Source organism: Lysobacter sp. Soil_C_59 (assembly GCF_057656415.1).
In genome coordinates this window covers 110730-168116 of the sequence record NZ_JBDGKK010000007.1, presented here as the reverse complement: position 1 = coordinate 168116, position 57387 = coordinate 110730, and the positions used below count along the sequence as shown (strand labels likewise).

Sequence of the window (57387 nt, the reverse complement as noted above, 5' to 3'; positions counted from 1 at the left end):
CGCGTGTTCAACATCCTGCACGGCAACAAGGGCGGCGGCGAAGACGGCGTCCTGCAAGGCCTGTGCGAAGCGCTCGGCGTGCCGTACACCGGCTCCAACGTGCTTGGCTCGGCGTTGACCATGGACAAGATCCGCACCAAGCAGGTGTGGATGAGCGAAGGCCTGCCGACGCCGCGCTACGTGCGCCTGTCGCCGGGTGCCGACGTGCATGCCGCCGCGCGCGAACTCGGCCTGCCGGTGTTCATCAAGCCGTCGAGCGAAGGCTCCAGCGTCGGCGTGTCGCGCGTGCTCGCCGACTCCGACCTCGATGCCGCCGTCGTACATGCCGCCCATTACCCGGGCGAGCTGCTGATGGAACAGTTGATCGACGGCGAGGAACTGACCGTGCCGATGCTGCTCATCGGCGGCAAGCATGTGCCGCTGCCGTCGATCCGCATCGTCCCCAAGGGCGAGTGGTACGACTACCACGCCAAGTACATCGCCGACGACACGCAGTACCTGTGCCCGGGCCTGGAAGGCGCCGAGGAAGACACCATCCGCCGCCTGGCGCAGGAAGCGTTCGTCTCTGCCGGTTGCCACGGCTGGGGTCGCGTCGACTTCATGCGCGACCGCAACACCGGCGCTCTCTACCTGCTCGAAGTGAACACCGCGCCCGGCATGACCAGTCACTCGCTGGTGCCCAAGGCCGCGCGCCAGGTCGGCATCGAGTTCGATGAACTGTGCTGGCGCGTGCTCGAGTCGAGCCTCGCCCAGGCCGCCCAGACCACTGGAGGTGCGCCGGCGTGAACGCCATGCTTCGCATCGTCGGCTGGATCCTCGCGCTGGCGCTGGTGGCGCTGCCGATCGTGGCCGTGCTCAACGGCTGGATCGGCGCGAGCCAGTGGCCGCTGCAGAAGCTGCGCGCGACCGGTCAGTTCGAGCGCGTCGACGAGGCGTTGCTGCGTCGCACGGTCATGCCGTATGCGCAGCGCGGATTCTTTGCCGTCGACCTTGCCGCGGCGCAGGCCGCGGTGTCGAAGCTGCCGTGGGTCGAGCATGCGCAGGTGCGCAAGCGTTGGCCGGACGTGCTGGAAGTGATCGTGGTCGAACACCGTCCGTTCGCGCGCTGGGACAAGGACCTGCTGCTGTCGCAGCAGGGCAAGCTGTTCCCGGCCAAGGGCGTGGAAGTTCCGCCGGGGCTGCCGCAGCTGGGCGGCCCGCCCGCACGCGTGGCCGACGTGGTGACGCTCTACAACGAATCGCGCGCGCAGTTCGCGCCGATCGGCCTGGACGTCAAGGAAGTCTCGCTCGATCCGCGTGGCAGCTGGACGCTCGGGCTCGACAACGGTGCACAGATCGTGGTCGGCCGCAGCGAAGCGCGCGCGCGCATCGGCCGCTTCGTGCGCCTGATGCCGCAGCTGCTGGCGCAGCAGGCGCAGGTGCTCAAGCGCGCCGACCTTCGCTACACCAATGGTTTTGCACTGACGTGGGCGCCGGTCCCGGCGCCGGCGGCCGTGCCGCAACAACCGCAAGGACAATCATGAGCGTGCTGGTATGAATCGCAAGGGCGACAAGTCGCTGATCGTTGGTCTCGACATCGGCACGTCGAAAGTGGTCGCGCTGGTCGGCGAGTATTCGCCGGGCAACCCGATCGAGGTGATCGGTATCGGCTCGCACGAATCGCGCGGCCTCAAGCGCGGCGTCGTCGTCGACATCGAGTCGACGGTGCAGTCGATCCAGCGCGCGATCGAGGAAGCCGAGCTGATGGCCGGCTGCGAGATCCGCTCGGTCTACGCCTCGATCTCCGGCAACCACGTGCAGTGCCGCAACTCGCAGGGCATCGCCCCGATCCGCGACGGCGAGGTCACCTACGGCGATCTCGACCGCGTGCTCGAAGCCGCCAAGGCCGTGGCCATCCCCGCCGACCAGAAGATCCTGCACGCGATCCCGCGCGACTACGTGCTCGACGATTCGCAGGACGGTATCCGCAACCCGGTCGGCATGACCGGTGTGCGCCTGGAGGTGCATGCGCACCTGGTGGTGTGCGCGCAGTCGGCCGCGGCCAACATCAGCAAGTGCGTGCAGCGTTGCGGCCTGCAGATCGACGACCTGGTCCTGAGCGTGCTGGCCTCGAGCCAGGCCGTGCTGACCTCCGACGAGCGCGAACTCGGTGTGATCCTGGTCGACATCGGCGCCGGCACCACCGACATCGCCGTGTTCGTCGGCGGCGCGATCGCGCACAGCGCGAGCCTGCCGATCGCCGGCGACAAGGTCACCGAGGACATCGCCCACATGCTGCGCACGCCGACGCCGGAGGCCGAGCAGATCAAGGTCCGCTACGCCTGCGCGCTGGCGCAGATGGCGACCGCCGAGGAATCGATCCAGGTGCCCAGCGTCGGCGACCGCCCGCCGCGGCGCATGCCGCGCGCTTCGCTGGCGCAGGCGGTGCAGGCGCGCTACGAGGAAATCTTCGAAATGATCCAGGCCGAACTGCGTCGCAGCGGCTTCGAGCATCACGTCCGCGCCGGCATGGTCCTGACCGGCGGCGCGGCAAAGATGGAAGGCGTGGTCGAGCTGGCCGAGGAAATGCTGCAGATGCCGGTGCGCGTGGGCATTCCCCAGCACGTCACCGGTCTTGGCGAAGTGGTCGGCAACCCGGTGCATGCCACCGGCGTGGGTCTTCTGTTGATGGGCAGCCAGATCGAGCACCCGCGTCGCCCGGTGATCTCCACCGGTCGCGCCGGCAGCTTCTTCAGCAAGCTCAAGAACTGGTATCGCGGCGAGTTCTGACGATGGTCAGGACTACCGCACTTACGGAATCGACGCGGCGGATGCCGTCGCCGGTTCCCGGTCCGGGCAGGGAGCCCGGGCCAAGAGGGCAGGCGAGGCGACGGCGAAGAGCGGCAGGCAGCACCAGTACTTCGAAAGCAACACGACACATAACTAGCAACACATAACGAGGACGACGACATGGCACATTTCGAACTGGTTGAAAAAATGGCCCCGAACGCGGTGATCAAGGTTGTTGGCGTGGGCGGTGGCGGCGGCAACGCTGTTGCGCACATGGTCAGCGGCAATGTCGATGGCGTGGAGTTCATCACCGCCAACACCGACGCGCAGGCGATCAAGAACTGTGGCGCCAAGCTGCAGCTGCAGCTCGGCAGCAACGTGACCAAGGGTCTCGGTGCTGGCGCCAATCCCGAAGTCGGCCGCCAGGCCGCGCTGGAAGACCGCGAGCGCATCATGGATGCACTGACCGGTGCCGACATGGTGTTCATCACCGCCGGCATGGGCGGTGGCACCGGTACCGGCGCTGCGCCGGTGGTGGCACAGCTGGCCAAGGAGATGGGCATCCTGACCGTCGCCGTGGTCACCAAGCCGTTCCCGTTCGAAGGTCGCCGCCGCATGCAGGTTGCGCTCAAGGGCATCGAGGAACTGAGCCACCACTGCGACTCGCTGATCACCATCCCCAACGAGAAGCTGATCACCGTCCTCGGCCGCAACGCCACGATGATCCAGGCCTTCCGCGCCGCCAATGACGTGCTGCTCGGCGCCGTGCAGGGCATCGCCGACCTGATCGTCCGCCCGGGCCTGATCAACGTCGACTTCGCCGACGTGCGCACCGTGATGAGCGAGATGGGCCTGGCGATGATGGGCACCGGCTCGGCACGCGGCGACGACCGCGCCCAAGCTGCCGCCGAGTCGGCGATCCAGAACCCGCTGCTCGACGACGTCAACCTGTCCGGCGCCAACGGCATCCTGGTCAACATCACCGCCGGTCCGGACTTCACGATGGCCGAGTTCGACGAAGTCGGTCGCACCATCGAGAACTTCGCTTCCGAAGACGCCACCGTCGTCATCGGCACCGTGCTCGACCCGGACATGCAGGACGAGGTCAAGGTCACCGTGGTCGCCACCGGCCTCAACCGTGCCGTCTCCCGCCAGTCCGTTCGCGGCAGCGAGAAGGAAGCACTGCGCGCCCCGATCACCCTGGTGCGCAATGCCACCACCGGCCAGCCGGAATTCGGCGCGATGGAAGACATGGCCGCCCCGGTGCGTCCGAGCTTCGGCAACAGCCTGCGCGGCAACACCAGCGGCCGCTCGGTTGAACCGTCGTCGTCGCCGGCCGTGGCCGACTTCGGCAGTGACAGCAGCTACCTGGACATCCCGGCGTTCCTGCGCCGCCAGGCAGACTGATGGAGTAGCTCCCTCCCTTTCGCCCGGCGAAGGGGGAGGGAAAGGCAAGGCCTCTCCCTGGCGACAGGGAGGGGGCAAAACCGTCGTCGTCTCCTGTAGTCCCCAGGCCTCCTGGCGGGGCTTTAGGCCGGTCGGCTCGCACCAGCGGGCCGACCGGCCATCTTGCCCGGCCCATAAGGCCGGACAGTGACGAATTTCCGTTAAGGTTCAGGCTGCCCGGTGGTATTCTTTCGCGCCGTTCAGGCGAGAACGATTTGCATCTGCCTGCTCGCGGCCCTACATATCCCGGACGCGTATGGATGCGCTCCAGTCCACGTAACAGGTCCGCCCCCGACAGGTTTGCCCAGATGCTGCGCCAGCGCACCCTCAAGAACGTGATCCGCGCCACCGGCGTGGGCCTGCACAGCGGTGAGAAGGTCTTCCTTACCCTGCGTCCGGCTCCGGTCGATACCGGCATCGTGTTCCGCCGCGTCGATCTCGACCCGGTGGTGGAAGTGCCTGCCAGCGCGGAGCTGGTCACCGAGACCACGCTGTGCACGGGCCTGAGCTGCGGACCGGCCAAGATCCAGACCGTCGAGCACCTGCTGTCGGCCCTGGCCGGGCTGGGCATCGACAATATCTATGTGGAGCTGTCCGCGGCCGAAGTGCCGATCATGGACGGATCCTCGGGCCCGTTCGTGTTCCTGCTGCAGTCGGCCGGCATCGCCGAGCAGGAAGCGCCCAAGCGTTTCATCCGCATCAAGCGCGCGGTGGAAGTGCGCGACGGTGACAAGGTCGCGCGATTCGAGCCCTACGACGGCTTCCGCCTGGACTTCACCGTGCAGTTCGACCACCCGGCCATCCCGGCCTCGCAGTCGCGCGCGGTGGTGGAGTTCTCCACTGCCAACTACATCCAGGAAGTCAGCCGCGCCCGCACCTTCGGCTTCATGCGCGACCTGGAATACATGCGCGAGCGCAACCTCGGCCTGGGCGGCTCGATGGACAACGCGATCGTCCTCGACGAATTCCGCGTCCTCAACGACGACGGCCTGCGCTACGCCGACGAGTTCGTCCGCCACAAGATCCTCGACGCGGTGGGCGACCTCTACCTGGCCGGTCACCCGGTCATCGGCACCTATGTCGGCTTCAAGTCGGGCCACGCGCTCAACAACAAGCTGGTCCGTGCGCTGCTCGCCGAGCGTTCAGCCTGGGACGAGGTTACGTTCAGTGAAACCGATGCCACGCCGGCACCGGTCGCCTACGGCGTGCCCGCCACCGCCTGAGGCATGGTCTGCCGCCTGATGCGGCAAACGGTTACCTGAATTGGAAGGGCGTCACAGACGTGAACATCACGTGACGCTTTAACAATTCTTTAACGGAAACCTATCAAATTGTTTCTAACCCTTTAACAAATTCAAAGGGTTGGGCCTTTAGCATGCCCCGACCGCAGCCAATCGGTGGATCCCGGCAACAAGTTTGCCAAGGGTCGACCAGGTTCGGCGGCCCCCCTACGAACCGGCAGAGTCCGGATCTTTCAGGGAGGCCAGAGCGGCCTGCAGTGCTAGCAGTGCAGTCGCTGAGATGGGTTTGGCTTTCCGATCCGATTGTGGGGAGGCAGTCGTCGGAGTTGTCGTTTTGACGATCAGTTCAGCCGCATCCAGCCCGACGGAACGGGCCGCGTCGAGCAGTTCCGGGGCAGCGAGCCGCAACTTGGCACGCCATACCGGGGCATCGACGACAAACACGAGCCTGCCTCGTTCGTAATTGGCCAGCCGCGCGTGCGCGGCCAGAGACGGGGGCAGGTGTGGGCGTAACCGTAGGTCCAGTTGTTCGAGCCACAAGGCACGACGAATTGGGCCACCAGCGGGCTCGGCCAGCAGCGCATCAAGCGCGGCTTGCGGAGTCGATGGACCTCTCTTGGGGTTCCTGGGCTTGGAATCAGACATAAGACATGACCTATCCATCCATCGTAAACAAAACCCGCGCCCAGCTGTCGCATTGGTTGCAGCAGGCCGGTTACTGGGGAGCGCAGCGTCCCGCCCTGGCCATCGCCCTTCTGCTCGGCGGCGGCGCGGCGATCGGTGCAGGCGCCGGCATTGCCGACAACGCCCTGCTGCGAAGCAAGGCCGAGAACCAGGAAGCGCTGATCGCGGCCACCCGCCGTGACGCCCAGCGCGAGATCAATGCCCTGGCCGCCCGCATGGGCGAGCTGCAGGCCGAGGCCAACCGCCTCAACGCCCTCGGTGAGCGCCTGACCCGTATCGGCCAGCTCCAGGACGGCGAGTTCGATTTCGACAAGCCGGTCGGCATCGGTGGTGTCGGTCCGGTCCGCGACATGACCAAGTCCGAGCTCGACGAAGGCATGGCCACCCTGGGCCAGCAGTTCAAGGCCTCGGGCGAGCAGCTCTCGGTGCTCGAGTCGCTGCTGTTCAACCGCCAGCTCGACATGAACGCGGTCCCGGGCCGCGAGCCGATCGCCGGCAGCTACATAACCTCCGGCTTCGGCGGTCGCGCCGATCCGTTCAACGGCGGTCACGCCAACCACAAGGGCCTGGACTTCAAGGCCAACGTCGGTGACCCGGTCCTGGCCGTGGCCGATGGCGTGGTCAGCTACTCGGGCGTGCGCTCAGGCTATGGCAACGTGATCGAGGTCGACCATGGCAATGGCTACGTCACCCGTTACGCCCACAACTCGCGCCTGACCCACAAGGTCGGTGAGCTGGTGCGTGCCGGCCAGGAAATCGCCAAGGCCGGTTCGACGGGCCGCTCCACCGGTGCCCACGTGCACTTCGAGGTGTGGGAGAACGGCCGCGTGGTCAATCCGCGCAACTTCCTCAGCCAGCAGTCGCCGCTGAAGGTCCAGATCAAGGGTTGATCCCTTCCGCGCCCTTTCCCGCAAGCGGGGGAGGGCTGGGGTGAGGCCGGCAGGCGCCTTGCAAGCACCGACCCTCGCCCCCACGGTACAATCGGACTGGCCACAGTTCAGGCTCGATGCGATCGGGGCGCAAGGCGCCCCGATTCCATTTCAAGCCGACCTCCTTCCGGGGAACTTGCTGGCGGACGCGCACTCTGAGTGCGTCCTGCCTGCTGGTTCCCCTGTTCCGCTTTCCGGACCCGTACATGCTCAACAGCCTGCTTACCCGCGTTTTCGGTAGTCGCAACGATCGCCTGCTGCGTCAACTGCAACGCTCCGTCCTCAAGATCAATGCCCTCGAGCCGCAGATGGAGAAGCTCAGCGACGCTGAGCTGCAGGCCAAGACTGCCGAATTCCAGAAGCGCATCGCCGACGGCGAGTCGCTCGACAAGTTGCTGCCGGAGGCGTTCGCCGTCTGCCGCGAGGCCTCGCGCCGCGTCCTGGGCATGCGCCATTACGACGTCCAGCTGATCGGCGGCATGGTCCTGCACCTGGGCAAGATCGCCGAGATGCGCACCGGTGAAGGCAAGACCCTGGTGGCAACGCTGCCTGTCTACCTCAACGCCCTGGAAGGCAAGGGCGTCCACGTCGTCACCGTCAACGACTACCTGGCCCGCCGCGACTCGGCGTGGATGGGGCGCGTGTACAACTGGCTGGGCCTGTCGGTCGGCGTGGTCTACCCGGGCATGCCGCACGGCGACAAGCACGCGGCCTATGGCTGCGACATCACCTACGGCACCAACAACGAGTTCGGCTTCGACTACCTGCGCGACAACATGGCGCTGTCGAAGGAAGACCGTTTCCAGCGCGGCCTCAATTACGCGATCGTCGACGAGGTCGACTCGATCCTGATCGACGAGGCGCGCACGCCGCTGATCATCTCCGGCCCGGCCGACGAATCGCCGGAGCTGTACATCAAGGTCAACCGCCTCGTCCCGAACCTGATCCGCCAGACCACCGAAGAAGGCGAGGGCGACTACTGGGTCGACGAGAAGAGCAAGCAGGTGCACCTGTCGGAATCCGGCCAGGAACACGCCGAGGCGCTGCTGCGCCAGGCCGGCATCCTGCAGGGCGAAGACGATTCGCTGTACGGCGCGCAGAACCTGGGCGTGGTCCACCACCTCAACGCCGCCATGCGCGCGCACGCCATCTACCAGCGCGACGTCGATTACATCGTTCGCGACGGTGAAGTGGTGATCGTCGACGAATTCACCGGCCGCACCCTGGCCGGCCGTCGCTGGTCCGACGGCCTGCACCAGGCGGTCGAGGCGAAGGAAGGCGTGCCGGTCCAGCGCGAGAACCAGACGCTGGCGAGCATCACCTTCCAGAACCTGTTCCGCATGTACAACAAGCTGTCGGGCATGACCGGTACGGCCGACACCGAGGCGTACGAGTTCCAGAGCATCTACGGCCTGGAAGTGATCGTGATCCCGACCCACAAGCCGGTGCAGCGCAAGGACCACGCCGACGCGGTGTTCCTCAACCGCGCCGGCAAGTACCGCGCGGTGCTGGCCGAGATCAAGGACGCCAACGCGCGCAAGCAGCCGGTGCTGGTCGGCACCACCTCGATCGAAGTGTCGGAGATGCTCAGCCAGCAGCTGCGCGACGCCGGCATCCACCACGAGGTGCTCAATGCCAAGCAGCACGAGCGCGAAGCGCAGATCGTGGCGCAGGCCGGTCGCCCGGGTGCGATCACCATCGCCACCAACATGGCCGGCCGCGGTACCGACATCGTGCTCGGCGGTTCGCTCGAGAACGAAGTGGCCCTGCTCGAAGCCAGCAACGGCGGCGAGCTGGACGAAGTCACCAAGGCACGCCTGAAGTCGGAATGGCAGGCACGCCACGAGGCCGTCAAGGCCGCCGGTGGCCTGCACATCGTCGGCACCGAGCGTCACGAGAGCCGCCGCATCGACAACCAGCTGCGCGGTCGCGCCGGTCGCCAGGGCGACCCGGGTTCGAGCCGCTTCTACCTGTCGCTCGAAGACAACCTGATGCGCATCTTCGCGGCCGACTGGGTGCAGCGCGTGATGGCGCGCATGGGCCTGAAGGAAGACGACATCATCGAAAGCCCGCTGGTGTCCAAGCAGATCGCCAACGCGCAGCGCAAGGTCGAGGCCCACAACTTCGACATCCGCAAGAACCTGCTCGACTTCGACGACGTCAACAACGACCAGCGCAAGGTGATCTACGCCCAGCGCGACGAACTGCTCGAAGCCGAGAACGTCGAAGAGAACATCGAAGGCCTGCGCAGCGACGTCGTCGCCGACACCGTCGCGCGCTACGTCCCGCTCAACTCGATCGACGAGCAGTGGGACCTGCCGGGCCTGGAAGCGACGCTGGAGCAGGACTTCGGCGTGGCCGTGCCGCTGGTGGCGATGGCGAAGGAGAGCGACGAGCTCGACGCCGAGACCATCGAGGAGCGCGTGCAGCAGGCCGTGCTGGGTCACTTCAGCGAGCGCGAAACCCAGCTTGGCGCCGAGACCATGCGCATGCTGGAAAAGCACATCATGCTCAACGTGCTCGACCAGAACTGGAAGGAGCACCTTGCGCGCATGGATTACCTGCGCCAGGGCATCCACCTGCGTGGTTACGCGCAGAAGCAGCCCAAGCAGGAGTACAAGAAGGAAGCGTTCGAGCTGTTCAGCGAGATGCTGGAGAAGGTCAAACGCGAAGTGGTGACCCTGCTGGCGCGCGTGCGCATCCGCAGCGAGGACGAAGTGGCCGCGCTGGAAGCGCAGGAACGCGCCGCCGCCGAGGCCCAGGCCCGGCAGATGCAGTTCCAGCACGCCGATGTCGGCGGCTACGGCGCCGACGAGGAAGCCGCGCAGGCGCGCGCGCTGACCGGTGGCAACGATGCCTTCGCCAGTGTCGGCCGCAACGATCCGTGCCCGTGCGGCAGCGGCAAGAAGTACAAGCACTGCCATGGGCAGATCGCCTGACCCGCAGTTGCATTGCTCTGAACCCCCTCTCCCGCCTGCGGGAGAGGGGTTGGGGTGAGGGCAGGGCGCCAAAAGTGCGCACACCATGACCGGTCATCCCCCTCCAGCTGTTTCCTCGAACCCGACGGGCCCCGACAGGTCGGTGCCCACGCGCATCGTCGAAGTCATGGCCGGCGTCATCCGCGACGCCCGTGGCCGCATCCTGCTGGCGCGACGCACCGAAGGCCGCGACCTGGCAGGCCTGTGGGAATTCCCCGGCGGCAAACACGAACCCGGCGAGTCGGCCGAAGACGCGCTGGTGCGCGAACTCCACGAAGAACTCGGCATCGATGTCGAACTGGGCCCGCCGCTGATCACGGTGCCGCAGCTCTACCCGGACAAACGCCTGCGTCTGGACGTTCGCATCGTCGCCCACTGGCGCGGCAACGCGCGCGGGCGCGAGGGGCAGGCCCTGGTCTGGGTGCCGCCGCACAAGCTCGCCAGTTATGCGATGCCGCCGGCGGATCGTCCGGTGGTGGCCGCCCTGTTGCAGCCATCGCATTACCTGGTCACGCCGACCCCCGAAGACGACGACGCACTCTGGTTGCTGCAGCTGGAAGCCGCGCTGGCGGCCGGCGTTCGCCGCGTCCAGCTGCGTGCTCCCGGGCTCGATCCGGCACGGTGGCGATTGCTCGCGGCCCAGGCGGTCGAGCGTTGCCGGCACGCCGGCGCCGAAGTGCTGATCAATGCCGATGCTGCCCTCGCGACGGAACTGGGGACCGGCCTGCACCTTCCGTCCGCGCTGCTGCACGCGCAGCATCAGCGGCCGCTACCGCCGGAGCAGCCGCTCGCGGCCTCCTGCCATGTCCTTGAGGACCTGATTGCCGCAGAGGCACTGGGCTGCGACTTCGTGGTGCTCGGCAGTGTCAGGGCAACGCCGAGCCATCCTGGCGTAGCCGGCATGGGTTGGGACACGTTCGCCACATTGCGCGAGCATGTGGCGCTGCCGATCTATGCGATCGGCGGACTGACTCCTGACGACCTCGACGAAGCCCGCGCACACGGTGCCCAGGGCGTGGCCGCGATTCGCAGCCTCTGGCCTGCGTGATCAGCCGCGGCCGACGACCGCGGCCAGGGCACGATAGCGGCGATCAAGCGCTGCAATGGGTCCATCGAGCGCGTCCAGCGATCCGTCGTTGACCAGCACATCATCGGCCACGGCCAGGCGCTGCGAACGCGTCGCCTGCGCCGCGATCATCCGGTCTGCCAGCCCGGCATCGACGCCATCGCGCGCCATCAACCGTGCGCGCTGCACGGCGACCGGCACATCGACCACGAGGATCCGCGCCAGCCACGGATAGGCTTCGCGGCCACCGCCCTCGGTCAGCAACGGGATGGCGGCGATTGCATAAGGGCCAGGGGCCGCGAGGCAAGCTTCATGCAGTGCAATCCGCACGCGCGGGTGGATGATGGCTTCCAGGCGTCGACGCGCGGCCTCGTCGCCAAAGACCCGCTTGCGCATGGCTGCCCGATCGAGGCTCCCACCGTCGGCCAGGACTTCTTCCCCGAACGCCGCGACTACTTCGGCCAGCCCGGCCGAGCCGGGCGCCACGGCGGCACGGGCGGCGACGTCGGCATCGGCCACGACAATCCCGAGCTCCTCGAACCGTCGCGTGACGACGCTCTTGCCGGAGGCGACGCCACCGGTGACGCCAATGATGAAATCGCTCATCCGCGGATCATATAGGCCCCTGTCCCGCCTGCGGGAGAGGGGGGCGTGGTGCGGTCAGCCGCCTCAGCGCAGACCGGAGACCCGCATGTAGGTCCCGACGATCTGCTCGCCCCAGAAGAAGGCGATCCAGCCGGCAATGGCCAGGTAGGGACCGAACGGAATCGGCGTGGCGCGGTCGCGCCCCTTCATTGCCAGCCAGATCGAGCCGACGATCGCACCGACCACCGAAGAGAGCAGGATCGTCGGCAGGATGCCCTTGAGGCCGGTCCAGGCGCCAATGGCGGCCAGCAGCTTGAAGTCGCCATGGCCCATGCCTTCCTTGCCCGTGAGTTGCTTGAACAGCCACCACACGGTCCACAGGCTCAGGTAGCCCGCAACTGCGCCGAGCAGGGCGGGCTTGGCGGGAAAATAGAGATTGTCAGACGCGGCTATCAACCCCAGCCACATCAATGGCAATGTCAGCTGGTCGGGCAATAGCTGCGTGCGCAGGTCAATGCCCGACAGCACGATCAGGAAGCAGGTGAAGACGATCGCGCCGAAGCCTTGCCAGCCGAAACCGAAGCGCCAGACGCAGGCGACCACCAGCAGCATGGTCAGCAACTCGACCAGCGGGTACTGCGGCGAGATCGGCGTCTTGCAGCTGCGGCAACGACCGCGCAGCGCCAGGTAGCTGAACACCGGAATGTTCTCGTACCAGGCCAGCTGGTGCTTGCAGTGCGGACAGTGCGATCTCTCGATCACGATGCCTGGCGGTGGCGGATCGTAGGTCTCCGGCTCGCCCAGGACCTCGCGGCTGTCACGCCGCCACTGCCATTCCAGCCGCTTGGGCAGCCGCAGGATCACCACGTTGAGGAAGCTGCCGACCAACAGGCCGAGCCCGGCCGCCAGCGGAAAACCGATGGCGGGGTTCTGATCTAGGAATGCCATGCGTCGGATTGTGGCCTAAGTAGTGCTCGCGTGGCGATCAGCCGACCGTGGCGGCCAGCTTGAAGATCGGCAGGTACATGGCGACGACCATGCCGCCAACGATTACGCCCAGGAACACCATGATCAGCGGTTCCAGCAGGCTGGCCAGCGCGTCCACCGCGTTGTTGACTTCCTGCTCGTAGAACTCGGCGACCTTGAACAGCATGGTGTCGAGTGCGCCGGCCTCTTCGCCGATCGCGGTCATCTGGGTGACCATGTGCGGGAACAGGTTGACCTGCTTCATCGCCACATTGACCGGGTAGCCGACTGCGACGTCGTCGCGGATGTTGCGCACTGCGTCTTCATACACCACGTTGCCGGTGGCGCCGGCGACCGTGTCCAGCGCCTCGACCAGCGGTACGCCGGCCTTGAAGGTGACGGCCAGCGTGCGCGCGAAACGGGCGATCGCCGAGTTGTGCATGATCTGGCCGACGACCGGAACCTTCAGGATCATGCGGTCGAGCAGCCGCGAGAACGCCACCGAACGATTCTTGGCCATGATGAAGGCCACGATCGCACCTACAACGCCAATTAGTATCACAAACCACCAGGCCACCATGAACCGGCTCATGGCCACGATCAGTTTGGTGAAGGCCGGCAAATCCGCACCGAAACCCTTGAAAACCTCCTCGAACTGCGGCACGACGAACACGAGCAGAATCGAGCTGACGATCAGGGCGACGGCGATGACCATCGCCGGGTAGAACATCGCCTTCTTGATCTTGCCCTTGAGGGCCTCGAGGTTCTCCTTGTAGGTGGCGACCGTATCGAGGACAACCTCAAGCACGCCGGCAGATTCACCGGCCTTGACCAGATTGCGATACAGCTCATCGAATTGCACGGGATGCTTGCTAAGCGACTCGTGCAGCGATGAGCCACTTTCGATGTCCGCGCGCACCGAGTTAACCAACTTCGACATCCGCGGATTCTTGTTACCGTTTGCGATGATCTCCATCGCACCGACAATCGGCACGCCCGACTTCATCATCGTCGCGATCTGGCGGCTGAACACTGCGATGTCGAGTGGAGTGATGCGCTTGCCGGCGGCGCCGAACAGAGGCTTGGCCTTGGCTTTGACCGCCTTTGGCTGAATGCCCTGCTTGCGCAGTTCCGCGCGCAACGCGTTGGCATTCTTGGCCTGCGTTTCACCCTTCATCACCTTGCCGCGCTTGTCAGTTCCCTGCCACGTAAAGACGGGCAGTGCATCGGCGCGGCGCACGGGGTTGGGCTTGGTGGCAATGCGAGTCGCGGACATGGTTTAGTCCTTGGTTACACGGTTGATTTCGGCGAGGCTGGTAACGCCGTTCTTGACTTTCAGCATCGCCGACTGACGAAGGTCGTTGACGCCGGACCGCAGTGCGGCCTCGGCGATCTGCATGGCATTGCCGCCGGCCAGCACGATCGCCTGGATTTCTTCGGTCATTGGCATGACCTGGTAGATGCCGGTTCGACCCTTATAACCCTCGGTGCAATCGGCGCAGCCAACTGCCTCAAATATCTTCAGGCCATCGGCAATCTCGTCGGGCTTGAAGCCTTCGGCTAGCAGCGCGTGCTCCGGCAGGTGCACTTCGCGCTTGCAGTCGTGCAGGCGCCGCGCAAGGCGCTGGGCGATGACCAGGGTCACGGACGAAGTGATGTTGAACGGCGCAACGCCCATGTTCATCAGGCGCGCGATGGTCTGCGGTGCGTCGTTGGTGTGCAGGGTGGACAGCACCATGTGGCCGGTCTGGGCGGCCTTGATGGCGATCTCGGCCGTTTCCAGGTCGCGGATTTCGCCGACCATGATCACGTCCGGGTCCTGGCGCAGGAAGCTTCGCAGCGCGGCGGCGAACGTCATGCCGCGCTTGACGTTCATCTGCACCTGGTTGATGCCGGGAACCCGGATTTCGACCGGGTCCTCGACCGTGGAGATGTTGCGCTGTTCGTCGTTGAGGATGTTCAGACCGGTGTACAGCGACACTGTTTTACCCGAGCCGGTCGGGCCGGTCACCAGCACCATGCCGTAAGGCTTGGCCAGGGCCTGCTCGTAGAGCGCGCGCTGCGCGTCCTCGTAGCCGAGCTTGTCGATGCCCAGCTTGGCCGCGCTGCCGTCGAGGATACGCATCACCACCTTCTCGCCGAACAGGGTCGGCAGGGTGCTGACGCGGAAGTCGACCTGCTTGGTCTTGGAGATGTTGAGCTTGATGCGGCCGTCCTGCGGCACGCGCTTCTCGGCGATGTCGAGCTGCGCCATGACCTTCACCCGCGCGGCAATGCGCGCCTGCAGGCTGGTAGGTACCTTCGCGACCTGTTTAAGCAGGCCGTCGATGCGCAGGCGCACGCGGTATTCGGTTTCGTAGGGTTCGAAGTGAATGTCCGATGCGCCCTTTCGGATCGCATCGACCAGCACCTTGTTGACGAACTTCACCACCGGGGTGTCGTCGGTCTTGACGTCCACGCCGCTTTCGTTGGCGAGATCGGCATCGCCACCCGATACGTCCAGGGATTCCAATCCATCCGAATCGCCGACCGTGTCGGCCAGCGCGTCGCTTGCCTCCAGCCACGTTTCGATGCAGCGCTTGATCCGGTCCTCGTCCACAAGGATCGGCTCAATGGCCAAATTGGTCTGGAACTTGATCTCTTCAAGTGCCTGGTTGTTGGTCGGATCAGCAATGCCCACAAACAGACGATTGCCGCGCTTGAACAGCGGCAACACGGAATGCTTGCGTATCAGAGCTTCATTTACGACCTTGATGGCGGACTGCTTGGGGTCGAAAGCCGACGCATCAAGCAAAGGCACGCCGAATTCGACCGAGTTGGCCGCAGCCATTTGCGCCGGAGTGACCAGGCGCTTCTCCGCCAGATAGGCGGCTATGGGCTGCTTCAGGCTCGTGGCGTTCGCCAAGGCTTGGCGGGCGGCAGTATCTTCAAGTGCCCCGTCCAGCACAAGGCGCCGGGCAATGCCGGTGATCCCCACCAGATTGGCAGTGGCAACGGTGCTCATGGAGCCCCCTGTAATTCCCCGATCGGACTGTACCTCAATCCCGTTGCCTGGGGAGCGGACCGTGCGCACGTTTGTGCAGTCCCGCGGCCGCAGCCCCATTAAGAAAACGGGGACGCATGCACCTTCCTGGGGGAGGCCCGATCGCCTACTCTGTGGCAAAGGGGGAGGGGATGCGCGTTTCCGTAGTACTACCTGCTAAGAACGAGGCCGAGGGCCTGGCCAGGACACTGCCAGCCCTGCGGGAGCTGTGGCCCGAGGCCGAGCTGATCGTGGTCGATGACGGCTCCAGCGATGGAACTGCCACGATTGCTGCCCAGCAGGGGGCCCGGGTGCTGTCGTCCCCGTACTCCATGGGCAATGGCGCCGCGATCAAGCGCGGTGCCAGAGCCGCCTCGGGCGAGGTAATCGTGTTCATGGATGCCGACGGCCAGCACAGCGCCGGACATATCGGACTGTTGCTAGAGAAACTGGGCGAGGGCTACGACATGGTCGTGGGCGCGCGGGACGGCTCGGGCCAGGCAAACTTTCACCGGGGGCTGGCAAACGGTGTCTACAACCGCCTTGCCAGTTGGATGACCGGCCACAGGATCCTGGACCTAACATCCGGATTCCGGGCGGTTCGTGCTGACAAGTTCCGGGAGTTCCTGCATCTGTTGCCCAACGGATTCAGCTATCCGACCACCAGCACGATGGCCTTCTTCCGCAGTGCTTACCCTGTGGCCTATGTGCCGATCCCGGTGGCGAAGCGGGTCGGCAACGGAAGTCACATCCGGCCAATCAAGGATGGCATCCGCTTCCTGCTGATCATCTTCAAGATCGCGACGCTGTACTCACCCGTGAAGCTGTTCGCTCCCGCGGCAATTGCGTTCTTCCTGCTCGGCGCTGGCTACTACGCCTACACCTATGCTGTCATGGGTAGGTTTACCAACATGAGCACGCTGTTGTTTAGTGCCTCGGTCATCATTTTCCTTATCGGACTGGTTTCGGAGCAGATTACTTCCCTGACCTACACGCGGCAGGATCGTGGATGACCTTGAGGTCCCTGGCGCGATGGGTTGGTCGCTCCCCGCTGCATCCCCAATGGTTGCTCGGACGCCGTCAGCCGCCAGCGGCGCTTTCGGGCCGGGGGGGTAGGGTGCTGGACGTCGGGGCTGCCGATGGCTGGCTCCGCCACTTCCTGGCGGATGATTGCGAATACGTCGCCTTCGACTATCCGGTAACCGTGAAGCAGCTGTATCGGACGAAGCCTCATGTGTTCGGTGATGCTGCCAATCTGCCGTTCGCCGATGCGACCTTTGATCACGTTGCTTGCCTGGAGGTGCTGGAGCATGTCCGGGATCCTCATGCTGTGCTGTTGGAGATCGCGCGCGTACTCAGACCAGGAGGGCGTGCGCACCTCACGATGCCGTTCATGTATCCGGTCCACGACGCCCCGCATGACTATCAGCGCTGGACGGAATCAGGCTGGATAAACGGTTCGCAACGGGCGGGGCTGGAAGTCATGGGGCTGGTACAGTCAACCCATCCGGTTGAGACCGCAGGCGTCATCGCATGTCTCGCCCTTGCCGGTCCACTGCAGGATGCGTCGCGCGTCCGTCAGGTCATCTATCTTCCCATTGCTGCGACGCTGGTTTGCGTCATCAACCTCGGGGCCTGGCTACTGGCATCCATATGGCCAACCTGGCGCGCAATGACGGTTGGCTATCACGTGGAACTGGTCCGGCCTTGATTGAGAGTGGGCAGCCACCTGGGGGTCGACGGCCGAGATTGCTCGTGCTGGCGTCGACGTATCCCCGGTGGGCCGGGGATCCGGAACCGGGATTCGTGCATGAACTGTGCAAGCGACTGACCCGGGAATTCACGGTGACGGTGGTCACTCCGCATGCCCGGACGGCCCAGCGGCACGAGTGCATGGATGGTGTCCACGTCCGCCGGTTCCGCTATGCACCTCCGTCGCTGGAGACGCTGGTGAGCGATGGCGGCATTGTGAACAATCTGAAGCGACGTCCTTGGAAGTGGCTGCTCGTACCTGGCTTTCTGATCGCCTCGGTCATCTCGAGCCTGCGGATTGCACGCACCATACGGCCAGACGTCGTGCATGCGCACTGGCTCATTCCGCAGGGAGTGATCGCCGCGGTGCTGGAAACATTGCTCTCCCGCTCGCCGCCATTTGTGGTGACGTCGCACGGGGCCGACCTTTTCGCGCTCAACGGTCGAATTCCAGTCCTCGCCAAACGCTTGGTGGTCGGGCGCGCGGCTCTCGTCACGGCCGTGAGCAATTCCATGGCGCCAATTCTGCTATCACTTGGCGCCAATAAAGACAGACTCGCCATTGCATCCATGGGTGTTGACCTCGACGACCGGTTCGTTGCCGATCCGACGGTCCCCCGGTCACGGCACGAGATCCTCTTTGTCGGACGTTTCGTCGAGAAGAAGGGGCTGCATTTATTGATCGCAGCGATGCCGACGATCCTCAGAGCCAAGCCTGACGCTCATCTCACCGTCGTTGGGTTCGGGCCAGAGGAGGCGCGATGCCGCACTCTTGTCGCGCAGTTGGCAATCGAGGGTCGGGTGACCTTCCTGGGGCCTGTATCGCAGGACCTGTTGCCATCTCTGTACCGACGAGCCGCCGTTTTCGTTGCGCCGTTTGTCAGGGCTGCGGACGGCGACCAGGAGGGCCTGGGTCTCGTCGCCATTGAAGCCATGGGGTGCGGATGTCCCGTGGTACTGGGCGAGGTCGATGCAGTTGCTGAAGTTGCCCAAGTGGCGGGTGACTGGGCGGTCGTTACTCCCGTCGTACCCGATACGCTTGCCGCCGCCGTGCTGCGTCAAATGGAATGCCCGTCACCAGAGAAGTCGCTGGGCGCACTCAAAGCGCGCTTTGGCTGGCATGGCGTGGCAGAGCGCTATTCCACTTGGCTACAGCAGGTAGCCATGCAAAGGCGCCGGTGATGACACCACTTTCCAAATCCTCCGGTCGTCGGCCATGAAGCGGGTCTGGTTCCCGGTGATCCGTGCCAACTCCGGCGCCGACGTTTTCACCGAGCGACTCTTGGCTGCATTACGCCGGAGAGGCGTGGACGTCGCCGCCTCCTGGTTTCCCCGCGGATATGAGTTCCTTCCTGAGGCGCTGCGCTGGCAGCGTATTCCCCGCGGTACCGACGTGATCCACGCCAACAGCTGGAACTCGCATGTCTGGTTGGATCGCGGAATTCCGCTAGTAACAACCGTCCACCACCTCGTCCACGATCCGGCATATGCACCGTTCCGATCCACAGCGCAGGCGACCTACCATCGATGGCACGTGCGCTGGCGCGAACAGCGCGCGATCCGCCACTCGCCTGGTGTGACAGCGGTTTCGAACTACGTGGCTCGTACGGTTCGAGACTTCTCGGGGCGACAGGACATCAATGTCATCCCGAACTGGCTCGAAACGAACCGCTATACGCCGCTTCAGCGGACTGGGAATACCGCTTCTTCCTCCCGCTTTCGATTGCTTCTTGTAGGCAACTTGGGGCGTCGCAAAGGAGGCGACCTCCTGCTTCCGTTGTCCAAGCTGCTCGACGAGGGATTTGAACTTCATTGCACTGGAGGACTCCGTGGAGCGCCACCGGGCGATGCTGGAAACATCCGTTGGCTGGGTCGGTTGAGCGAGGCCGATCTGATCGATGCCTACCAGCGTTGCGACGCCGTGATCTCGCTTTCGAGGTACGAGGGCTTCGGCTACACTGCGCTGGAGGCAATGGCCTGCGCAAAGCCATTCGTGGGTTTTCAGACAAGCGCGCTTTCGGAAGTGGTCACCCATGGCGTAACCGGACTATTGGGGCCGATCGACGACTTGGAAACCCTAGCCGCGAATTGCAGGCTATTGCGTTCGGACGCGGAGCTTGCGGCCGCAATGGGCCAGTCTGGACGTGAAGTCGCCGGTTCGCGTTTCAGCGAAAGCGCCGCGATCGATGCCTATCTGGAGTTGTACGAGCGACTGCTCTGAAGCGAACCGCTCCACCTTCATCGTGCTGGCGGTTGCGGTGCTCGACCGCTGATTGCGCGAAGCAACCCTTTCCAGGGCGTAAGGCTTTGCGATGATAGGGAGCGCCACGTCGCTCGTACAGGAAGCGATATGGTCCGGCCTAGACGCATCAGGAACCTGTCGCGCGGGCGTGAGGCCAGTGCATTGGCAAGCAGAAGATGCCCGCGCATCACGTGATACTCGTAGAACAAGCTGCCCCTGCGCGAAGAGCCGCTACCGGCATGTACAAACCTGGCCTCAGGTGCCAGCACCAGTCCGAAACCGTCGGCGCGCGCACGTGACGAGAATGCTATGTCTTCGCCGTACATGAAGAATCGCGCGTCAAACGGGTGTGACCGGGCGAAGTCTGCCGGCACGAGCATGCACGCCCCACTGATGTAGGGAATGGTGCCTGGCCATTGCTGTGTAAAAGTCAGGGCAAGGAAACGCTGGTACCAGAGGATTCCGCCGGCGCCGCCAGCATTCGGAACGGCGGAGACCAGCGCTTTCCCGCCGTGCGCGTCTAATGCCAGTTGCAGGGTTTCGACCATGCCGGGTTCGGCAATGGCATCGCTGTTGATGAACAAGAACGCGTCGGCGGCATCTACCGACTCGACGCCCAACGCTACGCCGGCGGCAAATCCGAGGTTGGCGGGTGCCCTGATCACCCGGCAAGAAGGGGCTCCATCGAACAGTCTGATCAAGTGTAGATGGTGTTCTTCCGACTCGGAGTTGTCCACCACGACGGTCTGCACGATCTGGCCATGGAGGCTGTAGACGCAGCGTGCAGTCATCTCGGCGTCGCGGTAGTTCAGTACAACCGCGACAACCCTCATTGAGACCTCCCTCGGCCTTTGCATGCCGCCGGGCTCAGCGCTGCGAGTGCGCGGTATGCCTTTGAGTTCTGTTGCAGACGCAGTAGGCCCAGGCTGAGCAAGGCCGCGTGTTGCCAGGGTTTGGGCCGGAGGTGGGCGAGAAGGCCTGAGTGCTGGAATCGGCGATAGGTGGCAATTCCCAGCGGTGCCGCTTTCAGGCAGTAGCGGTACCACATGCTCGAGATCACCCGCTTGGCGTCTGCGTCCTCGAACTGGCCAGCCAGTCTTGAAAGCCAATTTTCGGTCAAGACGACTTCTTCGATCGACTGCGGCGGGCGTGGTGACCTGACATCGACATGGATTCGCCTCTCTTCCTCCGATGCGGCGATGCCCAGGGCCTGCAGGTAATCGAGCGATACTCCGGCGGCAATTCGCCATTGTTCAGCGTGCAGGCGGGAGGACGTCTGCGAGGGATGCCGCCGATGCCGCAACAACACCTCGGGAAGATTCGCCATCCTTGCTCCGGCCAGCGACAGTCGTGCCCAAAGGTCGTAGTCCTCGAGAATCCCCGATTCTTCGCGATACGGCACACGTCGCAGCAGGTCGCGGCGCAGCATCACGGTGGGCTGCGAGAACATCGGGCAGAACATAAGGCCTGCGCGGATGCCGTGATGCTCGGAAGGATATCGTTGGACCCGCTCGCGACCGTCGCCGAACACCGACATCCAGCCGCCGAGCACGTCGATGTTTTCCTCCATGGCGTGGAGCTGACGCTCGAAACGGCTTGGCACCGCAATGTCGTCGCCGTCCATGCGTGCCACCAGAGCGCCACGCGCTTCACCGACCAGGCCATTGATCGAAGCGGCGACGCCGCGATTGGAGTCGTTGCGCCATACGCCGATGCGGCGGTCACGTCCAGCCAAGCGGGTGAGGCTTTCATGGGTGCCATCGCCCGAAGCATCGTCGACCACCAGCAATTCGAAGTCGCCAACAGTCTGCCGGAGGATGCTCTCCACTGCTTCTTCCACGTACGGCCCGACGTTGTACGTCGACATCAGAACCGAGATCAGCGGTGTTGCGCTCATGGCCGGCTCGCAGTGACCACCATGTCGCCGCCGGTTCGCGGGGAAAGCCAGGCATGCAGCTCACTAATGGCTGCCGCGATCCGGCCGTACCGTACGGTCCGGCTCTGGATCATGAGGTTGTCGTGGCCTTCGCCACCCAGTTGCATGGCGCTCGACACGCGATGTACGTAGTGTTCGAAAAAACCGCGGGGCCGGAAGCGGATGTCGCTCAATCCGCTGTCGAGCAGTATCTGTTCAAGCGCCGTTGGCGAGAACAGCTGCAGGTGTGCTGGAGCCTGCAATGAGGCCCAGTCCCGGCCGAACCGCTGGTGGGCATTGCTCGAAAAGTTCGGCGTACCGATCCAGAGGGATCCGCCGGGCTTGAGCAAACGGCGCAGCGTCCTCACAAACTGTGCAGGATCATGTACATGCTCGATCACCTGGTGGCTCGTGATGGCGTCGAATGACTCATCTGGAAGCTTTGCATCTTCGATATCGCCACAGAAAGCATCGATTCCCTGCGCCGCCGCATGCTGCAGCGCCTGCGAATCGAAGTCGACCCCGAACACGTTCCAGCCTTGGTTGCGGGCACGCGCAAGGAATTCGCCGTTACCGCAGCCGACATCGAGCAGGCGGCATGCACCAGGTGATGGTTTGGCCAGGTGGCGTGCGTGATGATCCCATTCGTGCCGGAACGGTGGGGGGAGCAGATGCATCGCTCCGTATCCCCAGCTTGAAGTCGGTTCAATGCCGAACTGGTATTTACAGTTGAGATACCCGTTGCGAAGCCGGGTGCGCAGAGAGCCCAGCACACCTTGGCGGGTGAGGGGGTCTTGCTTCGTGCGGTGCGTTTCGTAGCTCTGGTATGCCAGGCCGATTGTATTGCGATCGGGTCGTGGATCGAGGTAACCACTTTCGCACTCGCGACAGCGATACAAAGTCCACTGACCGGGGGCCCCGAACAAGCGGTCGGTCAGGCCTTCGTAAAGAACCGAACGTCTCTCGCTTCCGCATACGGGGCAATGGCCGAGGTACTCCAGTCCATCAGCTGGCCAAGAGGAGGCATCGGCGGGCTTTGTTGGCAAATGTGGCATGGCTCAATCGGGCTTTCGACGCTCAACGGTGGAGGCTGCGGACGGGCTTGGGAATCGACAGGCAATCCACATGCCCGTTGCCATCAGGATTTCGGCAGCATAGGTACTAATCACTGCACCTTTCCAGCTAGCCGTCGGGATCCACCAAAGATTGAGCAGGATGTTGGCGACGGCGCCTGCAACCAGGATGGCTACCAGAACCCGGGTTCGGTCCGACCCCAGCAGTAGATTCTGCAGCAGCAAGCGAGGTGCCGATACTAGTGGGAGGAAAGCCAACCATCGCAAGGGCATCAGCGTTGCACTGTAGTCCGGACCGAGAATCCAGCATAGCAACGGCGCGGCAATCCAGATCAACGGCACCGCTACCAGCGCGTATGCGCAAGGCCAAAGCGCAAGGCGCTTCACATATTCGAGGGCAGCAGAGTGGCCGTCCTCGGACGTGCGAAAGATGCGTGGAAGGGCGGCGGTCAGCAACGAGACGACCGGAACCCCTGCCAGTTCTGCGACCCGGTACGCGGAGGAATACGCGCCCGTGACTGCCAGCGTATCCATCCGCCCAAGCATGGTCTTGTCGATGTCGCCGTACAGTCGAAGGGCGAGCCCGCCAGCAGCAAAGGGTCCTCCCTCGCGGAGCGCGCGGGCTAACTCTGCGCGTCGAGGAACAGTCGCAGAGCCCAGATCAGTGCGAGTCTTGTTCAGGGCGTATACCGCCGCGATTAGCGCGGAAGCCGCATATAGCCAGGACCACGAGATCAATACGTCATCAGGCGCGAGCTTTGCCAGCGGCCATAAGGCGAGGACGGCTGTCAACCGGGGAACGGTTGGTGCCACCAGCACACGGGAAGCATCGCTCAGACGTTCATGTGCTTGGTAAGCCGTGGCCGCCGCCGCGTTGACCGGAGCAAACATGATCTCGGCGATGCCGAGCAGCATCGCAGCCATGGCTGGAACCTGCGGCGGCAGAAGGAAAAAGGCCAGTGTCCCGTAAACGAGCAGGAGGAGCGGGCCCGTCAGTGCGATCGCGCCGAGCGTGCGGCCCCAGGCCGACGAGAATGTTCCGGGTGCGCGTGCGACGTCACGCAGCATGACCGTGTGCGCACCGAATGCGCCCAGCTGTCCGATGGCAGCGGCCAGCGCGAGGACGGCAGAGAAGGCGCCGTAGTCACTGACGCCAAGTATCCGTGCAACCAGGATGAACATCGTCGCCTGGATGAGCGTACGCACACCAAGTCCAGCCGTGAGTGCGAACGTGCCGCGAAACAGGCGCCCCGGTCGCCAGGCGACCATTGCCCGTGCTTTACCTTGCATGTCACGGAACGCCATTGGCGACCGCTACCGCCCAGGCGTAATCAACCGCGGTGCGGTCAATCGTCCTGGCCCCGTCATAGGCTGGCACCCTGGGCGGGCTTGCCCACTCGTGTTTTGGCGTCGTTGATCAGACCGAGCGCGCGGGCACGCTCAAGTACGGCTTCCGCTTGGTGGTACCGGCCATCCGCCGTCAGGGAGGCAAACACTTTTGCAGCGTACTCGCTGTCCGTCGGGTTCTGCTCAATCGCTGCAATGAACATTTGATCAGCCAAGGCCTCGTCATGCAGGTACGCCACGGCATGGTCGCCAAGGCGGGCATACACGTGGGCCGGCAGCTCGACGCGAGAGGCGAGCATGATATACGCGTCAGCAAGCCGGCGGTCATCGAGTTCGATGCCATCGTAGCGCTGCTGGATCAGGCCCGAGACTGCGATCTGCTCCTGGGGGCCGATAGGGCGGGTGCGCAGCTTGTCGATGAATCGCTGCCACCATTCTTCCTTGACCGGTTGGCCCATGCTCGCGGCGAAGAGGATCAATGCCTGCTCTGGCAAGGGCGACGCATCAGGCAGCCGCGATCCGCGCTCGAATTCGCCGATGCCCATGGCGTAGAACGGGGATGCCGGGTTGCCATCGGCGACCACCATGTACTGCTCGCCAAGGTCATTGCTGGCTCGGGCTGATGCGGGCGCTTTGTGCACCAGATCCAAGGCCAGGTTCAGCGAGTTGCCCCAAGTCGCCGATCGTATGAGGCTCATCGCCCCGAACGCCAGAATCACGGCAACCACCGCGATCTGCTTAAGCGCAGGACCGTCCCGCATCGGGATCCTGCGAATCAGGTCGGCAACGGCCAGTAGGATGCCGAGCATCGCAAAATAATTGCGGTGTTCGAACACCAGTTCGAGATTGAACACATTGCTGGTTAGCAGGTGGGCGCCGAAGAACCAGAGGATTCCGAGCGACACGAGCGGCAAGCATCGTCGCATACGCCAGGCAATTGCCAACAGCGCCAAGACAAGCGCGCCGCCGGCGAGAGTGGTGGCGGGGCTCAGCAGGCCGGTCGATTTGGGGAATGCGTCGTAGTAGAACGTAAGGCTGCCGGGCAGCGGAAGCAGGATCTGCCCGAGGTAAAGCGGTAGTACGCGGAGCTGCGTCAGCAGTCGTTCCTGCAGGTCGAAGTTGCGACCGTCGAAAGCATGCGGGGCCATTGCTGCTGGCAGCGCCCAGAACAGGAAAATCACCGCCGCCAGCAGCGCGCCGAGCAGATAGCCACCCTTCAATAGACGTTGGGTATTGCTCGAACGAGCGTCGAAGCCCAGAACCGTCAGCTCAAGGGCGAGGGTGTAGGCAGGCAGCAGAACCGCGTTTTCCTTGCTGAGTAGACCCAGGCAACCCAGAGCCAAGGCGCCGGTAAGCCAGGGCCATCCGCGCTTGCCTTGACCCTGTAGGACTCGCCCGCGCAGATACGCGACGAGTGCGAGCAGGACGAAGGTTGTGGACAGGATCTCCATTCGCTGGACGACGTACAGCACCGAAGACGTCTGCAACGGGTGGATCGCCCAAAGCAGCGCGATGGCAAACGCAACGGAGGCAGGCCAAGTAGACTTGACTCGGGGCAGCGCAAGAACGCGCTTGAGGAGCAAAAGGACCAGTAGTGCGTTGACGAGATGGATCACCAGGCCGACGAATTTATAGCCCCAGGGATCCTTTGCGCCGATCAGGTAATTGATCGCGAACGAGACCGTCGCCATCGGGCGGCCGAACGGGCCGGGCTGGTAGGCGACGGCTGCCGTCTTGAGCGATGCCCAGTCCAGGACTTCCATCTGGATCTTGGAATTGGTGACGATGTTCGGGAAGTCGTCAAACAAGAAGCCGCCACTCAGTCCGGGCCAGAAGACCAATGCGGTGACGATCAACAGCAGGACGGGGAGTGCGGCGGAATTGCGGTAAATCGGGGGCATCGACGCTTCGATCCGGCGGGCTTGCCCGCAGTGTAGGCGGCTTGGTCCGGGTTGGGATAGGCCGCCCTTGAGTTATCCATCCAGGCCTAGCTGCAGTCAGCTGGCCTGTGCTTCTGGGCAATGCTCGCGCTCACCTTGCAGGTCCAGACGCCACTGCTGCTGCGGTCAATTTCGATGGTCTTGCCAGCAATCGCCGGATGCCCCTTGACTCTGCAGCGGATGTATCCATTGTTGACCGAAGGATCCATCGTGATGTCGCAGCGCGGCGTCGGCGTGTGGAGGCCGAGGTCGGAGACATTGAAGGTGGTGGAGCTGTTGGCGACAACTTGCGACTCATAAGTCGACTTGCCACCAGTAATTTCTTCTAGGCCCGCGGTCAGCTGGCTACGGATGGTGTAGTCCTGGTAGGCCGGAAGTGCGATGGCCGCGAGAATGGCGATGATCGCGACCACGATCATCAGTTCGATCAGGGTAAATCCATTTGACCTGTGCATATCTGCCCCCTGCAGATGTTGCGGTTCAACAAGAGACGCACAAATCATGCCAGCCGAGACGGCGAGCCCACGGCCGGGATCGTTCCGATTGGAGTTGGTGTGTGACACCCGTAAAAAAAACCCCGGCAGGGCCGGGGTCTTCTTGTTTACCTGGAAAGCACTTATCAGCTGCAGCCAGCCGGCTTGTACTTCGCATCAACCGTCGTGGAGCATTCCCAAGCACCGGTAGCCGAGGTGCGGGTCAGGGTAATGGTCTTGGTAGCGACCTTCGGGTTGCCGGTCAGCGTGCACTGGATGGAGCCAGAAGCGCCAGTGGTCGGCAGAGAGACAGTCGCGCAACGAGTGGTCGGGGTGCGCAGGCCAATCAGGGGCAGGGTCTGAACCTGGGTGCCCTTGTTGATCATTTCTTCAAACGCCGTCACGCCGCCACGGATGTCGGCCAGGCCAGCGGTGACCTGCGAGCGGGCCACGTAGTCCTGGTATGCCGGCAGCGCGATGGCGGCCAGGATGGCGATGATCGCCACGACGATCATCAGTTCGATCAGGGTGAAGCCTTGCTGATTGTTCTTCATGTGTTTCCCCTAGGAGTGTTTTTTTACTTCACGTGCCATTGGGTCGGGCCTTCCGATCCTCGGGCAGCCGTGCGCCACGGCACGTGCGCTGAAAATACACGCATAAGCCGTGCCAAGGGTGGTTTTACCCGTCCTCGTTACCAATCTGGGTATGCGTTCACGCAAAATGTCAGAACCCGCCGGGGGCGCTGTGACGTTATTTGTCAGTTTCTTCGAGGCAGTGACGCTGGGCGTCAGCGCTCGGGCCCGGCCGGCGCTGGGGCGGGTTTGGACCCGATAGGCTGCCGAACGACTGCCATGGGCACTTGCTGCCGATGTGTGTGCGGTGCGTCAGCTTTTTATCTCAGGCGGTGCGGGACGACAAGCGCCGGTGCGGGTTTGCGCAGGAACCGTTCACCGCGCGTTGGGTGAGTCTGCGCGTGCGAGTGAAGCGGGGCATCGGCGCTGACGAGTAGTCGGCGCTGGATGGATCCCGGCTTTCGCCGGGATGACGATGAGGTGGCGGTGGTGCTGCGGGCCTGGATCCCGGCGTTCGCCGGGATGACCGCAAAGTGGATCAATCGATCCCGAGCTTCTTCAGCTTGTATCGCAGCGCGCGGAAGGTAATGCCGAGCGCGGCCGCGGTGCGGGTCTTGTTGTAGCGGTTTTCCTGCAGCGCCTGCTGGATCGCCGCTCGCTCGATCTCCTCTATATAGGAGGGGAGCGGGCTGCTGGCGGTATCGCGCGGATTGAGCGTGCGCGGGTCGATGGCCATCATCGGTTGGCCACCCACCGCGATCGGGGCGGGCGCTGGCGATGCGGACGTCGTGGAATTGCCCGTGCTCGGAAACACAGTGCTCTGGGCTTGTGGCGCCTGCGGCAAGCGCAGGTCCTCGGCCGTCAGGATCTCGTCTTCGGCAAGTGCAAGCGCGCGCTCGAGGATGTTCTCCAGCTCGCGCACGTTGCCCGGGAACGCATAACTGCGCAGAACCCCGAGGGCGTCGTCGCTCAGCGCAGGCACCGGTCGCGACTGCGCCGTGGCGAGGCGCTTGAGCACCATCAGCACCAGGCCGGGCAGGTCATCCTGGCGCTCGCGGAGCGGCGGTACGCGCAGCTCGATCACGTTGATGCGGTAGTAAAGGTCCTGGCGGAAGCGGCCATCGGCGACGAGCGCGGCCAGGTCCTTGTGCGTGGCCGAGAGGATGCGCACATCCACCGGCACTTCGCTGTTGGCGCCGACCGGACGGATCGACTTTTCCTGGATCGCGCGCAACAGCTTGACCTGCATCGCCAACGGCAGCTCGGCGATCTCGTCGAGGAACAGCGTGCCGCCATCGGCGCTCTGGAACAGGCCGGGCTTGTCGGCATGGGCACCGGTGAAGCTGCCCTTCTTGTGGCCGAAGAACTCGCTTTCCATCAGTTCGGCCGGGATCGCGCCGCAATTGACCGGAACGAACGGCCCGCTGGCGCGGCCGCCTTCGGCGTGGATGGTGCGGGCGACCAGCTCCTTGCCCACGCCCGACTCGCCGACGATATAGACCGGCGCCTGGCTGCGCGCGACCTTGGCGATCGTCTGGCGCAGCGTGGTCATGGCCGGCGACTGGCCGTACAGGCGGGCGGCGACGGCGTCGGCCGGCGGCGCGCTGCGGCGGCTTTCGTTGAGGTCCAGGGCGTGGCGGACCAGGTCGCGCAGCACGGCCAGATCGACAGGTTTGGCGACGAAGTCGAACGCGCCGGCCTTCAGTGCCTCGACCGCGGCTTCGACATTGCCGAAGGCGGTGATCATGGCGACCGGAGTCTCGGGGTGCTTCTGGCTGATCTCGGCGACCAGGTCCATGCCCGAGCCGTCAGGCAGGCGCATGTCGGTCAGGCACAGGTCGTAGCGATTCCGGGACAGCTGGCTGCGTGCCTCCCCGATGGTGGAGGCGGTGTCGCAACGCAATCCCATCCTCCCCAATGTCATGACGAGCAACTCGCGAATGTCGCGTTCGTCGTCGACCACCAGTGCACTACGTGTTTCGGCCATCGTCCCCTCCGTGCGCCACGATAACTTAAGGCTGTGTGAAGAGCCAAGCAGAACTGACGTGCGTCACGCGTTCAGGAAGGCGCGTTGCTGAGAAGCCGGGTCTGTTGGTTGCCTGGTCGTCCCGGCGGGTCAGGCAGACAACAAGGTGTGACTACCGACCAGGCGGATCCGGAAGCAACCGCCACCACCGGGCATCGCCACGTAGTCCAGCGTTGCCTGGTTTGCGCGGCAAAGTTCGCGCGCGATATACAGGCCAAGGCCCGTGCCGTGGCTGGAGGTGGTGAAGAACGGGCGGAACAGGCGCGACGCCACCGACTCCGGGATGCCCGGGCCGCGATCGAGCACGTCGATGGAAGGCGTTCCGGCCTCGTCGGCATAGACATGGACCGAAACCCGGGCCGGCTCGCCCGGCATCCGCCCGTAGGTCAGGGCGTTGTGCACCAGCACGGTCAGCACCTGGTGCAGCTGGCGCGGGTCGATCATCACCGGCAGGCGCGCGACCTTGCCGCCGGTGCGAAGGGTGTCGTGGTCGAGCGGGTGGCTCTCCAGGTACTCCTCGACGAACATGCGGGCGAAGCCAACCAGCTCGACATGCTCGGGCTTGGCCGGCTCGCGCCGGGCCATGCCGAGCACGTTCTCGACGATGCCGTTCATGCGCATGCCCTGCTGGCGGATGATCTCCAGCAGCCGGCGCTCGGCGGTCGGGATGTCGTCGGACTCCTCCAGCAACTGCACGGCGTAGTTGATCGCCGCCAGCGGATTGCGGATCTCGTGGGCCAGGCTCGCCGAAAAGCGGCCAAGCGTGGCCAGGGTCATCGACTCGGCATGGCGCGAGAGCAGCGAGGTGTCGTCGAGGAAGACCAGCACCTGGTCGCTGCCGGCGAGCAGGCGGGTGAAGCGCGGCACCACTTCAGGCAGGTCCGGCGCCAACTGCACGGGGCTGTCGACATTGCTGCCATCGCTGCGCCAGCGTTGCAGGCGCCGCGCAAGTTCCGGTGCCGCCACGGCCAGGCTGCGCTGGCCGTGCAGGTCGGTGCTCTCGCCGGCATCGCCCAGGAGCAGCATCGCCGCCTCGTTGGCCAGGCGGATGCAGTCGCTGCGGTCCACCAGCAGCACGCCGGTGCGCAGGCGGCGAATGATCAGCTCGTTGATTTCGCCCAGGTGCGCGGCCTCGGCGCCGCGGCGCTCGGCCAGGTCGTAGCTGTCACGCATCTGCCGGCCGAGGATGCTGGTCAGGGTGGCCACGGCCATGTAGCCGATGGCGAACATCATCGGTTCGGCAAGGGTGCGGCGCGCGAACATCGGGTCCAGCGTGCTCCATGCGTACTCGCCGAACAGCCCCAGTACCGCCACGAAAGCGGCGCCCAGGCCGTAGCGCGGCGGCAGAAGCAGCGCGGCCGCGCCGACGTTGAACAACAGCATCAGCGCGATGCCCGTGCCCGCCATCGGCATGGTGTGCATGGCCAGGAGGCCGAAGAACAGGTCCGCACCGATGCCGGTCAGTGTCTGGCTGCGCAACTCGCCGCGCTTGCCGAAGGCAAAAAGCAACGCGGCAATGAAGAGGTAGGCCAGCGCCACGGCGCGTGCGCCCAGGGCATGGCGCAGCGGCTCGACCAGTCCGGTCGCCGGCCCGAACAGGAAGAACACCAGCAGGGCCGCCTCAAGCAGGCGGTAGAGGGTGAAGAAGTAAAGCTCGCGGCGCAGGGCGCGATCGGCATCGGCGGCATCGATCGGGGCGAGGGCGAGCGGCAAGCGGTTGTCCGGGTGAGGGCGGGTGGTGGTCGCGAGTATGGGGGGCGGCGGGACATTGTTGCCATATGTGGCGGATGCGGCCCCTCTCCCTGGCCGCCTGCGGCGGCTTGTCCCTCTCCCACAAGGGGAGAGGGAGCCGTCGCAACCCGGGCGTTGCCCTCTCCCCTTGTGGAGAGGGACAGGCGCGCAGTGCCAGGGAGAGGGAAGTTTTGCCCGAACCGCGCCGATCGGCGACAATACGGCCCCCTCGCGCTCGGCCGTGCTGGTCCGCGGGGATTCTTTTCATTCCCCTCGGTGACGCATGAATTTTCACGAATATCAGGCAAAGCAGCTGTTTGCCGACTACGGCATCGCTGTTCCGGCCGGGCGCGTTGCGCGCACCCCTGACGAGGCCGTCGCGGCGGCCAAGGCCATCCCTGGCGACCTGTGGGTGGTCAAGGCGCAGATCCACGCCGGTGGCCGCGGCAAGGCCGGCGGCGTCAAGCTCGCCAAGTCCTATGACGAGGTCAAGCAGTACGCCCAGGCCATGCTCGGCACGAAGATGGAGACCTACCAGTCCGCTGGCGTCGCCCTGCCGATCGACTCGGTGCTGATCTCCGAGGGCACCGACATCGCCAACGAGCTGTACCTGTCGGTGCTGGTCGACCGTTCGACCCAGACGATCACCTTCATCGCCTCCGCCGAGGGCGGCGTCGAGATCGAGAAGGTCGCCGAGGAAAACCCGGACGCGATCAAGACGCTGCACGTGAACTACGTGCAGGGCCTGCAGCCCTACGAGTGCCGTGAACTCGGCTTCGCCCTGGGCCTGAACGCCAAGCAGGTCGGCCAGCTGACCAAGATCATGCTGGGCCTGTTCAAGCTGTTCAACGAGAAGGACCTGGCGCTGGTCGAGCTCAACCCGCTGGCGATCCTCACCAACGGCGACCTCGCCGTGCTCGACGGCAAGATCAACAGCGACGACAACGCCACGTTCCGCCACAAGGACCTGGCCGCGATGCGCGACATCCGCCAGGAAGACGAGACCGAGGTGCTGGCCAGCCAGCATGACCTCAACTACGTCACCATGGACGGCAACATCGGCTGCATGGTCAACGGCGCCGGCCTGGCGATGGCGACCATGGACGTGATCTCGCTCAACGGCGGTTCGCCGGCCAACTTCCTCGACGTCGGCGGCGGCGCCACCAAGGAGCGCGTGACCGAAGCGTTCAAGCTGATCCTGTCGTCCGACAAGGTCAAGGCAATCTTCGTCAACATCTTCGGCGGCATCGTCCGCTGCGACATGATTGCCGAGGGCATCATTGCCGCGGTCAAGGAAGTCGACGTCAAGGTTCCGGTGATCGTGCGCCTCGAGGGCACCAACGTCGAAGCCGGCAAGGAAATTCTGAAGAACTCGGGTCTGGCCATTACCCCGGCCGACGACATCAACGATGGCGCGAAGAAGGCGGTTGCCGCCGTCGCTGGCAAGTAAGGGGCCACAGACATGTCCGTTTTGATCAACAAGAACACCAAGGTGATCGTCCAGGGCTTCACCGGCTCGCAGGGCACCTTCCACGCCGAGCAGATGCTCGATTACGGCACCAAGGTCGTCGGTGGCGTGACCCCGGGCAAGGGTGGCACGCAGCACCTGGGCCTGCCGGTCTTCAACACGGTGCGCGACGCGGTCAACGCGACCGGCGCCGACGCTTCGGTCATCTACGTGCCGCCGCCGTTCGCGGCCGACGCGATCCTGGAAGCGGCCGATGCCGGCATCAAGGTCATCGTCTGCATCACCGAAGGCATCCCGGTGCTCGACATGCTGCGCGTCAAGAACACCCTCAAGGGTTTCGAGGACGTCGTGCTGGTCGGCCCGAACTGCCCGGGCGTCATCACGCCGGGCGAGTGCAAGATCGGCATCATGCCGGGCCACATCCACATGCCGGGCAAGATCGGCATCGTCTCGCGTTCGGGCACGCTGACCTATGAAGCGGTCAAGCAGACCACCGACGTGGGCCTGGGCCAGTCGACCTGCATCGGTATCGGCGGCGATCCGATCAACGGCACCAACTTCATCGACGCGCTGAAGCTGTTCCAGGAAGACCCGCAGACCGAAGGCATCATCATGGTCGGCGAGATCGGCGGTTCGGCCGAGGAAGAAGCGGCCGAGTTCATCAGCAAGTACGTGACCAAGCCGGTGGTCGGCTTCATCGCCGGCGCCTCGGCACCGAAGGGCAAGCGCATGGGCCACGCCGGTGCGATCGCCTCGGGCGGCCAGGGCACGGCCGAAGGCAAGTTCGCGGCGATGGAAAAGGCCGGCGTCACCACGGTGAAGTCGCCGGGCGACCTGGGTGCGGCGATTGCCAAGCGCCTGGCGAAGTAATTCGCGGGTTGCCGATGTTGTGAAAGAGGCCACCTCCGGGTGGCCTTTTTCTTTTTCTGGGAGAATGAAGCTCTATCCCCGCCCCACTCCGCAATCGGGGGAGGGCTTCAAGAGCAGGTGGCACCTCGATGTCCAATCCGCTTCGCATCGCCCTGGCCCAGTTCGACTTTCCGGTCGGCGCGGTTCATCAGAACGCCGAGCGCATTGCGCAGATGATCACGCAGGCGCGCGACGAGTACGGCGCCGACGTGGTGCTGTTCCCCGAACTGGCGCTGAGCGGCTATCCGCCGGAGGACCTGCTGCTGCGCCCGGGTTTCCTCGCAGATTGCGAAGCCGCCATCGAGCGCATTGCCGCGTCCACGCAGGGCATCGTCGCCGTCGTCGGCTGGCCGCAAGCGGCCGGCAGCGTGGTCTACAACGCCGCCAGCGTGTTGCGCGACGGCCATGTGTCGCACACCTACCGCAAGCGCGAGCTGCCCAATTACGCGGTCTTCGACGAGCGCCGCTACTTCGATGTCGACCCCGACCGCGAGGACTGCGTGTTCGATGTCGACGGTGTCCAGGTCGGGCTGATCATCTGCGAGGACCTGTGGTTTCCCGAACCGCTGGCCAGCACGGTCGCCGGTGGCGCGGAGCTGGTGCTGGTGCCCAATGCCTCGCCGTTCGAGCGCGACAAGCATTCCGAGCGGGACCACCTGCTGGCGCAGCGTGTGCAGGAAACCGGCGTCGGCCTGGTCTATCTCAATGTCGTCGGCGGCCAGGATGCGCTGGTGTTCGATGGTGGTTCCGTCGTGGCCGATGGCGACGGCACCGTGCACCCGGCAGCCGCGGCGTTCACCGACCAGTGGCTGGTGGTGGATTTCGATCCGGATTCGCGCCGCTTCAATGCGGTGGAGTGGATGGAGGACGGCGATGAAAGCCGCGACGCGCTGGCCTGGCGCGCGGTCGTGCGCGGCACTCGCGACTATTGCCGCAAGAACGGTTTCGAGAAGGTGTGGCTGGGCCTGTCCGGCGGCATCGATTCATCGCTGGTGCTGGCCATCGCGGTCGATGCGATCGGTGCCGAGAACGTCACCGCGGTGCGCATGCCGTCGCGCTACACCGCGGACTTGTCCAACGACCTGGCCGAAGAGCAGTGCCAGACGCAGGGCGTACGCCTGCTCACGTTGCCGATAGAGAAGCCGTTCCAGGGCTACCTCGATGCACTGGCCGAGCACTTCGGCGACCGCCCGGTCGACACCACCGAAGAGAACCTGCAATCGCGCACGCGCGGCGCACTGCTGATGGCGATGAGCAACAAGTTCGGCGGATTGCTGCTGACCACCGGCAACAAGAGCGAGTACGCGGTCGGTTACGCGACGATCTATGGCGACATGTGCGGCGGTTACGCGCCTCTGAAGGACCTGTACAAGTCGGAAGTGTTCGCGCTGGCGCGCTGGCGCAATACGGTCGGCGATCGCGTGATCCCGCAGGCGGTGATTGATCGCCCGCCGTCGGCCGAGCTGCGCGAGAACCAGAAGGACCAGGACTCGCTGCCGCCGTACGACGTGCTCGACGCCATCCTGCTGCGCTACGTCGACCAGGAGCAGTCGTACGACGAGATCGTCGCGGCCGGGTTCGATGCGACCACGGTCGAACGCGTGCTGCGGCTGGTGCGGATCAGCGAGTGGAAGCGGCACCAGTCGGCGCCGGGACCGAAGGTGTCGCGGCGTGCGTTCGGGCGTGAGCGGCGCTATCCGATCAGCAACGGGTATCGCGGATAGGGCAGCACTGGCACCGCCTCATCACCGTCATCCCGGCGAATGCCGGGATCCAGGCCTGCAGCCAATCCGACATCAACGTCCCTGGGTTCCCGCCTGCGCGGGAATGACGAGCAAACAAAAACGCCGCCCTCGGGCGGCGTTTCTGCATCCGTTTCGCAAGACCCGATCAGTCGTTGTCCAGCGCCGACTTCTCGCCCGCGAACGGGTTGAGCTTGCGGAAATTGCTCGGGTAGTCCGGCCACTTGCCGGTCAGGTACGGATGGTTCGGTTCGTTCTGCTGCAGCACGCGCTTGGCGTCGGCGGCCAGCGTCTGGTTGCCCAGGCCCTCGTAGGCCGCGGCCAGGGTGGCGACGGCGTCGTTCTGGTACTGGCTCTGCGGGTAGGTCTCGAGCAGGTACTTGGCACGCTCGATCGCGCCGACATAGGCGGTGCGGCGCAGGTAGTACAGGGCGGTGTCGAGCTCGTGGCGGGCGAACATGTCGCGCAGGCCGCGCATGCGGCTGCGCGCATCCTCGGCGTAGCGGCTGTTGGGGTAGCGGTCGGCGACGATGGAGAAGTCGTTGAACGCCTGCAGCGGGGTGGCCAGGTCGCGGCGGCTGGCGTCGAGCGTCCAGACCTGCTGCAGGAACACCGTGTCGCGGCTGGAGTTGGAAAGACCGCGCAGGTAGTACATGTACGCGATGTTCTTGTGCGTCGGGTAGGTGCGGATGAAGCGGTCGATGCTGCTGATCGCATCATCGTGCTTGCCCGACTTGTACTGGGCGTAGGCGGTCTCCACCAGCGCCTGCTCGGTGTAGGGGCCGTACGGGTACTGGGCGACCAGGCGCTTGAACGTGGTCTCGGCCGCGGCCCAGTTGCCGTTGGTCATCGACTTGTGGGCTTTCTCGTAGAGCTGCTCGACCGGCACGCCCTCATCGGCGTCCTTGTCTTTGAACTTGCTACAGCCCACTCCAGCAAAAGCGACGATCAGCAGCAGCGCCAGCAGGCGCGAAGGGGCAGAGCGTAGGGTCATGGCAGATACACGGGCGCCGAAGGTACGAAGGTCGGATAATAGCAGCCCCTGCGCGGCAGCCCTGAATCCTTCCCCTCCGATGACCATCCCCGCCACGCCCCTGCATGCCACCGTCCCGGACAGCGCCGCCGGGCGCCGCTTCGACGCGGTCCTGGCCGAGCTTTTCCCCGATTTCTCGCGTTCCCGCCTGGCAGCGTGGATCAAGTCCGGCGATGCCCTGCTGGACGGCCGCGAGGTCCGGCCGCGCGATCCGGTCCGTGGCGGCGAGGCGGTGACCCTCAATGCCGCCCTCGAGGTCCAGACCCATTCCGAGCCCGAGGACATCGCCCTGGACGTCCTTTATGAGGACGAGCACGTCATCGTCATCAACAAGCCGGCCGGGCTGGTGGTCCACCCGGGTGCGGGCAATCCGGCCGGCACGCTGGTCAACGCCCTGCTGCACCGGGACGCCTCGCTCAACACCCTGCCCAGGGCCGGCATCGTCCATCGCCTCGACAAGGACACTTCCGGCGTCATGGTGGTTGCGCGGACCCTGCCGGCGCACACCGCGCTGATCGAGCAGCTGTCCTCGCGCGAGGTCCACCGCCAGTACCTGGCCGTGGTGCTGGGTTCGCTGGTGTCCGGCGGCACCGCCGATGCGCCGATCGACCGCCACCCGCGCGACCGCATCCGCATGGCCGTGCGCGAGGACGGCCGCGACGCGGTCACGCACTTCCGCCTGCGCGAACGCTTCCGCGCGCACACGCTGCTGGAGTGCCGCCTGGAAACCGGCCGCACCCATCAGATCCGCGTGCACATGGCCCACCTCAAGCACCCCATCGTCGGCGACCCGTTGTACGGCGGTCCGCTGAAGCTGCCCAAGGGCGCGACCGAGGAACTGATCGCGACGCTGCGTGGCTTCAAGCGCCAGGCGCTGCACGCCGAGACGCTGGAGTTCGCCCATCCGGTCACCGGCGAGCCCGTGCGCTGCACCGCGCCGGTTCCCGATGACCTGCGCGACCTGGTTCGCGCACTGCACGACGACACCGTCGCCGCGGCCGAGCGGGAGCGCTGAGCGTGCCGGCCCCCTGGCTGGAAGCGCAATGGCCGCTGCCGGCATCGGTACGAGCCTTCACCACGCTGCGGCACGGACTTGGGGTATCGAAGGCGCCGTTCGATCATTTGAACCTCGGCTTGCGCGCGGGCGACGAGGCCGAAGCGGTGCTTCGCAATCGCGCGCTGCTGCACGAAGCGGCAAAGCTGCCGTCGCCGCCGCGCTGGTTGCGGCAGGTGCATGGGGTCGACGTCGTTCGCTTCGATGACGACCGCGGCGAGGACGGCGAGGCGGAAGCAGACGCTTCGGTCAGTTCGACCACCGGCACCGTCCTGGCAATCCTTACCGCCGACTGCATGCCGGTGCTGTTCTGTGCCGACGACGGCAGCGAGATCGGCGCTGCGCATGCGGGATGGCGCGGCCTGGTCGGCGGAGTTCTCGAGAACACCGTGGCCGCCATGCATACTCCGCCGCAGCGGCTGCATGCGTGGCTCGGTCCCGCGGCCGGCCCGCAGCACTACGAGATCGGCGAAGAGGTCTTTGATGCCTTCGTCTCGCGCGACTGGAGTGCCGGCAGCGCCTTCGTCAGCACCCGCCCGCATCACTGGCGCGTGGACCTGTACGCGCTGGCGCGGCGCCGGCTCGAAGCCGCGGGCATCGACCCCAGCCGGATCCACGGCGGCGGCCTGTGTACGATCGCCGAACCGGACCGTTTCTTCTCCCACCGCCGCGACCAGCGCGGTGGGCGCATGGCCTCCCTGATCTGGATCGAGCCAGGACGATGAATACAGTCGCGTCGCCGTCGTTGTACCGGCAACTTCTCGCGGCGCGGTTCGATCAGCTGCCGCCGACGTTGCGCGCGCTGCACGATCGCAGCGGCTGCAGGCGCTACCACGGCAAGGTCGAAGTCGACCGCGGCGGCGGAATGCTGTCACGGCTGTGCGCCTGGGCGGCGCAATTGCCGGCGCCCGGGCGCGGCACGATCAAGGTCGAGATCGATGCCGACGCGAAGGGCGAGCGCTGGGCGCGCGTCTTCGCCGGCAAGGCGATGCGTTCGCGCCTGTGGGCCGACGATGCGTTGCTGCGCGAACGCCTGGGCCTGCTGCGCTTTGCCTTTCGCCTCGATGTCGAACAGTTGCCCGGCGCGGGCCCGGCCGTGGTCTGGCATGTCGCCAGGGTCAGCGCGCTCGGCCTGCCGTTGCCGCTGCGCTGGTTCGCGGGCGTGACGGCGCGCGAGTACGAGCGCGACCACCGCTACCGTTTCGACGTCGCTGCCAGGCTGCCGTGGGTGGGCCTGGTGGTGCACTACCGGGGATGGCTGGATGTCGATTGAATCAGGGCACGACAGCGACGCGATCATCGTCTTCGACGGCGTATGCGTGCTGTGCAATGGCTGGGTGGATTTCCTGTTGCGGCACGATCGCGACGGACGTTATCGCTTCGCCGCGATGCAGACGGTGAGTGGTCGCGAGCTGTTGGCGGCGCACGGCCTGGATCCGGACGATCCGGTGTCGTTCCTGCTGGTCGATGGTGATCGCGCCTGGACCGATACCGACGCGATCGTGCGCGTGCTCCAGGGCCTTGGCGGCGCCTGGCGACTGGCCGGCGCCATGCGACTGGTGCCCAGGTTCGTCCGTGATCCGCTCTACCGCCATGCCGCCCGCAATCGTTATCGGTGGTTTGGTCGCCATGAGCAATGCCTGGTGCCGACGCCGCAACAGGCGTCGCGGTTCCTGCCATGACGGTGCAGATTGCCCGCGGCGCCGTACACGTGGCGATGGTCGTTGCGGCGCTGTGCTTGTCGGGTTGCGCGGGCCTGGACAGCAAGGGCACCACGGCGGCGATGCGGGGCGACGCCGCGCGTCCGGCGCAGGCCGCCGGCTGGATCCGCAGCGAGCTGTACTTTGCCGTCGGCAACGAGGATGGCAGCGACACCGTCGATGAAGGCAAGTGGCGCGATTTCCTCGATCGCGAGGTCACGCCGCGCTTTCCCGATGGGCTGACCGTGCTCGATGGCTACGGGCAGTGGCGCTTCAAGGACCAGGGGCGACTGGTGCGCCAGCGGTGCAAGGTGCTGGTGGTGCTTCACGAGGACGGTGCATCACGGCGCAACGACATCGAGGCGATCCGCCTGGCGTGGAAACGCGCGAGCGGGCACGAGTCTGTGCTGTGGGCGCGGCAGGCGGTGGAGGTTTCGTTTTGAGCGAGGCCCGGCACCGTTCGTCCTGAGCGTAGGCCGTAGGCAGAAGTCGAAGGACCAGCCTGCCAGTCCTGCGGGCCCTTCGACTTCGCTGCGCTACGCTCAGGGCGAACGGTGACGCGATGAGTTGGTGCGTAAGAACGAAAGCTCATGCCAGCCTGGCCGGTCGCTCGGCTACGATGCCCCGATCTCTACTGGAGCCAATGCCTTGGCCACTCCACATGCAACTCCCCGCCGCTGGTTCGTCGCAGGCGACCTCAATGGCTTCTTTGGCCTGGTCGTCGACAACCTCTCGATCCTGGGTTTCATCGCCGCCGCGCTTATCGGCATCTTCGGCTTCCCCGCTGAAGTCGTGTTCGCGCGGATGTTCCCGGGCACGGCGTTCGGCGTGCTGGTGGGCAATCTCATCTACACCGTGATGGGCCGCAGGCTGGCGGCGCGGACTGGCCGCGATGACGTCACCGCGATGCCGCTCGGCCTGGATGCGCCGACCAGCATCGGCATGGCGCTGCTGGTCCTGGGGCCGGCGTTCGTCACCTTCAAACAGCAGGGCATGGACGAGCAGGCCGCGGCGATCGCCACCTGGCAGCTGGGCATGGCCTCGCTGGTGGTGATGGGCGTGCTCAAGTTCATCCTGTCCTTCGCCGGCGATGCGGTCACGCGCCTGATTCCGCGCGCGGGCCTGCTCGGTTCGATCGCCGGCATCGCGCTGGTGCTGATGGGCTTCCTGCCGCTGGTGGAGGCGCTGCGTTCGCCGGTCGTCGGCTTCGTCACGCTCGGTCTGTTGCTGTACGTGCTGATCGCCAAGGGCCGCTTGCCGGTGCGTTTGCCGGGCGTGTTCGTCGCCTTCGTGTTCGGCACGGCCCTGTATTACTCGCTCGGTGCGGCCGGCCTGGCGCCGGGATTCCACTGGCCTGAGCTGGCGCCGCTGCGACTGGTGCTGCCGTGGCCGACGCTGGGCTTCATCGAAGGCCTGCCGTCGACGGTGCCGTACCTGCCGCTGCTGCTGCCGTTCGGCCTGCTGATGGTGGTCGGCGGCATCAACGTCAGCGAAAGCGCGCGCGCTGCCGGCGACGATTACCGCACCCGCGACATCCTGCTTGCCGAGGCTTTCTCGACCCTGGTCGCCGGCTTCTGCGGCGGTGTCGCGCAGACCACGCCCTACATCGGCCAGCCTGCGTACAAGCACATGGGCGCGCGTACCGGCTACACGCTGCTGACCGGATTGTTCATCGGCCTGGGCGGCATGCTCGGCCTGGTCTCCGGCCTGGTGCAGTGGCTGCCGCTGGCGGTGCTGGCGCCGATCATCGTCTACGTCGCACTCGACATCACCACGCAGGCGTTCCAGGCCACGCCAAGGCGACATGCCACCGCCATGGTGCTGGGCTTCCTGCCGTCGGTGGCGTACATGCTGGCGATCAAGGTCGGCAACCCGGGCTGGATCGCGCCGGAGAACTTCGCCCGCCTGATGACGACCAGTGACGGCCATGGTCTGCCGGAGATGGCGGTGATCATCACCCTCGGCAACGGCTTCATCATCACCGCGATGATCTGGACCTCTGCGGTGGCGGCGATGGTCGACGGGCGCCTGCTGCGGGCCAGTGCATTCCTGCTTGCAGGTGCCGCGCTGACCTTGTTCGGCCTGATCCACTCCGTGCATCCGCAGGGCGGCATCTACTGGCCGTGGGCGCTGGAAGGGTTGCCGCGCGTGTTGTCGTGGCAGTTCGCCGGGGCCTACGTGGCGTTGGCGACGCTGCTGGCGTTGTTGTCGTTGCAGCGCGATGCAGTGCCGGTGGCGAGCGATCAGGATGGCGCGCAATGAGCATTTGTCTGGCGCGCCGCGATTAGAATCACGCTTCCCCCTGTAACGAGTACGAGACGATGTCCCTGCAAGACGAGCTCAATGCCATCCCCGGCGTCAGCGCCCAGCGCGACGCCGCCACCCGGCAGTTCGTGTTCAACCACACGATGCTGCGCGTCAAGGACATCGCCCGCTCGCTGGATTTCTACACACGCGTGCTCGGCTTCACGCTGGTGCGCAGGCGCGACTTCGCCGAAGCGAAGTTCAGCCTGTACTTCCTGGTGCTGGTCGACGATCCGGCGCAGATCCCCGCCGAGGAACCGGCGCGTGGCGAATGGCTGCTGAGCCAGCGTGGCGTGCTCGAGCTGACTCACAACCACGGCACAGAAGACGACGCAGGCTTCGCCTACCACGACGGCAACAGCGAGCCACGCGGCTTTGGCCACATCTGCGTGTCGGTGCCGGATGTCGAAGCGGCCTGCGCGCGCTTCGAACAGCTGGGCGTTGCCTTCCAGAAACGCCTGACCGACGGCCGCATGAAGGACATCGCCTTCATCAAGGACCCCGACGGCTACTGGGTCGAGATCCTGCAGCCGACCGCAAGGGTTTGAAGGCGAGGGCGCTCAGCCCTCGCGCAATGCCTTGAGATAACTGCGCCGCCACGCGGTCACGTCATGTTCCCGCAGCAGCGTCATCATCGCCTGCCATCGTTCTCGGCGTTCAGCCAATGGCATCGTCACCGCGGTGGCGATGGCATCTGCAACGCCATCGAGGTCGTAGGGATTCACCAGCAGGGCGCTGTCGAGTTCGCGCGCGGCGCCCGCGAAGGTCGACAGCACCAGCACGCCGGGGTCGTCGGCGTTCTGCGCCGCGACGAACTCCTTGGCGACGAGATTCATGCCGTCGCGCAGCGGTGTGACCAGGCCGACCCGGGCGATGCGGTAGAAGCCGGTCAACGATGGGTGCGGGTAGTTGCGGTTGACGTAGCGCACCGGTGTCCAGTCCGGCTCGGCATGGGCGCCGTTGATGTGCCCGGCCAGTTGCTCCAGCTCGCTGCGCAGTTGCTGGTACTCGACCACCTCGCCGCGCGAGACCGGCGCGATCTGCAGGTAGGTCAGCTTGCCGCGATGCTCGGGGTGTCGCTTGAGGAAGCGGCCGAAGGCGCGGAAGCGTTCGGGCAGTCCCTTGGAGTAGTCCAGGCGGTCCACGCCTATGGCCAGCGCCCGCCCGGACAGGCTCGCCGCCAGCCGTCGCACCGCCGGCTTGTTCACGGCGACCGCGGCCTGGCTGGCGATGTGTCCGGTGTCGATGCTGATCGGGAATGCGCCGGCGCGCAGGCGGCGTCCGTGTTCGGTCTCGAGGATGCCGTTCTCGATCACGCGACCGCGGCCGAACAGGCGCACGTAGTCCTGGAAGCGCTCCAGGTCACGCCCTGTCTGGAAGCCGATCAGGTCATACGACGACAGTCCCTCGAACAGGCGCTGGTGCTGCGGCAGGGCCGCCAGCAGGTCCGATGACGGCATCGGCACGTGCAGGAAGAATCCGAGCTTGCAGCGAACGCCGAGCTCGCGCAGCAGCTTCGCCATCGGGATCAGGTGGTAGTCGTGTACCCAGACCAGGTCGTCGTCGCGCAGCAGCGGCGCGAGCTTTTCGGCAAACAGCGCATTGACCCGGCGGTAGGCGGCGTAGGTGACCCGGCTGTAGTCGACCAGGTCGACGCGGAAATGCAGCAGCGGCCACAGCGTGCGGTTGGCGAAGCCGTTGTAGTAGTCGTCGTGGTCGCGCCTGGACAGGTCGACGGTGACGTAGCGGATGTTGCCGTGCTCCACCTCGTGGGTCTTGCCGGACTGCTCGGCGTCGATCTTGCCGCTCCAGCCGAACCACATCCCGCCGGTCTCTTCGAGCGCTGCCTGCAGGGCCACTGCGAGACCGCCGGCGCTGTCCACGCCGGGCAGGGCGACACGGTTGGAGACCACGACAAGCCGGCTCATCAAACGGCTCCCGTCATGCCGCGTCCTGCCAGGGTCTGGACAATCGCATCGCCGCATTGATCAGGCCGACATGCGAATAGGTCTGCGGGAAGTTGCCCCAGGCCTCGCCGCCGCCGAACTCCAGGTCCTCCGACAGCAGGCCGAGCGGATTGCGCCGGGCCAGGATGCGCTCGAACAGCGAACGCGCTTCCTCGTGGCGGCCGATCGAGGCCAGCGCATCGATGTACCAGAACGTGCAGATCGTGAAGCTGGTCTCGGGCGAACCGAAGTCGTCCGGCGCGACGTAGCGGAACAGCGCATCGCCACGGCGCAGTCCCTTGCCGATCGCCTCCACCGTGCGAATGAAGCGCGGATCGTCGGCCTTGATGAAGCCAAGGTCGGCCAGCAGCAGGAGCGACGCATCCAGGCGGTTGCCGTCGAGGGCTTCGACGAAATGGCCCAGTTCGGTGTTGTAGGCGTGCTCAATGATGCGTGCATGCATTTCGTCGGCGCGCTCGCGCCAGAACTTGCACTGTGGCGCCAGGTTCAGATGCACCGCGATCTTGGCCAGGCGATCGCAGGCGGCCCAGCACATCACGCTGGAATAGGTATGCACTTCGGCACGACCTCGGAATTCCCACAGCCCGGCATCGGGCTGGTCGTGCAGCTTGTAGGCGAGCTCGCCCAGCGGTTCGACGCGGGCGAAGATGGCCGCGTCGCCGACGCGCGTCAGGCGCTGGTCGAAGAACAGCTGCGTCGCCGCCAGCACCACGCTGCCGTACACGTCGTGCTGGGCCTGCAGCCAGGCCAGGTTGCCGCGACGCACCGGGCCCATGCCGCGATAGCCGGCGAGCGACGCCACTTCCGACTCGGCCAGTTCGCGCTCAAAACCGATGCCGTACAACGGCTGCAGCGCACCGTCGTTGGAAGCGACGTTGGCGACGTAGCGCAGGTAGTCTTCCATGCTGCGGGTGGCGCCCAGGCGGTTGAGTGCGCGGACCACGAACGCCGAATCACGCAGCCAGCAGTAGCGGTAGTCCCAGTTGCGCACGGTGTTGGCCGCCTCCGGAATGGAGGTGGTCATCGCCGCGACTATCGCCCCGGTTTCCTCGTACTGGCACAGCTTCAGCGTGATCGCGCTGCGGATCACCGGGTCCTGCCATTCCAGCGGGATCGACAGATAGCGCACCCAGTCGCGCCAGTAGGCGATCGTCTTCTCCTCGGACTGGCGGACGAACGTCGCCACCGGCTGCGTCAGCGTTTCGTCGGGGCCCAGCACCAGGTGGAGGTCGCGGTCGAGCACGAACGGCAGGCTGTCGCGGATCAGGCGCACCGGTACGTCGCTGGTCAGCCGCAGTGTGAACTCGGGGATCAGGTAGCGGATATGGTTGCTGCCCCAGGTCGTTTCGGGCTTGCTGGCACCGTAGTCGGCGAGCGGGCGCAGACGGATACGGATGCGCGGAAGGCCCGACAGCGGTCGCACGTGCCGCAGCAGCATCACCGGACGATAGAAGCGCTCGTTCTGGTGCCAGCGCGGGGCGAAGTCGATGATCTCGATGGCGCCGCCCTTCGTATCGCGCAGGACGGTGCGGATCACCGCGGTGTTGATCAGGTATTCCTGCTCCGAGGAAGCGAAGTCCTCCAGTTCGATGGCGTAGTCGCCACCTTCGTGCTGCCGCGGCGACAGCAGCGCGCAGAAGGTGGGGTCGCCGTCGAATGCGGGAACACAGCCCCAGACGATGCGGGCGCGGGCGTCGATGAGGGCGGCGATGCTGCCGTTGCCGATGATGCCCAGGTCTAGGCTGGTCTGGAGGTCTGCGACTGAAGTCATTCGTGCTCCGGTGTGCGAAGGGGGCGACAGGCGCTGCGCGCCTATGCGATGGAGTCATCCAGCCAGGCGCGCACCGCGGCCGGATCGTGCAGCCCGTAGCGCGCGGCGCTGGGCTGGCGCGAACCGACCAGCACGCCGAATCCGCCGTGGCAATTCACTGCGGCAAACCCGTGCTCGTCGGTGAGGTCGTCGCCGACGAAAACGGGGCGGCGTCCATGGAATGGCGGTAGCGCCAGCAGGTCGAGCACCGCGGCGCCCTTGTTGGCGCCATCGGGCCGCAACTCGATGACGCGATTGCCCGGTTGCAGGTGATAACCGGGCAGTTCGATCAGCGCGGACGTCGCGAACTCGTGCAGCGGTTCCTCGGCGGCCGGGGCGCCACGCCAGTGCAGTGCCAGGCCCACGCCCTTGTCCTCGATGCGGGCGCCGGGGTACTTGGCGGCCAGCGCCCGCGCGGAGGCGAGCACGCCATCGAGTGCCGGCGCGCGCGGAAGCTGCCGGACGTGGCCGTCGTCGCGCCGCTCCAGCCCGTGCAGGCCGACTGCAGGCAGGTGCAGTGGCGCGAATAGCGCGTCCAGCTGGACCAGGTTGCGACCGCTGACCAGCGCCAGCGCGCCGTCGAGGCGGCCGTGCAGGATGGCCAGGGTGTCGATCAGGCCAGCGTCGACCGTGACGTCACCGGGGGCGTCGGCGAAATCGAGCAGCGTGCCGTCGACATCGAGGAACAGGGCCCAGTCGGGCGCGACCGCCGGCGGCAGCGGCAGGTGGGGATGCCGCGAGGTAAGGTGCCGTGAGCTCATACACGCCATTGTGAACAAGCGCATGTAAGCATCAGGTGGACGCGCCGCCGCACGCTTGAATCGCGCCAGGCTTGAATCGGCACCGGACGGACCGCATCTGATGGCCATTGCGGCCGCGCAGATCGATGCGGCTGCCCAGATATCGAGAGGGAAACCCATCCATGCGAATGGACAAACTGACATCGCGTTTCCAGCAGGCGCTGGCCGACGCGCAGTCGCTGGCGGTCGGTCGCGACCACAGCGTGATCGAACCGGTGCATCTGCTGACGGCCTTGCTCGACCAGAGCGGCGGCAGCACACGGCCACTGTTGGCTCAGGCCGGCGTCAACGTGCCGTTGCTGCGCGAGCGTCTCGGCGAGGCGCTGGAGAAGCTGCCCAAGGTCAGCGGCCAGGCCGGCAACATCAGCGTCGGCAACGATCTGGCACGCCTGCTCAACGTCACCGACAAGCTGGCCCAGCAGCGCGGCGATGCCTTCATCGCCAGCGAGTTGTTGCTGCTTGCCGCGCTCGACGATGGCGGCGAAACCGGTCGCGCCCTCAAGGCGGCCGGCGCGAACAAGTCAAAGCTCGAAGCGGCCATCGAAAAACTGCGTGGAGGCGAGACCGTGCAATCGGAAAATGCCGAGGACCAGCGCCAGGCGTTGGAGAAGTACACGATCGACCTCACCGCCCGCGCCGAGAGCGGCAAGCTCGACCCGGTGATCGGTCGCGATGAAGAGATCCGCCGCACCGTGCAGGTACTGCAGCGCCGGACCAAGAACAACCCGGTGCTGATCGGTGAACCCGGCGTCGGCAAGACCGCGATCGTGGAAGGGCTGGCCCAGCGCATCATCAATGGCGAAGTGCCCGAGGGCCTGCGCGGCAAGCGCGTGCTGAGCCTGGACATGGGCGCGCTGATCGCCGGCGCCAAGTTCCGCGGCGAGTTCGAGGAGCGGCTCAAGGCCGTGCTCAACGACCTGTCGAAGAACGAAGGCCAGATCATCCTCTTCATCGACGAACTGCACACCATGGTCGGCGCCGGCAAGGCCGAGGGCGCGATGGATGCGGGCAACATGCTCAAGCCTGCATTGGCGCGCGGCGAGCTGCATTGCATCGGCGCGACCACGCTCAACGAGTACCGCCAGTTCATCGAGAAGGACGCCGCGCTCGAACGCCGCTTCCAGAAAGTGTTCGTCGGCGAACCGACCGTCGAGGACACCATCGCCATCCTGCGCGGCCTCAAGGAGCGCTACGCGGTGCACCACGGCGTCGAGATCACCGACCCGGCGATCGTCGCCGCGGCGACGCTGTCGCACCGCTATATCAGCGACCGCCAGCTGCCTGACAAGGCCATCGACCTGATGGACGAGGCGGCCTCGCGCATCCGCATGGAGATCGACTCCAAGCCCGAGGAGCTCGATCGCAAGGAACGCCGGCTGATCCAGCTCAAGATCCAGCGCGAGGCGCTGAAGAAGGAGAAGGACGCCGAGTCGAAGAAGCGCCTGTCCGACCTCGAGGACGAGATCGGCAAGCTCGAGCGCGAGTTCAACGACCTGGAAGAAGTGTGGAAGGCCGAGAAGGCCATGCTGCAAGGTGCCACGCGCATCAAGGAACAGATCGAGCAGGCCAAGCTCGACCTGGAGGCCGCGCAGCGCCGCCAGGATTTCACCGCCATGAGCGAGATCCAGTACGGCCGCCTGCCGGAGCTGGAGAAGCAGCTCAAGGCCGCGCAGGAAGCCGAGACCAAGGGCTTCACGCTGCTGCAGGACAAGGTCACCGCCGAGGAGATCGCGCAGGTGGTCTCGCGCTGGACCGGCATCCCGGTGGCGAAGATGCTCGAAGGCGAGCGCGAGAAGCTGCTGCGCATGGAAGAGCACCTGCACACGCGCGTGGTCGGCCAGGACGAGGCGATCAAGGTCGTGTCCGATGCGGTGCGGCGCTCGCGCGCGGGCCTGTCGGATCCGAACCGTCCCAGTGGTTCGTTCCTGTTCCTCGGTCCGACCGGCGTCGGCAAGACCGAGCTGTGCAAGGCGCTGGCCGAATTCCTGTTCGACTCGACCGATGCGATGGTGCGCATCGACATGAGCGAGTTCATGGAGAAGCACTCGGTCAGCCGCCTGGTCGGCGCGCCTCCGGGCTATGTGGGCTATGAAGAGGGCGGCTACCTGACTGAAGCCGTGCGTCGCCGTCCCTACAGCGTGATCCTGCTCGACGAAGTCGAGAAGGCGCACCCGGACGTGTTCAACATCCTGCTGCAGGTGCTCGACGACGGTCGCCTCACCGACGGCCAGGGACGCACGGTCGATTTCCGCAACACCGTGATCGTGATGACCAGCAACCTGGGCTCGCACCAGATCCAGGAACTTGCCGGCGACGGCTCAGCCGAGGCCTACACGCAGATGAAGGCGGCGGTGATGGGCGTGGTGCAGGCGCACTTCCGTCCGGAGTTCATCAACCGGCTCGACGACATCGTCGTGTTCCATCCGCTCGACAAGGCGCAGATCCGCCAGATCGCGCGCTTCCAGATCGGCGGCCTGGAAAAGCGCATGGGCGAACGCGGGCTGGGGCTGGAGTTGACCGACAACGCGCTGAACCTGCTGGGCAATGTCGGCTTCGATCCGGTCTATGGCGCAAGGCCCTTGAAGCGGGCGATCCAGCAGCAGCTGGAGAATCCGCTGGCGCAGAAGATCCTCGCCGGCGAGTTCGTCAGCGGCGATACCGTGAAGGTGGATGCCGCGGGTGGACAGCTGACCTTCTCGAAGGCCTGAAGATCGTCGAACCCCTCTCCCGCATGCGGGAGAGGGGCAGGGGTGAGGGCCGGCGTCCGAGCAGGACCTGCCAGAAGAACCCGCTCTGGAACGCAATCAGCAGGCACACCAGCGTTGCGGTTTCGCCGTTGAGGGTGAAGTCGCCGATCAGCAGCACGACCACCATCGCCAGCGGGCCGACCGTCAGCGCCTGCTTGCAAGCCTGCATGCGCACACGCTGCCGCTTGCCGTCGAAGGCCTCGCGCGTGGCGATGCCAAGCACGACGAATATTGCCGACAGCATCAGGATCCAGCCACCGCCATGCCAGGGCAGGCCGTCTGCGCTGTTCGACACCGCGGGACCGTCGGCGGCGATCGCCTGCGAGATGAGCCCGAAGTCCGCAAAGGCGGTACGCGGCGCCGACATGTCGGTCGACCCCAGATACGCCCAGCCGCTGATGCCGCCATCGAACTGCACCCGCAGCCACGTGCGCGTGCCGATGCCGAACTGACCGACCTTGCGCGTCTGGCAGACGTGGATCTCGGACCCGGCGGGCAGGGAGGCGATGACATCGCCCAGGCGCCATCCGGCGCGGGTCGACAGCGTGGGTACGCCGCTGTGGACGGTGGTTTCGACGACGGTATGCGCTACCAGGCCGCATTGCGCCCGGGCCGGCGCCGGCAGGCAAGCGAGCACGAGAACCAGCAACGGCGCGCAGATCCCCGTGCAAAGCCTGTTCATGCCGATCACACCCGTCAACCGCAAATGCCACGGCATCCGTTGTAATGGGCTACGGATTACGCCGTGCCCGTCGGCCACGCCGCGGCTGTCGTAGGAACGAGCTCGCTCGCGAAACACGCTTCAGCCGCGCAGAGGAGCCTCGCGAGCAAGCTCGCTCCTACCAACAGCTGGCCTCAGGCCGGCGCGGCCGGAGGCAAGTGGCGCTCGCCGCGGTACTGCGGCGTCGCCATCACCATCTCGGCCAGGCTGTGGGCCAGCTCGCGCTCGGCCAGCACCGCCGCATCCGCACCATGCTCGAGCAGGTGCTTGACCTCGGTGTCGCTGTGCGCGCGCGCCACGATCGTCAGCGCCGGATTGATTTCGCGCAGCTTGGCGATGATCTCGCCGGCCTCCAGCGCGTTGGGAATGGCCACCATCACCATGGTCGCGCGCTCCGGTGCGGCTTCGCGCAGCACGCGCTCGTTGGCGGCATTGCCGCGGATCGCCGGCAGGCCCGCTGCGCGTGCCTTGTTGACCAGGTCTTCCTCGTCGTCGATGACGACGATCTCGACGCCACGCTCGGTCAGCAGGCGTGTCAGTTCGCTGCCGACGCGGCCGTAGCCGATCTCGATCACGTGGTTGCTCAGGCCCGGCCGGATCGGCGGCGAGATGTGCTCTTCCGGTTCCGGCGCACGGTTGGCCGCCTCGCGCGCCTCGCGCCGGTCAAGCCAGGCGAACAGCAGCGGGTTGACGATGATCGACAGCAGCGCGCCGGCCAGCACCAGGTCCTGGCCCTCGCTGGGCAGGATATCCAGCTGCAGGCCCAGGCCTGCGAGGATGAAGGAGAACTCGCCGATCTGCGCCAGGCTGGCCGAGATCAGCAGCGCGGTCGAATTGGGTTTGCCGAAGGCGCGGACGATGGCATAGGCCGCCAGCGACTTGCCGATGACGATGATCAGGAAGGTCGCGATCACCTCGACCGGACGCTGCAGCAGGATCATCGGATCGAACAGCATGCCGACCGAGACGAAGAACAGCACCGCGAAGGCATCGCGCAGCGGCAGGGTCTCGGCCGCGGCCTGGTGGCTGAACTCCGATTCGTTGAGAAGCATGCCGGCGAAAAACGCGCCCAGTGCGAACGACACGCCGAACATCGCCGCCGAACCGAACGCCACGCCCAGCGCGATGGCCAGCACGCAAAGCGTGAACAACTCGCGCGAGCCGGTCCCGGCGACGCGCTCGAGGATCCACGGGATCACGCGGCGACCGACGATCAGCATCACCGCGACGAACGCGCCGACCTTGGCGAAGGTCTTGAACAATGCCGTCCACACTTCCACCGCATCGCCGGTTTCGCCCTTGAGCACACCCGCCAGCGCGGGCAGCAGCACCAGCGCGAGCACCATCGCCAGGTCCTCGACGATCAGCCAGCCCACCGCGATGCGGCCGCGCCCGGTTTCGACCAGGCGCCGTTCTTCCAATGCGCGCAGCAGCACAACGGTGCTGGCGACCGACAGTGACAAGCCGAAGACGATGCCGGCGCCATGCGACCAGCCCAGGAACCGCGCCAGGCCCCAGCCGAGCACCGTCGCCAGGGTGATCTGCGCGACCGCGCCGGGCAGGGCGATCGCCTTGACCGCCATCAGATCGCGCATCGAGAAGTGCAGGCCGACACCGAACATCAGCAGGATCACGCCGATCTCGGCCAACTGCGGTGCCAGCGTCTGGTCCCCGACGAATCCAGGTGTGAACGGTCCGGCGATCACGCCGGCCAACAGATAGCCCACCAGAGGCGACAGCCGCAGGCGTTGCGCCAGCGAGCCAAAGATGAACGCCAGCACGAAGCCGGCCACGAGGATTGCGATCAGGGACGTATGGTGCATCGAGTATCCGTTTGCGGTCTGCCGTTCAGGATGTGGGCCGGAGGCGGGTGATGCAACCCGGGCCTGGAGCGGGCGGGGCCGGTCGCCAGATTGCGCCAAAGCGTGTCAATCGGCGGTCAGTGGCCTTCAGTGGCAGCGCCAGCCAGCTGTGGTACCCATCAAATCCGGATCAGGGCCCCCGAACCGCTAGACTAGTGGGGTTTCGAGCCTCCTTCTGGTCCCCCCGTGATTTCCTTCCGTAATTTCGCCCTCCGCCGGGGCGAGCGCCTGCTGTTGTCCAACGTCGACCTGGCCCTGCATGCCGGCTGGCGCGTGGGCGTGATCGGCCGCAACGGCACCGGCAAATCGTCGTTGTTCGCCGCCATCCAGGGCCACGTCGAAGCCGACAAGGGCGATATCGACGTGCCTACCCGCGTCCGCATCGCCAGCGTTGCCCAGGAAACCCCGGCGCTCGACGAACCGGCGCTCGATTTCGTGTTGTCCGGCGATGCCCTGGTGCACGCGGCGATCGTCGCCGAGCGCGAAGCGGTCGAACGCGAGGACTGGGAGGCCGTCGCCGAAGCGCACCACCGCCTGGAAGAACTCAACGGCTACGACGCCACCGCGCGCGCCGGCAAGCTGCTGCATGGCCTGGGCTTCTCGCCCGACACGCACGAGCGCGCCGTCAAGGAATTCTCCGGCGGCTGGCGCGTGCGCCTGAACCTGGCGCGCGCGCTGATGACGCCGTCGGACCTGCTGCTGCTCGACGAACCGACCAACCACCTCGACCTCGACGCCGTGCTCTGGCTGGAGCAGTGGCTGCTCAAGTACCCGGGCACGCTGCTGCTGATCTCGCACGATCGCGAGTTCCTCGACGAGATCACCACCCACACGCTGCACCTGCACGACGGCAAGGGCAAGCTCTACACCGGCGACTACACCGCCTTCGAGCGCCAGCGCGCCGAGCACCTGCGCCTGCAGCAGATCACCCACGAGAAGGTGCAGGCCGAGCGCGCCCACCTGCAAAGCTTCATCGACCGCTTCAGCGCCAGCGCGGCCAAGGCCAAGCAGGCGCAGTCGCGGGTCAAGCGCCTGGCCAAGATGGCCGACACCGAGGCGGTGCGCGTGGAGCGCGCGCTGCGGATCGAATTCCCGGCACCGGCGAAGCTGCCGCACGCGCTGCTGCGCGTGACCCATGCCGATTGCGGCTACGGCGACCACACCGTGCTGCACCAGATCGGCTTCATCCTCGAAGCCGGCGACCGCGTCGCGCTGCTGGGCCCCAACGGCGCCGGCAAGTCGACGCTGGTGAAGTCGCTGGTCGGCGAACTGCCGCTGCTGAGCGGCGAGCGCGGCGGCCATCCCGACTTGCGCATCGGCTACTTCGCCCAGCACACGGTGGAGTCGCTGCGCGAAGGCACGACCGCGATCGACCACCTGGCCGACATCGCGCCGGGCGTGGCGACGCAGCAGTTGCGTGACTTCCTCGGCAAGTGGAACTTCCCGGGCGATCGCGCGTTCGAGAAGGTCGACGTGTTCTCCGGTGGCGAGCGCGCACGCCTGGCGCTGGCGCTGATCGCATGGCGCAAGCCGAACGTGCTGCTGCTCGACGAGCCGACCAACCACCTTGATCTCGACATGCGCGAGGCCCTGGCCGAAGCGCTGAGCATCTTCGAAGGCGCGATCGTGATGGTCAGCCATGATCGCCATCTGATCGGCCTGGTCTGCGACACGTTCTGGCGCGTCGCCGATGGTGTTGCGCAACCGTTCGACGGCGATCTGGATGCCTACGCGGTTTGGCTGCGCACGCGCGACAGCAGCAACGACGGCAAGGTGCCGGCCAAGGTGGCCGCGGCAGCGCCGGCACCAGCTCCGGCGGCCAAGCCGGCCGCCAAGGCAACCAAGGCCAATGCCCACAAGCTTGCGCAGGCCGAAGCGCACGTGGCCGAGCTGGAGTCGAAGCTGCACACGCTCGACATGGACCTGGCCGATCCGGACCAGTACGCCGGCGGCGGCACCGATGCGGCCGAGCTGGCCAAGCGTCGCGAGCAGGTCGCCGCGGAGCTTGCTAAAGCGGAAGAGGCGCTGCTGGGGTTGTACGAGGGCGCCTGAGGCCGCGTCCCCTCTCCCTGGCCGCGTTCGCGGCCTGTCCCTCTCCCACAAGGGGAGAGGGCCTGGAGCTTCCTTCTCCCCTTGTGGGAGAAGGTGCCCGAAGGGCGGAAGAGGGGTGCTTTTGATCTGACTTACTGCACGCGCTCTCCCAGCACCGCCAGCCCCTCGATCGCCACGCCAACCGGCTCGCCCGACTCGACCTGCACGCTGACGTCGACGAAACCGCCACGTCCCGCACCCGTCTGCTGGCGTCCGCGGAAGCGCACCTCGTCGCCGTCGACCGCGATCAGTTTGTGACGCACCAGGTAGGCGCCCAGCGGACCATTGGCGTTACCCGTAACCGGATCCTCGTCGATGCCGATTCCTGGCGCGAACATGCGGCCATGGGTGTACGCGTCCTCGCCGGCATCGGTGTCGAGGGTGAACACGAAATACCCCTTCGCACCGGCGCGCTCGTCGAGCTGCGCAAGGCGCGCCATGTCCGGTTTCAGTTCCCTCAGGCGCTGAAGGCGCCTGATTGGAATCAGCAGCTTGCCGTGACCGGTGCTGACGAATTGCACCGGACCGCGCGAATCGAGCTCGTCGACATCCAGGCCGATCGCACCGGCGACTTCCTCCACCAGCTGCGCCGACAACGGTGCGGCAAACGTCGGCGGATTCTGCTGGATTCGCACGGCGATGGCGCCGTCGTCCCGGCGCACGGTCGTCACCGTCTGCACGCCGGCTCCAGTCAGTTGCCGTCGCACACCTGGCGCGGCGCCTTCCAGCGCAAGTGCGAAATGTGCGCCGACCGTGGCATGCCCGCACACAGGCACTTCCGTCGTCGGCGTGAAGTAACGGATGTGGAGATCGTGATCGCCGGTGTTCGGCGGCAGCACGAAGGCGGTCTCGGAATGTCCGAGTCGATGCGCGATGGCCTGCATTGCGGCCTCGTCCAGGCCGGTGGCATTGGTGACCACGCCAGCGGCATTGCCCTGGCCCTGCCGGGTGGTAAACGCGTCGATCCGGTAGATACGCAGCGGGTCCATGGCGCGAATCGGTAGTGGGGGACGCGGAGTGTATGACCTGCCGGCTTGCGCCGGACACTGCGGTGGAGGCCACTGGCCGGCCCGGCGAGGCCGCCCAGCTCGCCTCGCGGGCATCGGATGCTTGAAAAGCGGGCAGTTGCCTCCAGAATGCCGGCCTGTCTCCGCAATGCGTCGTGCCATGCCGATCTATGCCTTCGAGTGCGCCGCCTGCGGCCACGCCTTTGACCGCCTGCAAAAGTTGTCCGAGGCCGATCCCACGCAGTGCCCGGTCTGCGGCGAACCGCACGTGCGCCGCCAGCTGACCGCGCCGCAGTTCCGCCTTGCCGGTGGCGGCTGGTACGAAACCGACTTCAAGAAGGACGGCGACAAGAAGCGCAACCTGGCCGGAGAGGGATCCTCATCCGCGGGCGGTGGCGACAGCAAACCGGCCGAGAAGCCCGCCGAGAAGAAGGTCGAAGCGGCTCCGGCAAAACCGGCCAAGTCAGCCGACTGACTGCCGCGGGGTCAGGCCCCGATGCGCAGGAACACCGCGCCGCAGCCCTGGTCCACCCAGATCGCGCCGTTACGCCAGCCCCAGTTGCGATCCTCGATGCAGCGCGTGCCGGTGACCTCGCGCGACAGCTTTACCGGCCCGCGGAACGGCGTGCGGCATTCGCGATAGCCCTGGTCGGGGCTGTGGCACAGCACGGCATTGGGTGATGCCGGAAAGTCGAGGCTGGCCGGGTCGGGTAGCCGCGCGCCCGGCGAGTCGGGCGGGGCCAGGGTCAGGCCGACCCGCATCTGCGCGCTGCTGCTGCTCGCGACCATCGGCATGACCATGGTGCCGGCCGCGCCATTTGCCGGAGAAGGGACCGGCGTCGCCATCAGGGTAAGGCTCAATAGCCAGGCCGCTTGCTTGGGCACTGTCGCCATGACGCTCTTGCTCCTGGATGGGCCGGGGCCGACTGGGACGGTCCGTAGTCGGGCGAGCCGGGCAAGCCGTGCAAGCCGATTGGGGTTCTGCCACGGCATCGGCCGGCACGCGGGAAACTTGAGGACGAATTTCGCTGCCGGTTGTGGCAGCGGAGGCTGGCGGAGGTCGCTCGGCGCCAGCGCCTCTTCTATAGGCCTGCGGGCGTGCAGGCAGCGTCAGTAGCCAAAGCGCCCGCTGCAGCCCTGGCTGACCCAGATCGCGCTGCCGGTGAAGCCCCAGGTCCGGCCCTGCACGCAGGGTTGGCTGGACAGCTGTTGCAGCAAACGAGGCGTGCCGGTGCCGGCCGGCCACTGGCATGCCTTGGGGCGGGCATCGACGCTGTTGCACACCACCGATGGCGTGCTCGGCAGTGGGGCGACCGGCTGCGTGGCGCCAAGGGCGACAAACACCGCCCGGCATCCGCGGCCGACGTAGACCTGGCCATCCTGTGACTGCCAGGTCTGGCCCTCGATGCAGGGCTGGCTGCCCGACGACTGCCGCAACAGGCGTGACGGCCCCGGCCAGGGCACGCGGCAGATGCTTGCCTGGTTGTTGAAGCTTTCGCAGGTCACGCTCTGGCCAACCGGTCCCGGTAGTGGCACCGGCCCCGAGGAGGCGGCGAATTCGCCCGAACAGTTGCTGCCGACGTAGACCTGGCCGCGCTGCGATTGCCAGCTGCGGCCTTCGACGCAGGGCGCGCTCGACAGCTGCCGCACCAGCACCGAGTCGCCGTTCCACGGCACCCGGCAGATCTGCGCGCGGCCATTGCGGCTTTCGCACACGACCTTGTCCGCGGCGGTCGGCGTCGTCCCGTCCAGCGACGCGGCGATGTCAGCCTTGATCTGGCTGAAGCGCCAGTTCGAGCGGTTGACCTGGTCGAGGTAGAACTGCAGCTGGTCGTCGGGGATCCGGCGTCCGCGCGACTGCTACTCGTACTCCATGCTGATCACCCGCACCTGGTCCTGGTAGGACAGGCTGCGCAGGTCTTCGGGTGCGTAGGCGCGCTGCTGGGCGGCGGCGGGGAAGGCAAGCACCGCCAGGAACAGCGCCAGCAAACAGGCCTTGATCAGGCGTTTCATGCGACCCACCTCGTGGAAACAGGTCGAAATGGCCACAACGGCGACGTCCGCTGCGATCCGCGGGCAAGTAACCCGCCGGTGCCGTTAAAATGACGTGTTGTCCGGCCCAGGCCGGAGTGTCGAATTGTCCGGCCCTGGCCGGAGAGTCCAGTTTTCCGGCCCTGGCCGGAGTACCTATTGTCCGGCCCTGGCCGGATGTGTAACCCCGGAGCCCCCATGCGTACCCATTTTTGCGGCCTCATCGATGAGGCCCTGATCGGACAGACCGTCACTTTGTGCGGCTGGGCCGACGTTGCCCGTAACCTCGGCGGCCTGTGCTTCATCGACCTGCGCGACCACGAAGGCATCGTCCAGATCGTGGCCGAGCCGACCCAGGATCCGGCGCTGGGTGCGGGCGAGGTCAATGCCGCGGTGATCGCGGCGGCGGCCCAGGTGGGTTACGAAGACTGCCTGCGCATCACCGGCGTGGTGCGCAAGCGCGAAGCGGTCAACGCCAAGATCCGCACCGGACAGGTCGAAGTGGTCGCGACGAAGATCGAGCTGCTCAACAAGGCCGAGCCGCTGCCGTTCCACGCCCACGAGAACCCGGGCGAGGACATCCGCCTGCAGTACCGCTACCTCGACCTGCGCACCCCCGAGATGCAGCGCAAGATGCGCACGCGCATCAAGCTGGTGCAGGCCCTGCGTCGTTACCTCGACGAGCGCGGCTTCCAGGACATCGAAACGCCGATCCTGACCAAGGCCACGCCGGAAGGCGCGCGCGACTTCCTGGTGCCGGCACGCATGCACCACGGCGAGTTCTACGCGTTGCCGCAGTCGCCGCAGCTGTTCAAGCAGATCCTGATGATGGCCGGCTTCGACCGGTACTACCAGATCGCGCGCTGCTTCCGCGACGAGGCCCTGCGTGCCGACCGCCAGCTCGAGTTCACCCAGCTCGACATGGAGTTCGCGTGGGTGTCCGAGCGCGACGTGCAGGACCTCACCGAGGAAATGATCCGCTCGGTGTTCCGTGAAGTGATGGGCGTCGAACTGGCTGCGCAGTTCCCGCGCATGACCTATGCCGAGGCGATGCGTCGCTACGGTTCGGACAAGCCGGACCTGCGCATCGCGATGGAGTTCACCGACATCGCCGAGCTGGTGAAGAACTGTGAGTTCAAGGTCTTCACCGACTGGGCCAACCACGAAGACGGCCGCGTGGTCGCGCTGCGCGTTCCGGGCGCGGCGACGCTCAGCCGCAAGCAGATCGACGACTACGGCGCGCATGCCGCCAAGCACGGCGCCAAGGGCCTGGCATGGATGAAGGTCGAGGACGCCGGCAAGGGCCGCGAAGGCGTCAACTCACCCATCGCCAAGTTCCTTGATGACGCCACGCTCGCGGCGATCCTGTCCGCCACCGGCGCGC

50 protein-coding genes (2 of these 50 running past the window's edge) are annotated in these 57387 nt (G+C 65.8%); 26 read left to right on the top strand and 24 right to left on the bottom strand.

What is annotated here, in order from left to right; all coding sequences use genetic code 11:
- From AC3A3Q_RS14270 to lpxC, 5 genes are all read left to right on the top strand, one after another.
- Positions 1-786: the 3' portion of a D-alanine--D-alanine ligase gene (locus tag AC3A3Q_RS14270; RefSeq protein ID WP_487586861.1), read on the top strand. The gene continues 216 nt to the left of window position 1, outside the view; only the last 786 of its 1002 coding nucleotides appear in the window; its start codon lies beyond the left edge, outside the window; it ends in the stop codon at positions 784-786.
- Positions 783-1523 (top strand): cell division protein FtsQ/DivIB, encoded by a 741-nt coding sequence (locus AC3A3Q_RS14265; protein ID WP_487586860.1) that lies wholly within the window; start codon positions 783-785, stop codon positions 1521-1523. Before AC3A3Q_RS14270 ends, AC3A3Q_RS14265 begins: the two co-directional genes overlap by 4 nt.
- A gap of 10 nt (positions 1524-1533) precedes the next feature.
- The gene (ftsA, locus tag AC3A3Q_RS14260; RefSeq protein WP_200606777.1) at positions 1534-2769 is read left to right on the top strand and encodes a cell division protein FtsA; all 1236 of its coding nucleotides are present in this window, start codon (positions 1534-1536) and stop codon (positions 2767-2769) included.
- A 180-nt stretch (positions 2770-2949) separates the two neighbouring features.
- The gene (gene ftsZ, locus AC3A3Q_RS14255) at positions 2950-4176 is read left to right on the top strand and encodes a cell division protein FtsZ (protein ID WP_200606775.1); all 1227 of its coding nucleotides are present in this window, start codon (positions 2950-2952) and stop codon (positions 4174-4176) included.
- A gap of 347 nt (positions 4177-4523) precedes the next feature.
- A complete protein-coding gene (lpxC, locus tag AC3A3Q_RS14250; protein ID WP_200606773.1) occupies positions 4524-5438 on the top strand; it encodes a UDP-3-O-acyl-N-acetylglucosamine deacetylase in 915 nt (304 codons plus the stop codon).
- Positions 5439-5663: 225 nt separating this feature from the next.
- Here lpxC and AC3A3Q_RS14245 read toward each other — a convergent pair whose 3' ends face one another.
- Positions 5664-6101 (bottom strand): DciA family protein, encoded by a 438-nt coding sequence (locus tag AC3A3Q_RS14245; RefSeq protein WP_487586859.1) that lies wholly within the window; start codon positions 6099-6101, stop codon positions 5664-5666.
- A gap of 5 nt (positions 6102-6106) precedes the next feature.
- On the opposite strand from AC3A3Q_RS14245, the gene AC3A3Q_RS14240 reads away from it, so the two are divergent.
- From AC3A3Q_RS14240 to AC3A3Q_RS14230, 3 genes are all read left to right on the top strand, one after another.
- Positions 6107-7030 (top strand): M23 family metallopeptidase, encoded by a 924-nt coding sequence (locus AC3A3Q_RS14240; RefSeq protein WP_487586858.1) that lies wholly within the window; start codon positions 6107-6109, stop codon positions 7028-7030.
- A 245-nt stretch (positions 7031-7275) separates the two neighbouring features.
- On the top strand, positions 7276-10008 hold the full coding sequence (gene secA, locus AC3A3Q_RS14235; RefSeq protein WP_487586857.1) for a preprotein translocase subunit SecA: 2733 nt from the start codon (positions 7276-7278) through the stop codon (positions 10006-10008).
- Between the two features lie 142 nt (positions 10009-10150).
- Positions 10151-11095, top strand: a complete 945-nt coding sequence (locus AC3A3Q_RS14230) for a Nudix family hydrolase (RefSeq protein WP_487586856.1) — start codon at positions 10151-10153, stop codon at positions 11093-11095.
- Here the strand turns inward: AC3A3Q_RS14230 and coaE are convergent, their stop codons facing one another.
- The 4 genes from coaE to pilB form a co-directional block, all read right to left on the bottom strand.
- Entirely contained in the window at positions 11096-11719 is a 624-nt protein-coding gene (gene coaE / locus AC3A3Q_RS14225; RefSeq protein WP_487586855.1) for a dephospho-CoA kinase, read from the bottom strand.
- 63 nt (positions 11720-11782) lie between these two features.
- Entirely contained in the window at positions 11783-12646 is an 864-nt protein-coding gene (locus AC3A3Q_RS14220; RefSeq protein ID WP_487586854.1) for a prepilin peptidase, read from the bottom strand.
- Positions 12647-12683: 37 nt separating this feature from the next.
- Complete coding sequence (locus tag AC3A3Q_RS14215; protein ID WP_487586853.1) at positions 12684-13940, bottom strand: type II secretion system F family protein; 1257 nt, start codon at positions 13938-13940, stop codon at positions 12684-12686.
- A gap of 3 nt (positions 13941-13943) precedes the next feature.
- Entirely contained in the window at positions 13944-15668 is a 1725-nt protein-coding gene (gene pilB / locus AC3A3Q_RS14210) for a type IV-A pilus assembly ATPase PilB (protein ID WP_487586852.1), read from the bottom strand.
- A 170-nt stretch (positions 15669-15838) separates the two neighbouring features.
- Between pilB and AC3A3Q_RS14205 the strand changes: the two genes are divergently transcribed.
- From AC3A3Q_RS14205 to AC3A3Q_RS14190, 4 genes are all read left to right on the top strand, one after another.
- On the top strand, positions 15839-16699 hold the full coding sequence (locus AC3A3Q_RS14205) for a glycosyltransferase family 2 protein (RefSeq protein WP_487586851.1): 861 nt from the start codon (positions 15839-15841) through the stop codon (positions 16697-16699).
- Positions 16696-17397 (top strand): class I SAM-dependent methyltransferase, encoded by a 702-nt coding sequence (locus AC3A3Q_RS14200; RefSeq protein WP_487586850.1) that lies wholly within the window; start codon positions 16696-16698, stop codon positions 17395-17397. Before AC3A3Q_RS14205 ends, AC3A3Q_RS14200 begins: the two co-directional genes overlap by 4 nt.
- 95 nt (positions 17398-17492) lie before the next feature.
- The gene (locus AC3A3Q_RS14195; protein ID WP_487586849.1) at positions 17493-18620 is read left to right on the top strand and encodes a glycosyltransferase; all 1128 of its coding nucleotides are present in this window, start codon (positions 17493-17495) and stop codon (positions 18618-18620) included.
- A gap of 34 nt (positions 18621-18654) precedes the next feature.
- Positions 18655-19659 (top strand): glycosyltransferase family 4 protein, encoded by a 1005-nt coding sequence (locus tag AC3A3Q_RS14190; RefSeq protein ID WP_487586848.1) that lies wholly within the window; start codon positions 18655-18657, stop codon positions 19657-19659.
- Between the two features lie 17 nt (positions 19660-19676).
- On the opposite strand, the gene AC3A3Q_RS14185 is transcribed toward AC3A3Q_RS14190, so the two are convergent.
- The 9 genes from AC3A3Q_RS14185 to AC3A3Q_RS14145 form a co-directional block, all read right to left on the bottom strand.
- Complete coding sequence (locus tag AC3A3Q_RS14185; RefSeq protein ID WP_487586847.1) at positions 19677-20513, bottom strand: glycosyltransferase family 2 protein; 837 nt, start codon at positions 20511-20513, stop codon at positions 19677-19679.
- Positions 20510-21577, bottom strand: coding sequence for a glycosyltransferase family 2 protein (locus tag AC3A3Q_RS14180; RefSeq protein ID WP_487586846.1), 1068 nt, complete (start codon positions 21575-21577; stop codon positions 20510-20512). Before AC3A3Q_RS14180 ends, AC3A3Q_RS14185 begins: the two co-directional genes overlap by 4 nt.
- Entirely contained in the window at positions 21574-22272 is a 699-nt protein-coding gene (locus tag AC3A3Q_RS14175; protein ID WP_487586845.1) for a class I SAM-dependent methyltransferase, read from the bottom strand. The genes AC3A3Q_RS14180 and AC3A3Q_RS14175 overlap by 4 nt, the downstream gene beginning before the upstream one ends.
- A 381-nt stretch (positions 22273-22653) precedes the next feature.
- Entirely contained in the window at positions 22654-23973 is a 1320-nt protein-coding gene (locus AC3A3Q_RS14170; RefSeq protein ID WP_487586844.1) for an oligosaccharide flippase family protein, read from the bottom strand.
- A gap of 59 nt (positions 23974-24032) precedes the next feature.
- Positions 24033-25916: a hypothetical protein gene (locus AC3A3Q_RS14165; RefSeq protein ID WP_487586843.1), complete on the bottom strand. Its 1884-nt coding sequence runs from the start codon at positions 25914-25916 to the stop codon at positions 24033-24035.
- An 86-nt stretch (positions 25917-26002) separates the two neighbouring features.
- A complete protein-coding gene (locus AC3A3Q_RS14160; protein WP_487586842.1) occupies positions 26003-26410 on the bottom strand; it encodes a pilin in 408 nt (135 codons plus the stop codon).
- A gap of 164 nt (positions 26411-26574) precedes the next feature.
- Entirely contained in the window at positions 26575-26982 is a 408-nt protein-coding gene (locus AC3A3Q_RS14155) for a pilin (RefSeq protein WP_487586841.1), read from the bottom strand.
- Positions 26983-27538: 556 nt separating this feature from the next.
- Positions 27539-28987, bottom strand: coding sequence for a sigma-54-dependent transcriptional regulator (locus AC3A3Q_RS14150; protein WP_487586840.1), 1449 nt, complete (start codon positions 28985-28987; stop codon positions 27539-27541).
- Positions 28988-29116: 129 nt separating this feature from the next.
- Positions 29117-30739: a sensor histidine kinase gene (locus AC3A3Q_RS14145; RefSeq protein ID WP_487586839.1), complete on the bottom strand. Its 1623-nt coding sequence runs from the start codon at positions 30737-30739 to the stop codon at positions 29117-29119.
- A gap of 301 nt (positions 30740-31040) precedes the next feature.
- Here AC3A3Q_RS14145 and sucC point away from each other — a divergent pair, with 301 nt between their 5' ends.
- The 3 genes from sucC (at position 31041) to AC3A3Q_RS14130 (ending at position 34858) form a co-directional block, all read left to right on the top strand.
- Complete coding sequence (gene sucC / locus AC3A3Q_RS14140) at positions 31041-32207, top strand: ADP-forming succinate--CoA ligase subunit beta (protein ID WP_200606749.1); 1167 nt, start codon at positions 31041-31043, stop codon at positions 32205-32207.
- A gap of 12 nt (positions 32208-32219) precedes the next feature.
- A complete protein-coding gene (gene sucD, locus AC3A3Q_RS14135; protein ID WP_441816728.1) occupies positions 32220-33095 on the top strand; it encodes a succinate--CoA ligase subunit alpha in 876 nt (291 codons plus the stop codon).
- A 128-nt stretch (positions 33096-33223) separates the two neighbouring features.
- Positions 33224-34858, top strand: coding sequence for an NAD+ synthase (locus AC3A3Q_RS14130; protein WP_487586838.1), 1635 nt, complete (start codon positions 33224-33226; stop codon positions 34856-34858).
- Between the two features lie 166 nt (positions 34859-35024).
- Here AC3A3Q_RS14130 and AC3A3Q_RS14125 read toward each other — a convergent pair whose 3' ends face one another.
- On the bottom strand, positions 35025-35870 hold the full coding sequence (locus tag AC3A3Q_RS14125; RefSeq protein ID WP_200606744.1) for an outer membrane protein assembly factor BamD: 846 nt from the start codon (positions 35868-35870) through the stop codon (positions 35025-35027).
- A gap of 79 nt (positions 35871-35949) precedes the next feature.
- Here AC3A3Q_RS14125 and rluD point away from each other — a divergent pair, with 79 nt between their 5' ends.
- The 7 genes from rluD (at position 35950) to gloA (ending at position 41515) form a co-directional block, all read left to right on the top strand.
- Positions 35950-36924, top strand: a complete 975-nt coding sequence (rluD, locus tag AC3A3Q_RS14120; RefSeq protein WP_487586837.1) for a 23S rRNA pseudouridine(1911/1915/1917) synthase RluD — start codon at positions 35950-35952, stop codon at positions 36922-36924.
- Positions 36921-37688 (top strand): peptidoglycan editing factor PgeF, encoded by a 768-nt coding sequence (gene pgeF / locus AC3A3Q_RS14115; RefSeq protein WP_487586878.1) that lies wholly within the window; start codon positions 36921-36923, stop codon positions 37686-37688. The genes rluD and pgeF overlap by 4 nt, the downstream gene beginning before the upstream one ends.
- The gene (locus AC3A3Q_RS14110; protein WP_487586836.1) at positions 37685-38236 is read left to right on the top strand and encodes a DUF4166 domain-containing protein; all 552 of its coding nucleotides are present in this window, start codon (positions 37685-37687) and stop codon (positions 38234-38236) included. Before pgeF ends, AC3A3Q_RS14110 begins: the two co-directional genes overlap by 4 nt.
- The gene (locus tag AC3A3Q_RS14105) at positions 38226-38645 is read left to right on the top strand and encodes a thiol-disulfide oxidoreductase DCC family protein (protein ID WP_487586835.1); all 420 of its coding nucleotides are present in this window, start codon (positions 38226-38228) and stop codon (positions 38643-38645) included. Before AC3A3Q_RS14110 ends, AC3A3Q_RS14105 begins: the two co-directional genes overlap by 11 nt.
- Positions 38642-39106 (top strand): DUF3574 domain-containing protein, encoded by a 465-nt coding sequence (locus tag AC3A3Q_RS14100; protein WP_487586834.1) that lies wholly within the window; start codon positions 38642-38644, stop codon positions 39104-39106. The genes AC3A3Q_RS14105 and AC3A3Q_RS14100 overlap by 4 nt, the downstream gene beginning before the upstream one ends.
- 205 nt (positions 39107-39311) lie before the next feature.
- Entirely contained in the window at positions 39312-40925 is a 1614-nt protein-coding gene (locus tag AC3A3Q_RS14095) for a SulP family inorganic anion transporter (protein ID WP_487586833.1), read from the top strand.
- 59 nt (positions 40926-40984) lie between these two features.
- Positions 40985-41515: a lactoylglutathione lyase gene (gloA, locus tag AC3A3Q_RS14090; protein ID WP_487586832.1), complete on the top strand. Its 531-nt coding sequence runs from the start codon at positions 40985-40987 to the stop codon at positions 41513-41515.
- Between the two features lie 12 nt (positions 41516-41527).
- On the opposite strand, the gene otsA is transcribed toward gloA, so the two are convergent.
- The 3 genes from otsA to otsB are packed head-to-tail and all read right to left on the bottom strand — an operon-like array spanning position 41528 to position 45505.
- The gene (gene otsA / locus AC3A3Q_RS14085) at positions 41528-42895 is read right to left on the bottom strand and encodes an alpha,alpha-trehalose-phosphate synthase (UDP-forming) (RefSeq protein ID WP_487586831.1); all 1368 of its coding nucleotides are present in this window, start codon (positions 42893-42895) and stop codon (positions 41528-41530) included.
- 13 nt (positions 42896-42908) lie between these two features.
- A complete protein-coding gene (locus AC3A3Q_RS14080) occupies positions 42909-44705 on the bottom strand; it encodes a glycoside hydrolase family 15 protein (protein ID WP_487586830.1) in 1797 nt (598 codons plus the stop codon).
- A gap of 41 nt (positions 44706-44746) precedes the next feature.
- Positions 44747-45505: a trehalose-phosphatase gene (gene otsB / locus AC3A3Q_RS14075; RefSeq protein WP_487586829.1), complete on the bottom strand. Its 759-nt coding sequence runs from the start codon at positions 45503-45505 to the stop codon at positions 44747-44749.
- A gap of 161 nt (positions 45506-45666) precedes the next feature.
- On the opposite strand from otsB, the gene clpB reads away from it, so the two are divergent.
- The gene (gene clpB, locus AC3A3Q_RS14070) at positions 45667-48252 is read left to right on the top strand and encodes an ATP-dependent chaperone ClpB (protein WP_487586828.1); all 2586 of its coding nucleotides are present in this window, start codon (positions 45667-45669) and stop codon (positions 48250-48252) included.
- Here the strand turns inward: clpB and AC3A3Q_RS14065 are convergent.
- A complete protein-coding gene (locus tag AC3A3Q_RS14065) occupies positions 48191-48991 on the bottom strand; it encodes an SH3 domain-containing protein (protein WP_487586827.1) in 801 nt (266 codons plus the stop codon). The genes clpB and AC3A3Q_RS14065 overlap by 62 nt on opposite strands.
- 155 nt (positions 48992-49146) lie before the next feature.
- Positions 49147-50835 carry a YbaL family putative K(+) efflux transporter gene (gene ybaL / locus AC3A3Q_RS14060; protein WP_487586826.1) on the bottom strand — a complete coding sequence of 563 codons (1689 nt, stop codon included), beginning with the start codon at positions 50833-50835 and terminating at the stop codon, positions 49147-49149.
- A gap of 225 nt (positions 50836-51060) precedes the next feature.
- Between ybaL and AC3A3Q_RS14055 the strand changes: the two genes are divergently transcribed.
- On the top strand, positions 51061-52926 hold the full coding sequence (locus AC3A3Q_RS14055) for an ABC-F family ATP-binding cassette domain-containing protein (RefSeq protein ID WP_487586825.1): 1866 nt from the start codon (positions 51061-51063) through the stop codon (positions 52924-52926).
- A gap of 131 nt (positions 52927-53057) precedes the next feature.
- On the opposite strand, the gene AC3A3Q_RS14050 is transcribed toward AC3A3Q_RS14055, so the two are convergent.
- A complete protein-coding gene (locus AC3A3Q_RS14050) occupies positions 53058-53954 on the bottom strand; it encodes a PhzF family phenazine biosynthesis isomerase (protein WP_487586824.1) in 897 nt (298 codons plus the stop codon).
- 178 nt (positions 53955-54132) lie between these two features.
- Here AC3A3Q_RS14050 and AC3A3Q_RS14045 point away from each other — a divergent pair, with 178 nt between their 5' ends.
- The gene (locus tag AC3A3Q_RS14045) at positions 54133-54447 is read left to right on the top strand and encodes an FmdB family zinc ribbon protein (protein ID WP_487586823.1); all 315 of its coding nucleotides are present in this window, start codon (positions 54133-54135) and stop codon (positions 54445-54447) included.
- Between the two features lie 11 nt (positions 54448-54458).
- On the opposite strand, the gene AC3A3Q_RS14040 is transcribed toward AC3A3Q_RS14045, so the two are convergent.
- The 3 genes from AC3A3Q_RS14040 to AC3A3Q_RS14030 all read right to left on the bottom strand — a co-directional run bounded on the left by AC3A3Q_RS14040 (position 54459) and on the right by AC3A3Q_RS14030 (position 55985).
- Complete coding sequence (locus tag AC3A3Q_RS14040) at positions 54459-54866, bottom strand: DUF3011 domain-containing protein (protein ID WP_487586822.1); 408 nt, start codon at positions 54864-54866, stop codon at positions 54459-54461.
- 216 nt (positions 54867-55082) lie between these two features.
- Positions 55083-55736 (bottom strand): DUF3011 domain-containing protein, encoded by a 654-nt coding sequence (locus AC3A3Q_RS14035; protein ID WP_487586877.1) that lies wholly within the window; start codon positions 55734-55736, stop codon positions 55083-55085.
- A gap of 96 nt (positions 55737-55832) precedes the next feature.
- Positions 55833-55985 (bottom strand): hypothetical protein, encoded by a 153-nt coding sequence (locus tag AC3A3Q_RS14030; protein WP_487586821.1) that lies wholly within the window; start codon positions 55983-55985, stop codon positions 55833-55835.
- Between the two features lie 216 nt (positions 55986-56201).
- Between AC3A3Q_RS14030 and aspS the strand changes: the two genes are divergently transcribed.
- Positions 56202-57387 carry the 5' portion of an aspartate--tRNA ligase gene (gene aspS, locus AC3A3Q_RS14025; protein WP_487586820.1) on the top strand. Its footprint extends 614 nt past the window's final position, so the window shows 1186 of its 1800 coding nt (coding positions 1-1186); it begins with the start codon at positions 56202-56204; its stop codon lies off the right edge, out of view.

Bases quoted from the DNA above. Each gene is read 5' to 3' on its own strand.
- sucD (WP_441816728.1), top strand. From the start codon at position 32,220: ATGTCCGTTTTGATCAACAAGAACACCAAGGTGATCGTCCAGGGCTTC.
- AC3A3Q_RS14200 (WP_487586850.1), top strand. From the start codon at position 16,696: ATGACCTTGAGGTCCCTGGCGCGATGGGTTGGTCGCTCCCCGCTGCAT.
- otsA (WP_487586831.1), bottom strand. From the start codon at position 42,895: ATGAGCCGGCTTGTCGTGGTCTCCAACCGTGTCGCCCTGCCCGGCGTG.
- AC3A3Q_RS14185 (WP_487586847.1), bottom strand. From the start codon at position 20,513: ATGAGGGTTGTCGCGGTTGTACTGAACTACCGCGACGCCGAGATGACT.
- AC3A3Q_RS14245 (WP_487586859.1), bottom strand. From the start codon at position 6,101: ATGTCTGATTCCAAGCCCAGGAACCCCAAGAGAGGTCCATCGACTCCG.
- otsB (WP_487586829.1), bottom strand. From the start codon at position 45,505: ATGAGCTCACGGCACCTTACCTCGCGGCATCCCCACCTGCCGCTGCCG.
- AC3A3Q_RS14180 (WP_487586846.1), bottom strand. From the start codon at position 21,577: ATGAGCGCAACACCGCTGATCTCGGTTCTGATGTCGACGTACAACGTC.
- AC3A3Q_RS14030 (WP_487586821.1), bottom strand. From the start codon at position 55,985: ATGAAACGCCTGATCAAGGCCTGTTTGCTGGCGCTGTTCCTGGCGGTG.
- AC3A3Q_RS14160 (WP_487586842.1), bottom strand. From the start codon at position 26,410: ATGCACAGGTCAAATGGATTTACCCTGATCGAACTGATGATCGTGGTC.
- ybaL (WP_487586826.1), bottom strand. From the start codon at position 50,835: ATGCACCATACGTCCCTGATCGCAATCCTCGTGGCCGGCTTCGTGCTG.
- pilB (WP_487586852.1), bottom strand. From the start codon at position 15,668: ATGAGCACCGTTGCCACTGCCAATCTGGTGGGGATCACCGGCATTGCC.
- AC3A3Q_RS14205 (WP_487586851.1), top strand. From the start codon at position 15,839: ATGCGCGTTTCCGTAGTACTACCTGCTAAGAACGAGGCCGAGGGCCTG.
- AC3A3Q_RS14045 (WP_487586823.1), top strand. From the start codon at position 54,133: ATGCCGATCTATGCCTTCGAGTGCGCCGCCTGCGGCCACGCCTTTGAC.
- AC3A3Q_RS14130 (WP_487586838.1), top strand. From the start codon at position 33,224: ATGTCCAATCCGCTTCGCATCGCCCTGGCCCAGTTCGACTTTCCGGTC.
- AC3A3Q_RS14125 (WP_200606744.1), bottom strand. From the start codon at position 35,870: ATGACCCTACGCTCTGCCCCTTCGCGCCTGCTGGCGCTGCTGCTGATC.
- AC3A3Q_RS14105 (WP_487586835.1), top strand. From the start codon at position 38,226: ATGTCGATTGAATCAGGGCACGACAGCGACGCGATCATCGTCTTCGAC.
- lpxC (WP_200606773.1), top strand. From the start codon at position 4,524: ATGCTGCGCCAGCGCACCCTCAAGAACGTGATCCGCGCCACCGGCGTG.
- rluD (WP_487586837.1), top strand. From the start codon at position 35,950: ATGACCATCCCCGCCACGCCCCTGCATGCCACCGTCCCGGACAGCGCC.
- ftsZ (WP_200606775.1), top strand. From the start codon at position 2,950: ATGGCACATTTCGAACTGGTTGAAAAAATGGCCCCGAACGCGGTGATC.
- AC3A3Q_RS14220 (WP_487586854.1), bottom strand. From the start codon at position 12,646: ATGGCATTCCTAGATCAGAACCCCGCCATCGGTTTTCCGCTGGCGGCC.
- clpB (WP_487586828.1), top strand. From the start codon at position 45,667: ATGCGAATGGACAAACTGACATCGCGTTTCCAGCAGGCGCTGGCCGAC.
- AC3A3Q_RS14100 (WP_487586834.1), top strand. From the start codon at position 38,642: ATGACGGTGCAGATTGCCCGCGGCGCCGTACACGTGGCGATGGTCGTT.
- sucC (WP_200606749.1), top strand. From the start codon at position 31,041: ATGAATTTTCACGAATATCAGGCAAAGCAGCTGTTTGCCGACTACGGC.
- coaE (WP_487586855.1), bottom strand. From the start codon at position 11,719: ATGAGCGATTTCATCATTGGCGTCACCGGTGGCGTCGCCTCCGGCAAG.
- AC3A3Q_RS14050 (WP_487586824.1), bottom strand. From the start codon at position 53,954: ATGGACCCGCTGCGTATCTACCGGATCGACGCGTTTACCACCCGGCAG.
- AC3A3Q_RS14190 (WP_487586848.1), top strand. From the start codon at position 18,655: ATGAAGCGGGTCTGGTTCCCGGTGATCCGTGCCAACTCCGGCGCCGAC.
- gloA (WP_487586832.1), top strand. From the start codon at position 40,985: ATGTCCCTGCAAGACGAGCTCAATGCCATCCCCGGCGTCAGCGCCCAG.
- secA (WP_487586857.1), top strand. From the start codon at position 7,276: ATGCTCAACAGCCTGCTTACCCGCGTTTTCGGTAGTCGCAACGATCGC.
- AC3A3Q_RS14175 (WP_487586845.1), bottom strand. From the start codon at position 22,272: ATGCATCTGCTCCCCCCACCGTTCCGGCACGAATGGGATCATCACGCA.
- AC3A3Q_RS14150 (WP_487586840.1), bottom strand. From the start codon at position 28,987: ATGGCCGAAACACGTAGTGCACTGGTGGTCGACGACGAACGCGACATT.
- AC3A3Q_RS14170 (WP_487586844.1), bottom strand. From the start codon at position 23,973: ATGGCGTTCCGTGACATGCAAGGTAAAGCACGGGCAATGGTCGCCTGG.
- AC3A3Q_RS14165 (WP_487586843.1), bottom strand. From the start codon at position 25,916: ATGCCCCCGATTTACCGCAATTCCGCCGCACTCCCCGTCCTGCTGTTG.
- AC3A3Q_RS14240 (WP_487586858.1), top strand. From the start codon at position 6,107: ATGACCTATCCATCCATCGTAAACAAAACCCGCGCCCAGCTGTCGCAT.
- AC3A3Q_RS14080 (WP_487586830.1), bottom strand. From the start codon at position 44,705: ATGACTTCAGTCGCAGACCTCCAGACCAGCCTAGACCTGGGCATCATC.
- AC3A3Q_RS14110 (WP_487586836.1), top strand. From the start codon at position 37,685: ATGAATACAGTCGCGTCGCCGTCGTTGTACCGGCAACTTCTCGCGGCG.
- ftsA (WP_200606777.1), top strand. From the start codon at position 1,534: ATGAATCGCAAGGGCGACAAGTCGCTGATCGTTGGTCTCGACATCGGC.
- AC3A3Q_RS14040 (WP_487586822.1), bottom strand. From the start codon at position 54,866: ATGGCGACAGTGCCCAAGCAAGCGGCCTGGCTATTGAGCCTTACCCTG.
- AC3A3Q_RS14155 (WP_487586841.1), bottom strand. From the start codon at position 26,982: ATGAAGAACAATCAGCAAGGCTTCACCCTGATCGAACTGATGATCGTC.
- AC3A3Q_RS14215 (WP_487586853.1), bottom strand. From the start codon at position 13,940: ATGTCCGCGACTCGCATTGCCACCAAGCCCAACCCCGTGCGCCGCGCC.